The sequence below is a fragment of the Christiangramia sediminis genome (genome assembly GCF_020552705.1).
Taxonomy (GTDB): Bacteria; Bacteroidota; Bacteroidia; order Flavobacteriales; family Flavobacteriaceae; genus Christiangramia; species Christiangramia sediminis.
The window spans coordinates 1-57,671 of record NZ_JAJBZG010000002.1; the positions used below are offsets into that span (position 1 = coordinate 1).

General features: G+C 36.9%; 47 protein-coding genes (1 of these 47 running past the window's edge). 36 read left to right on the forward strand and 11 right to left on the reverse strand.

What is annotated here, in order from left to right:
- Positions 1-174 precede the first annotated feature (174 nt).
- The gene (locus LGQ90_RS04465; protein WP_423738446.1) at positions 175-882 is read right to left on the reverse strand and encodes a DUF4294 domain-containing protein; all 708 of its coding nucleotides are present in this window, start codon (positions 880-882) and stop codon (positions 175-177) included.
- Between the two features lie 121 nt (positions 883-1,003).
- On the opposite strand from LGQ90_RS04465, the gene LGQ90_RS04470 reads away from it, so the two are divergent.
- Positions 1,004-2,092, forward strand: coding sequence for a M42 family metallopeptidase (locus LGQ90_RS04470; RefSeq protein ID WP_229338559.1), 1,089 nt, complete (start codon positions 1,004-1,006; stop codon positions 2,090-2,092).
- 127 nt (positions 2,093-2,219) lie between these two features.
- Positions 2,220-3,296 carry a DNA topoisomerase IB gene (locus tag LGQ90_RS04475; protein WP_229338562.1) on the forward strand — a complete coding sequence of 359 codons (1,077 nt, stop codon included), beginning with the start codon at positions 2,220-2,222 and terminating at the stop codon, positions 3,294-3,296.
- Between the two features lie 57 nt (positions 3,297-3,353).
- Here LGQ90_RS04475 and LGQ90_RS04480 read toward each other — a convergent pair whose 3' ends face one another.
- The gene (locus LGQ90_RS04480; protein WP_229338565.1) at positions 3,354-4,028 is read right to left on the reverse strand and encodes a hypothetical protein; all 675 of its coding nucleotides are present in this window, start codon (positions 4,026-4,028) and stop codon (positions 3,354-3,356) included.
- A gap of 21 nt (positions 4,029-4,049) precedes the next feature.
- Positions 4,050-4,715, reverse strand: a complete 666-nt coding sequence (locus LGQ90_RS04485) for a hypothetical protein (RefSeq protein WP_229338569.1) — start codon at positions 4,713-4,715, stop codon at positions 4,050-4,052.
- 177 nt (positions 4,716-4,892) lie between these two features.
- On the opposite strand from LGQ90_RS04485, the gene LGQ90_RS04490 reads away from it, so the two are divergent.
- The gene (locus tag LGQ90_RS04490) at positions 4,893-6,815 is read left to right on the forward strand and encodes a DUF294 nucleotidyltransferase-like domain-containing protein (protein WP_229338574.1); all 1,923 of its coding nucleotides are present in this window, start codon (positions 4,893-4,895) and stop codon (positions 6,813-6,815) included.
- 2 nt (positions 6,816-6,817) lie between these two features.
- Positions 6,818-7,486, forward strand: coding sequence for a 3'-5' exonuclease (locus LGQ90_RS04495; protein ID WP_341481952.1), 669 nt, complete (start codon positions 6,818-6,820; stop codon positions 7,484-7,486).
- Between the two features lie 52 nt (positions 7,487-7,538).
- Here the strand turns inward: LGQ90_RS04495 and LGQ90_RS04500 are convergent, their stop codons facing one another.
- From LGQ90_RS04500 to LGQ90_RS04515, 4 genes are all read right to left on the reverse strand, one after another.
- Positions 7,539-8,207 carry a hypothetical protein gene (locus LGQ90_RS04500; protein WP_229338579.1) on the reverse strand — a complete coding sequence of 223 codons (669 nt, stop codon included), beginning with the start codon at positions 8,205-8,207 and terminating at the stop codon, positions 7,539-7,541.
- 49 nt (positions 8,208-8,256) lie between these two features.
- On the reverse strand, positions 8,257-10,170 hold the full coding sequence (acs, locus tag LGQ90_RS04505; RefSeq protein WP_229338582.1) for an acetate--CoA ligase: 1,914 nt from the start codon (positions 10,168-10,170) through the stop codon (positions 8,257-8,259).
- 158 nt (positions 10,171-10,328) lie between these two features.
- Positions 10,329-11,282, reverse strand: a complete 954-nt coding sequence (locus LGQ90_RS04510; RefSeq protein ID WP_229338584.1) for a phosphoribosylaminoimidazolesuccinocarboxamide synthase — start codon at positions 11,280-11,282, stop codon at positions 10,329-10,331.
- Between the two features lie 21 nt (positions 11,283-11,303).
- The gene (locus LGQ90_RS04515) at positions 11,304-12,257 is read right to left on the reverse strand and encodes a PhoH family protein (protein ID WP_229338586.1); all 954 of its coding nucleotides are present in this window, start codon (positions 12,255-12,257) and stop codon (positions 11,304-11,306) included.
- A gap of 209 nt (positions 12,258-12,466) precedes the next feature.
- On the opposite strand from LGQ90_RS04515, the gene LGQ90_RS04520 reads away from it, so the two are divergent.
- The 5 genes from LGQ90_RS04520 to dnaN all read left to right on the forward strand — a co-directional run bounded on the left by LGQ90_RS04520 (position 12,467) and on the right by dnaN (position 17,466).
- Positions 12,467-13,300, forward strand: coding sequence for an SAM hydrolase/SAM-dependent halogenase family protein (locus LGQ90_RS04520; RefSeq protein ID WP_229338589.1), 834 nt, complete (start codon positions 12,467-12,469; stop codon positions 13,298-13,300).
- Entirely contained in the window at positions 13,301-13,597 is a 297-nt protein-coding gene (locus LGQ90_RS04525; RefSeq protein WP_229338591.1) for a putative quinol monooxygenase, read from the forward strand. It begins immediately after the preceding gene.
- A gap of 141 nt (positions 13,598-13,738) precedes the next feature.
- Complete coding sequence (gene gldF / locus LGQ90_RS04530; RefSeq protein WP_229338594.1) at positions 13,739-14,476, forward strand: gliding motility-associated ABC transporter permease subunit GldF; 738 nt, start codon at positions 13,739-13,741, stop codon at positions 14,474-14,476.
- Entirely contained in the window at positions 14,476-16,146 is a 1,671-nt protein-coding gene (gene gldG / locus LGQ90_RS04535; RefSeq protein ID WP_229338597.1) for a gliding motility-associated ABC transporter substrate-binding protein GldG, read from the forward strand. Before gldF ends, gldG begins: the two co-directional genes overlap by 1 nt.
- 201 nt (positions 16,147-16,347) lie before the next feature.
- A complete protein-coding gene (gene dnaN, locus LGQ90_RS04540) occupies positions 16,348-17,466 on the forward strand; it encodes a DNA polymerase III subunit beta (protein WP_229338601.1) in 1,119 nt (372 codons plus the stop codon).
- Between the two features lie 123 nt (positions 17,467-17,589).
- Here the strand turns inward: dnaN and LGQ90_RS04545 are convergent, their stop codons facing one another.
- The gene (locus tag LGQ90_RS04545; RefSeq protein ID WP_229338604.1) at positions 17,590-17,928 is read right to left on the reverse strand and encodes a DUF4870 domain-containing protein; all 339 of its coding nucleotides are present in this window, start codon (positions 17,926-17,928) and stop codon (positions 17,590-17,592) included.
- 106 nt (positions 17,929-18,034) lie between these two features.
- Here LGQ90_RS04545 and mnmE point away from each other — a divergent pair, with 106 nt between their 5' ends.
- Positions 18,035-19,459, forward strand: a complete 1,425-nt coding sequence (mnmE, locus tag LGQ90_RS04550; protein ID WP_229338606.1) for a tRNA uridine-5-carboxymethylaminomethyl(34) synthesis GTPase MnmE — start codon at positions 18,035-18,037, stop codon at positions 19,457-19,459.
- 146 nt (positions 19,460-19,605) lie between these two features.
- Here mnmE and LGQ90_RS04555 read toward each other — a convergent pair whose 3' ends face one another.
- Complete coding sequence (locus tag LGQ90_RS04555) at positions 19,606-20,931, reverse strand: sensor histidine kinase (protein WP_229338609.1); 1,326 nt, start codon at positions 20,929-20,931, stop codon at positions 19,606-19,608.
- The gene (locus LGQ90_RS04560) at positions 20,921-22,264 is read right to left on the reverse strand and encodes a sigma-54-dependent transcriptional regulator (protein WP_229338612.1); all 1,344 of its coding nucleotides are present in this window, start codon (positions 22,262-22,264) and stop codon (positions 20,921-20,923) included. Before LGQ90_RS04560 ends, LGQ90_RS04555 begins: the two co-directional genes overlap by 11 nt.
- 203 nt (positions 22,265-22,467) lie before the next feature.
- Between LGQ90_RS04560 and LGQ90_RS04565 the strand changes: the two genes are divergently transcribed.
- Genes LGQ90_RS04565 through LGQ90_RS04615 form a run of 11 tightly spaced genes read left to right on the forward strand, consistent with a single transcriptional unit; the run spans position 22,468 to position 41,745 of the window.
- Positions 22,468-23,721 (forward strand): efflux RND transporter periplasmic adaptor subunit, encoded by a 1,254-nt coding sequence (locus LGQ90_RS04565; protein ID WP_229338616.1) that lies wholly within the window; start codon positions 22,468-22,470, stop codon positions 23,719-23,721.
- Between the two features lie 31 nt (positions 23,722-23,752).
- Entirely contained in the window at positions 23,753-24,430 is a 678-nt protein-coding gene (locus LGQ90_RS04570; RefSeq protein WP_229338618.1) for an ABC transporter ATP-binding protein, read from the forward strand.
- A gap of 26 nt (positions 24,431-24,456) precedes the next feature.
- Entirely contained in the window at positions 24,457-26,781 is a 2,325-nt protein-coding gene (locus tag LGQ90_RS04575) for an ABC transporter permease (RefSeq protein WP_229338620.1), read from the forward strand.
- Positions 26,782-26,787: 6 nt separating this feature from the next.
- Positions 26,788-29,205 carry an ABC transporter permease gene (locus LGQ90_RS04580; protein WP_229338622.1) on the forward strand — a complete coding sequence of 806 codons (2,418 nt, stop codon included), beginning with the start codon at positions 26,788-26,790 and terminating at the stop codon, positions 29,203-29,205.
- Positions 29,206-29,246: 41 nt separating this feature from the next.
- The gene (locus tag LGQ90_RS04585) at positions 29,247-31,631 is read left to right on the forward strand and encodes an ABC transporter permease (RefSeq protein ID WP_229338625.1); all 2,385 of its coding nucleotides are present in this window, start codon (positions 29,247-29,249) and stop codon (positions 31,629-31,631) included.
- A gap of 10 nt (positions 31,632-31,641) precedes the next feature.
- Entirely contained in the window at positions 31,642-34,029 is a 2,388-nt protein-coding gene (locus tag LGQ90_RS04590) for an ABC transporter permease (protein ID WP_229338628.1), read from the forward strand.
- A gap of 18 nt (positions 34,030-34,047) precedes the next feature.
- On the forward strand, positions 34,048-36,459 hold the full coding sequence (locus LGQ90_RS04595; protein ID WP_229338631.1) for an ABC transporter permease: 2,412 nt from the start codon (positions 34,048-34,050) through the stop codon (positions 36,457-36,459).
- An 11-nt stretch (positions 36,460-36,470) separates the two neighbouring features.
- Entirely contained in the window at positions 36,471-37,235 is a 765-nt protein-coding gene (locus tag LGQ90_RS04600) for a head GIN domain-containing protein (RefSeq protein ID WP_229338634.1), read from the forward strand.
- A 19-nt stretch (positions 37,236-37,254) separates the two neighbouring features.
- Positions 37,255-39,639, forward strand: a complete 2,385-nt coding sequence (locus LGQ90_RS04605) for an ABC transporter permease (protein WP_229338636.1) — start codon at positions 37,255-37,257, stop codon at positions 39,637-39,639.
- A gap of 11 nt (positions 39,640-39,650) precedes the next feature.
- Positions 39,651-40,316, forward strand: a complete 666-nt coding sequence (locus tag LGQ90_RS04610; protein ID WP_229338638.1) for an ABC transporter ATP-binding protein — start codon at positions 39,651-39,653, stop codon at positions 40,314-40,316.
- A gap of 10 nt (positions 40,317-40,326) precedes the next feature.
- On the forward strand, positions 40,327-41,745 hold the full coding sequence (locus LGQ90_RS04615) for a TolC family protein (protein ID WP_229338640.1): 1,419 nt from the start codon (positions 40,327-40,329) through the stop codon (positions 41,743-41,745).
- Positions 41,746-42,004: 259 nt separating this feature from the next.
- Here LGQ90_RS04615 and LGQ90_RS04620 read toward each other — a convergent pair whose 3' ends face one another.
- Positions 42,005-43,036 carry a hypothetical protein gene (locus LGQ90_RS04620; RefSeq protein ID WP_229338643.1) on the reverse strand — a complete coding sequence of 344 codons (1,032 nt, stop codon included), beginning with the start codon at positions 43,034-43,036 and terminating at the stop codon, positions 42,005-42,007.
- Between the two features lie 445 nt (positions 43,037-43,481).
- On the opposite strand from LGQ90_RS04620, the gene LGQ90_RS04625 reads away from it, so the two are divergent.
- From LGQ90_RS04625 to LGQ90_RS04695, 15 genes are all read left to right on the forward strand, one after another.
- Positions 43,482-43,844 (forward strand): DoxX family protein, encoded by a 363-nt coding sequence (locus LGQ90_RS04625; RefSeq protein ID WP_262904351.1) that lies wholly within the window; start codon positions 43,482-43,484, stop codon positions 43,842-43,844.
- 3 nt (positions 43,845-43,847) lie between these two features.
- Positions 43,848-44,315 (forward strand): MarR family winged helix-turn-helix transcriptional regulator, encoded by a 468-nt coding sequence (locus LGQ90_RS04630; RefSeq protein ID WP_229338650.1) that lies wholly within the window; start codon positions 43,848-43,850, stop codon positions 44,313-44,315.
- Positions 44,316-44,326: 11 nt separating this feature from the next.
- Complete coding sequence (locus LGQ90_RS04635; RefSeq protein ID WP_229338653.1) at positions 44,327-45,328, forward strand: NADP-dependent oxidoreductase; 1,002 nt, start codon at positions 44,327-44,329, stop codon at positions 45,326-45,328.
- A gap of 33 nt (positions 45,329-45,361) precedes the next feature.
- The gene (locus LGQ90_RS04640) at positions 45,362-45,991 is read left to right on the forward strand and encodes an SDR family oxidoreductase (RefSeq protein ID WP_229338655.1); all 630 of its coding nucleotides are present in this window, start codon (positions 45,362-45,364) and stop codon (positions 45,989-45,991) included.
- Between the two features lie 189 nt (positions 45,992-46,180).
- A complete protein-coding gene (locus LGQ90_RS04645) occupies positions 46,181-46,363 on the forward strand; it encodes a Lacal_2735 family protein (RefSeq protein WP_229338657.1) in 183 nt (60 codons plus the stop codon).
- A 222-nt stretch (positions 46,364-46,585) separates the two neighbouring features.
- Positions 46,586-47,740, forward strand: coding sequence for a porin (locus LGQ90_RS04650; protein ID WP_229338659.1), 1,155 nt, complete (start codon positions 46,586-46,588; stop codon positions 47,738-47,740).
- Between the two features lie 212 nt (positions 47,741-47,952).
- Positions 47,953-49,839, forward strand: coding sequence for a sensor histidine kinase (locus LGQ90_RS04655; RefSeq protein WP_229338661.1), 1,887 nt, complete (start codon positions 47,953-47,955; stop codon positions 49,837-49,839).
- Positions 49,840-49,889: 50 nt separating this feature from the next.
- Positions 49,890-51,932 carry a histidine kinase dimerization/phosphoacceptor domain -containing protein gene (locus tag LGQ90_RS04660; RefSeq protein ID WP_229338663.1) on the forward strand — a complete coding sequence of 681 codons (2,043 nt, stop codon included), beginning with the start codon at positions 49,890-49,892 and terminating at the stop codon, positions 51,930-51,932.
- Positions 51,929-52,675, forward strand: a complete 747-nt coding sequence (locus LGQ90_RS04665) for a LytR/AlgR family response regulator transcription factor (protein ID WP_341481953.1) — start codon at positions 51,929-51,931, stop codon at positions 52,673-52,675. Before LGQ90_RS04660 ends, LGQ90_RS04665 begins: the two co-directional genes overlap by 4 nt.
- Before the next feature lie 130 nt (positions 52,676-52,805).
- Positions 52,806-53,540, forward strand: a complete 735-nt coding sequence (locus LGQ90_RS04670; protein ID WP_229338665.1) for a hypothetical protein — start codon at positions 52,806-52,808, stop codon at positions 53,538-53,540.
- Positions 53,541-53,890: 350 nt separating this feature from the next.
- On the forward strand, positions 53,891-54,373 hold the full coding sequence (locus tag LGQ90_RS04675; protein ID WP_229338667.1) for a hypothetical protein: 483 nt from the start codon (positions 53,891-53,893) through the stop codon (positions 54,371-54,373).
- A gap of 169 nt (positions 54,374-54,542) precedes the next feature.
- Complete coding sequence (locus LGQ90_RS04680) at positions 54,543-56,393, forward strand: PLP-dependent aminotransferase family protein (RefSeq protein WP_229338669.1); 1,851 nt, start codon at positions 54,543-54,545, stop codon at positions 56,391-56,393.
- 253 nt (positions 56,394-56,646) lie between these two features.
- Positions 56,647-57,006, forward strand: coding sequence for a hypothetical protein (locus tag LGQ90_RS04685; RefSeq protein WP_229338671.1), 360 nt, complete (start codon positions 56,647-56,649; stop codon positions 57,004-57,006).
- Between the two features lie 74 nt (positions 57,007-57,080).
- Positions 57,081-57,485: a DoxX family protein gene (locus LGQ90_RS04690; protein ID WP_229338673.1), complete on the forward strand. Its 405-nt coding sequence runs from the start codon at positions 57,081-57,083 to the stop codon at positions 57,483-57,485.
- A gap of 1 nt (position 57,486) precedes the next feature.
- Positions 57,487-57,671, forward strand: partial view of a sulfur reduction protein DsrE gene (locus LGQ90_RS04695; protein ID WP_229338675.1) — the 5' portion only. The gene runs 238 nt beyond the window's last position; only the first 185 of its 423 coding nucleotides appear in the window; the start codon lies at positions 57,487-57,489; the stop codon falls past the right edge of the window.

Below are 57,671 nucleotides of genomic sequence, written 5' to 3' on the forward strand. Positions count from 1 at the left end.
GCTTTTCCTTGCTATTGCTTACTCCCAGTACTCTCAGTGAACTTACGCCTTGCTCTCAAAGCGGCTGCAAATATACACCAACTCCTTTCTTTCTACCAAATAATAATCGAGGTTTTTTAAGGGAAAATTAAGATTACTCCTCAATACACTGATGGTCAGAAGCTAAAAAAGGAATTATCTGCTTCTTTTTTTCGAACCACTCCCAGTATTCCACTTATCACTTAGATCCAGATATTCAAAATCAAGTGCACTGGCCTGTCTTTCTAATATATTATCCCGAAAAGATCGCTGTAAAATATCTTCAATTAAGAAATCTTCCTGATTTGACTCTGGATGATATTCTTCTTTTAAGGAGATGTCAAACATACTGGCGGTGGTATTATACCAAAAAGCTCTCCATCCACTTTTCAGCTCTTTTACAAGTTCGAAGGTTGTAATCCCGGTTTGTCTATGGATAAGCTTAACCAATATTTGACCTTCGGTCCTGGTCAACTTCTTTAATTCTGCAGAAAATTCATCTTCAATATAATCCTGTATAATCTTAGTATACTTCTTTCTATCCCGTTTAGACTTAATATCATCTAACCTGGAATTTAATGCCACCAACCTTTCAGAAGCCAGTTTCGCATAAGGATATACTTTTCTGGTTTTTCTCCTTAATATAAGGTAACGTTTTCTATCTGCATTACTGTCAAACTTAAGTTTACGAAGCAATACAACTTCTTCCAGATCTATGGCTTCACGGGGAATAGAATCCCCGGCAATGATCATATAATGCTTTTCAATACTATCATTTTCAATAGTATCCTTCGGCTCTGATCTATTATCCTGTGAGAATCCACTAAATCCAAATAGCAATATTATTATGTAAAGATTTTTAATCACTTTATATTTAATTTCAAACTTTTCATAAATGAATTTCACCAAAATCATTCCAAAATTAATCAATAGCAAGTTGTTACCAATCTAAAACTTTTTAAATTCGTGAAAATTTAATTGAACTATGAAGAAAAGCGAAGTACTCGACAAAAAGTCATTAAAGTTTTTAGAAACCTATCTCAATAATGCTGCCCCCACAGGCTATGAATCTGAGGGTCAAAAATTATGGATGGAATACTTAAAGCCTTATGTAGATGAATTTATAACAGACACTTATGGTACTGCCGTTGGTGTGATAAACCCAGACGCTAAATATAAGGTGGTTATTGAGGGACATGCTGATGAAATTTCATGGTACGTAAATTATATTAGTGATGAAGGTTTGATCTACGTGGTTAGAAATGGTGGGAGTGACCATCAAATCGCGGCTTCAAAAAGAGTAAATATCCACACTAAAAAGGGAATTGTAAAAGGTGTTTTTGGCTGGCCTGCAATTCATACGAGGGATAAGGAAAAAGAACAATCTCCAAAAATGGACAATATCTGTATAGATGTTGGATGTAATAATAAAAAGGATGTTGAGAAACTTGGAGTACATGTGGGATGTGTAATCACTTATCCAGACGAATTCTTTGTATTGAATGGTGATAAATTTGTTTGCCGTGCTTTAGATAACCGAATTGGTGGTTTTATGATCGCCCAGGTTGCCAGGCTACTGAAAGAAAACAAGAAGGAATTACCTTTCGGGCTGTATGTTACAAATTCAGTTCAGGAAGAAATTGGGTTAAGAGGAGCTGAAATGATCACGCATCGAATTCAGCCAAATGTTGCCATTGTTACCGATGTTACCCATGACACCACCACTCCCATGATCGAGAAAAAGACCAATGGTTTAAATAAGATTGGTGACGGACCAGTAATTTCCTATGCACCTGCCGTTCAGAATAAGCTAAGAGAACTTATTATAGATACGGCTGAAAATAAAAAGATCCCATTCCAAAGACATGCATCTTCAAGATTTACCGGAACAGATACTGATGCCTTTGCCTACAGTAACGGCGGCGTTCCTTCTGCCCTGATATCCTTACCACTAAGATACATGCACACAACGGTGGAAATGGTTCACCGCGATGATGTTGAAAATGTGATCAATCTTATCTACGAATCTCTCCTTAATATTAAGGAAGGTGATAGCTTTAGTTATTTCGAATAGATAAAACGAAATATAATATATTCTTAAACTCCCTGAAAACAGGGAGTTTTTTATTTCTATTGGCTGAAGTTTCACAATATTTTATATATCACCGATAGGATTTCGACTTATATTTAAATAAAAAAATATGACCCTGTCGCCTGATGATGTCGAAACGCTAATTAGTGATTCTCATAAAGCCGTAAAACTTGCCAACCTGAGATACGTTTCTGAAAACCATTTATCTATTGAAAGAAAAAAAATAGGCCGTGGATTTGCTTATTATAAGAAAGATGAGAAAATTTCAGATCCAGAAACTATGAAACGGATCAAAAAATTAGTAATTCCACCAGCATGGAAAAACGTACGGATCACGCACTTTCCAAACGGACATCTTCAAGTAGTGGGCAGAGATGAGAAAAACCGCAAACAGTATATGTATCACCCTACCTGGTCTGAAATAAGAAATCAAACAAAATTTTTTAAAATGACCTCCTTCGGAAAAATACTTCCGAAGATCAGGAAACAGGTAGATGCAGACCTTAGTCTGGAAGGTATGCCGAAAAGGAAAGTTCTGGCGCTGGTAATACGTTTGATGGAGGAAACTCATATTAGAGTTGGAAATCACTACTACGCAAAAACCAATAAAACTTATGGTCTTTCAACCTTCCGTACCCGACATGTAAAAACTTTTAAGGATGGATTAAAATTTGAATTTATCGGCAAAAAAGGGAAAGAGCATTCTATTACTGTGGAAGACCGAAGGCTGATAGACCTTATAAATCAATGTGAAGAGATACCAGGCTGGGAACTTTTCAAATTTTATAATGAAGATGGAGAAAAGCAAAGCGTAAATAGTGAAATGATCAACGAATATATTCATGAGCTGAGCGGAGATATGTTCTCTGCAAAGGATTTCAGAACCTGGTCTGCTACCAAAATATTTTTTGAAACTCTTCTAGAGAAGGGTTATACAGAAGATGAGAAAGCTAATAAGAAAAATATCCTTGAAGGTTTCGATACAGCGGCGGAAGGTTTAGGAAATACAAGGGCGGTTTGCAGAAGTTACTATGTACACCCAAAAATTATAGAAACTTACGAGAACGGAGAAATTGTTCCTTATTTCAAAAAAGTTAAGAATGATAAGGCTCCCGCATACACCCAGCTTTCGGAAACTGAAAAAGCAATTCATAAACTCATTAAGGATTATAAAATAGAAGTTTGATAAACAGGCAAGAATTACCTACTTATCAAACTTCCAGATAAACTATATATTGATTACTTATTGCGTGTAGAATTTAAGAAAATCAATCACATCTTTTTCAGATTTGATCTTGTGATTATTTAAGTATTCACTAGATCTCGTATCTTTAAAAATCGCACCGACACTTCGCTTATTGATTTTCATTTCCTTTAGAGAGCCCTTATTTTTCTGAACGAAATATATTTTTTCAAAAGACAATTTTCCAGGTTTATCATTTTCGTAACCAGTTTCTCCAATTCTAGGATATTTATAATCTATTTTATATTGAGAGATAAATCTTAAATTCTTATCGGCAAATAATTCAGTAAAATAACCTTCCAGAATTTCATTTTTTTCTGTCTTCAAAGAACCATAAAAGAACTTCTCCTCGCCGATTAGATATTCTATATTTTTCAGCTTAGGAAGTACAACGGGATTATCTTCACCTTCAACATCAATTTCAATAATATCACGCAGAAAGTGGTATCGCAAATTTGCTGATTGATATCTGTTTTTATCAGTATCAATAATTTTTCCAGCAGTAAAAGCAGTCTTTAAATATGGAGATCCCTCAATACTATTTAGAGATAATACTTCTGTAGAAGTTATTGTCTTTGGCATTCTATATTCAGTAAAAACGATCATGTCACTATTCGCCGTTTGACCAAACGCTATGGATCCACTAAAAAAAAGGATTAGGAATATATATTTCATAGTAACCGTAGTTAAAGTTATTTACTGAGCGTAGAATTGAAGCATCGCTACAACATCTGATTCATTCTTAATCTTATTATTCTTGAAATAAGGCTCCATTTTATCTTTATCTGAAAAATATTTCTCAAAATTACTTTTAGCTAACCTAACCTCTTCAACGTTCTCCTTTTTTTGCACGTAATAATCATAGTCTAGGAATAGTTTGAGATTATCATCATGAATACTGAATCTTTCTTCCTTTCCTGTCAAAATTGGCTTGGCAACAAATACCAAATCATCTTTAGAAAAATATTCTATGAAATACCCATTTATTACATCTCCCTTAGTAGTTTCTATCTCATTAAAAACTATTGAATGATCCTCAAAATGATATTCTAAATTATCCACTTTTGGTAATACCTGAATTTTAGAATCTTTAGTCAATTTTATTTCAACCAGATCTTCTAAAGCGTTATAGCGCAAAAAAGCTAATTGAAACTCATTAGTTTCTGTATTAATGATCTTTCCTTCTACAAAATCATCATTAAGATAGATGCTGCCTAGAATATACTTTGAATTCTGGTTATTTTCATAATCAATGTATTTGGTATAATCAATTAAAAGATCCGAACCAGTAACTCCCTGTTCCTGCGATGTACTTTCCAACCCAAAAGCTACTACAAACAATACTAAAATAAATTTTTTCATGATATTTTTATGCTTAACAGTTAATAATCCCAATATAACTATTTTAATGCTTTTTAATTTTATTGTCTGACTAAAAATGTTACAAATCATAAAGATTTAAGAAAAATTAAGAAAATGAATCTCTAAATAGGAGATGCTAAGCTTCCATATTTATCCAAATTCAGATAAATTTGGAGTATGACGAATTCAATTGCATCCAGAATTGCAGATTTCTTAAGCGACTTCCCTCCTTTCTCATTATTGGAGAAATCACAACTAGAATTAATTGCTACCGAAATAAAGGTCATGTATTTTGAACAAGGCCAGACCATTTTTTCCAGAGATGAAAGCGTACATGATTACTTTTATATTGTACAAAAAGGTGCAGTAGATTTACAGAAGATAGATAATAACCAGGAGCCAGAAACGATAGATAAATGTGATGAAGGTGATGTTTTTGGCTTGCGTCCACTTTTTGCCAAAGAAAATTACCAGATCAATGCGATCACTGATGAGGAAAGTGTGATCTATGCTATTCCTCTTAATATTTTTAAACCTTACGCCATAAGCAACCCCCATGTTGGAAATTTCCTTATGGAAAGTTTCGCTTCAAATACCAGGAATCCCTATTCTAATGAACATCGTGGCAAACTAATTTCAGATGAAGAAGATATTAGTTTAAAAAAAGAAGCGCTTTTTGAATTACAGCCAATCCCGATAATTAAGAAAATGGTTACAGTTTCTCCTGAAACCAGTATTCAGAAATCGGCAATATTAATGAGTAACAAAAAAGTAGGCTCTGTAATTGTTGTGGAAGATGAAAAACCTGTGGGAATTGTAACCGACGTAGATTTTCGCGAATTGGTTGCGACCGGGAAACTTCCAATCCAGCATCCTATTAGTGAGGTTATGAAAACGCCGGTGATCTGTTATTCTAAAAATCTTACTATTGCGCAGGCGCAATTAACTATGATGAAGCATAATATTAATCATATATGCATCACCAAAGACGGCACTCCTAACACCCAGGTGAAGGGCATAGTTTCTGAACACGATATTATTCTTTCGCAGGGTAATAATCCTGCCGTATTAATGAAAGCGATCAATAGAGCCGGTAGTACTAAAAAGCTTAAGCGGATTAGAAATAAAGTAATGATTTTGCTGAATGGATATATTCGAAGTAATATTCCTCTTACTCATATTTCAAATATTATTTTTGAATTAAACGATGCCACGATTAAACGCACTATTGAGAGGTGTATTGAGAAAATGGACACTCCCCTTCCGGCTAAATTTGCCTGGATGTCCCTGGGAAGTCAGGGAAGAAAGGAACAGCTTCTCAATACAGATCAGGACAACGCGTTGGTTTTTGAAGATGTTCCTGAAGAAAAACTTGAAGAAACCAGGGCATATTTTTTAAAGCTTGCCACCAAAGTGACGAAGAGACTTAATATTATTGGTTATGAATTTTGTCCTGCAGAAATGATGGCTCGAAATCCAAAATATTGCCTTTCCCTTTCAGAATGGAAAGATCAGTTTTCTGAATGGGTTACTACTTCAGGAAACGACGAGATACTCTTATGCCAGATATTTTTCGATTTCGATATTTCTTATGGGGAAGTAAAGCTTACCAACTCAATATCTGATCATATCTTTGATATTTTGAAAGGAAATCGAAACTTCCTGAATAAATTAGCTGCACAAGCACTACGGAACCCATCACCATTAGGTTTCTTCAGACAGTTTCTGGTTGAACAGGATGGAGAGAAAAAAGATCTTTTCGATATAAAAAAGAGAGGGATCATGCCATTAACCGATGCTGCACGCCTTCTTATTCTTGAACACAGAGTGAAAAATATTAGCAATACTTCTGAAAGATTTGAGAAACTGGCCCAGCTGGAACCCAATAATAAGGAGATTTATCAGGCTTGTGCTTATTCTTCAAGAGCGCTAATTAAATTCAGAACTAAACAGGGATTGAGACATAAGGATAACGGAAGATTTATTAACCTCGAAGATTTAGGCAAAGAAGATAAGATCAAACTAAAACGTTGTTTTAAAAGCATAAAAGAAATTCAGGAGTTAATTAAGATCCGTTTTGAAACCACCTATTATTTATGATCATGAAATGGTTTAAAAAAAATAGAGTTGATGAAGAGTTACCTTATTTCTGGCAGAATTATGCGAAAAGTTTTGAAGAAAAAATACCAGAAAAAATTTCAGACATTAGGTTTACGGTTTTTGATACTGAAACCACAGGTTTTGATTATGAAGAGGATAGAATTTTAAGTATAGGCGCTGTAAGGGTTGAACATCAAAGTATCGAGATAAGTGACAATTTTGAAGTGTTTTTGAAACAAATAAAATTCAATCCAGAAACCGTAAAGATCCATGGGATCATTCAAAATGAAAAATTTGAAAAAATTTCTGAACTGGAAGCTCTAAAAAGATTTTTAAGCTATATCCAGAATTCAGTGCTTGTTGCGCATCATGCTGGATTCGATATTAAAATGCTCAATAAGGCCTTAAAAAGAAATTCGCTTCCGAAGTTAAAAAATAAAGTCCTGGACACCTCCATACTTTACAAAAAGACCCGTATAGTTACCAACTTAATAGACCGAGATAAAGTTTATACTCTAGACGAGATTGCAGAAGCCTATAATATTGAGCTTACCGACAGGCATACAGCATCTGGGGATGCCTATATTACTGCATTAATATTCATGAAATTACTCGGTAAGATTGTAAAATCGGAAAAGTCGACCCTCCGCCACCTACAAAAGAGCCATTAAAAAAAGCCTTCAAAATTGAAAGCTTTTTTTAATTTATATAATAGATCGAATATTAAGAATTATTATTTTCATAAAACTCAAGCATTTTTACAATATCCATTTCAGATTTAATTTTGTGTTCATCAAAATATTCTTCCATCCTGTCTGAAGTAAAAATATCTTCAAAATCCTTCTCTTTCAATCTAACTTCTTTATAAAAATTATCTTTAGTAGAAATATAATATTGCATTTCCACCCCCAGGTTTGCCGGCTTATCTTTTTCATAACCAGTTTTAGCAGTAACGGCTGGAGTAACTTTAGGTACAGGTCTGGCAATAAATTTTACTTTATCTCCATCATGAAATCTAGCGAAATAAGCTTCGATATTCCCGTTATCAGTATTTATATTATCTATAAAGTATGTATAATCGCCCATTTGATATTCTATATGAGTGAGTTTAGGAAGAAATCTTGACTCCTCATTTTTCTGTAATTTGATTTCCACCACGTCTTCTACTGCATTATATCTTAGCAATGCAGGCTGAGAATTTTCTTTATTCATATCATAAATGATACCTCTGCGAAAATCATCCTCAACATATGGAGAGCCAGTATATCTATCTGGAGTTTTAGATTTTGTATAAATCTGCATTCCTGTATTTGCGCTCATATTATCAGAAATTTGAGCATTGGAGAGGGATGCAATTAAACTGAATACTAGAAAAGTAATAAGATTTTTCATGAATTAGATTTAAAGTTTATACTAATTAAACAAATATTATACCGAAATCCTAGTTATTATTAATTCCTTCAATAATTTCATCAACCACCTCTGGATTAAGTAAAGTTGAAGTATCTCCAAGATCTGAAATATCATGGGAAGCGATCTTCCTCAAAATTCTTCGCATGATCTTACCGCTCCTGGTTTTTGGAAGTCCTTCTACAAACTGAATTTTATCCGGTTTCGCTATGGGCCCGATCTTATCAGCGATCTGCTGATTGATCTCTTTTCTAAGATTATCCTGATTCCTGGATTCACCAGACTCTTTCAGAATTACAAAACCGTATAAGGCGTTGCCCTTAACTTCATGCGGAAATCCAACCACAGCAGATTCCGCCACCGCCGGATGTTCATTGATGGCATCCTCTATTGGTGCAGTACCCAGGTTATGACCAGAAACGATTATAACATCATCTACTCTACCGGTTATTCTGTAATAACCTGTTTCGTCTCTTAAAGCTCCATCACCGGTAAAGTATTTGTCTTTATAAGCTGAAAAATAAGTGTCGCGGTAACGATCATGATTTCCGTAAATAGTTCTGGCCATAGAAGGCCACGGAAATTTTATACATAACCTCCCATCTACCTGATTTCCTGTGATCTCCTTCCCTACTTCATCCATAAGCACAGGCTGAATTCCCGGAAAGGGTAATGTGGCAAAAGTTGGTTTGGTCGGGGTTGCGAAAGGTATTGGAGAGATCATTATTCCTCCGGTTTCTGTTTGCCACCAGGTATCCACTATCGGACTCTTATTTTTACCAATATGATTATCGTACCAGTGCCAGGCCTCTTCATTAATTGGTTCTCCAACCGTTCCCAGGACTTTGAGCGAAGAGAGATCGTATTTATCTACAAAATCAAGATTCTTTTTTGCTAAAGCTCGAATAGCTGTCGGTGCCGTATAAAATTGATTTACTTTATGCTTTTCAACTATCTCCCAGAATCTACCGAAATCAGGATAGGAAGGAACTCCTTCAAACATTAGCGTTGTTGCCCCATTTAACAGCGGACCGTAAACTATATAAGAATGTCCCGTAATCCAACCAATATCGGCAGTACACCAGTAAACATCATCATTTTGATAATTGAATATATTTTTAAAAGTATATGCGGTATAAACCATATAACCTGCGGTGGTATGCAGCATCCCTTTCGGTTTGCCAGTAGATCCTGAAGTATATAGAATGAATAAAGGATCTTCCGCATCCATAATTTCAGGTTTGCAGTTGTCTGCAGCCTTTTCCATCAAAGGTTCCAGCCATTTATCCCGGCCTTCTTTCATATTAATATCGGCTCCGGTTCTTTTTGCGACCAGTACGGTTTCTACATCTGGACAATCTTCTAAAGCTTTATCTACAATTCCTTTAAGATCAATTTTTTTATCTCCACGGAAAGAACCATCTGAGGTAATCATCATCTTACAATCTGCATCTAACGTTCTTGTTGCTAAGGCTGAAGCTGAAAAACCTGCGAATACCACAGAATGAATAGCTCCAATCCTCGCACAGGCGAGTACAGCATAAGCCAGTTCAGGGATCATGGGCAGGTAGATACATACCTTATCCCCTTTTTGAATACCATTATCTTTTAAAACATTGGCGAACTGATTTACTTTTTTATGAAGCTCACTATAACTTAAATGCAAAGCCTCCTCTTTTGGATCATTTGGTTCCCAGATAATAGCAGTTTTATCGCCCTGGGCAAGAAGATGGCGATCTATACAATTCTCGGTGATATTAAGTTTAGCATTCTCAAACCATTTTACTTCTGGTTTTGAAAAATCCCAACTAAGTACATTATCCCACTTTTTTCTCCAAACGAAATGTTCTTCGGCAACTTCCTGCCAGAATTTTTCAGGTTCTCTAACAGACTTTCTATATACCTGAAAATATTCTTCCAGATTCTTTATATGATAATTACTCATGCTTTAGTGGGTTTAAATTAAAAAGACAAAACCGGCTAAACCGGTTCTGTCTTTAAAATTATTAAATCGAAAGGAATCAAAAAAGAGATAATGAGTTAAAAGAGATAAATTATCCTAATTTGATAAAATAGCCCTTGCTTTTCTTCCGAAAAACCAGATTAACGGGACTTTAAATAAGATTCTACATTATGCCGAATTCGGGTTTCAATATTTGAAACATCAGCCTTTTCAAATTTTTCACCGGTGATATTCTCGTAAAGCTCAATATATCTTTCAGAAACAGACTTGATGTATTCGTCACTCATTTCTGGAACAGATTGTCCTTCCAAACCTTGAAAGCCATTAGAAATTAACCATTGGCGAACAAATTCTTTGGAAAGTTGCTTCTGAGATTCTCCTTTTTCCTGACGTTCCTCATATCCTTTCTTATAGAAATATCGCGAAGAATCAGGAGTATGGATCTCATCTATTAATACGATCTCACCATCTGCAGTTTTTCCAAATTCATATTTGGTATCTACTAATATTAAATCTTGTTTAGCGGCGATTTCAGTTCCACGCTGAAACAACTTCCTGGTATAATCTTCAAGTTTTGTATAATCTTCTTCAGATACAATTCCTCTTTTTATGATGTTTTCACGCGAAATATCTTCATCGTGATCCCCATGTTCTGCCTTAGTGGCCGGAGTAATAATTGGTTCCGGGAATTTATCGTTCTCCTTTAAATCTTCAGGCATTGCTACTCCGCATAGTTCCTTTTTTCCGGCCTTATATTCCCTGGCTGCATGCCCAGACATATAACCACGAATCACCATTTCAACTTTAAACGGCTCGCATTTTTTACCAATTGCTACATTGGGATCTGGGGTTGCCTCCAGCCAGTTTGGTACAATATCACTGGTCTTTTCCATCATTTTTGTGGCGATCTGGTTAAGGATCTGACCCTTATAAGGAATTCCTTTAGGCATCACCACATCAAAAGCCGAAAGCCTGTCTGATGCGATCATCACCAAAAGATCATTTTCTAAAAAATACACGTCCCTTACCTTTCCTTTATAAACCGATTGCTGTCCGGGAAAACTGAAATTTGTTGTTGTTATCGTATTACTCATAAAGAGCTTAAACTTTTATAATTAATCGTTGTGTTCAATTGTTTTGTAGGCGGCAATGATCTTCTTCACCAATCTATGTCGAATTACATCCTTATCGTCCAGGTAAACCATACCAACTCCCTTTACATCTTTTAATACGAGTAGCGCTTCTTTTAATCCTGAAATTGTTCTTCTGGGAAGATCAATCTGTCCCGGGTCCCCGGTGATCATAAATTTAGCACTCTTACCCATACGGGTTAGAAACATCTTCATTTGCGCATGAGTTGTGTTTTGAGCTTCGTCTAAAATCACAAAGGCATGATCCAGGGTACGTCCACGCATAAAAGCCAAAGGTGCAATCTGTATAACTCCTTTTTCAATGAAAACTTCTAATTTTTCATGCGGAATCATATCCCGCAAAGCATCATACAAAGGTTGCATATAGGGATCCAGTTTTTCCTTAAGATCTCCCGGAAGAAATCCAAGATTCTCCCCTGCTTCTACTGCCGGCCTGGTAAGAATAATTCTTTTAACCTGCTTTTCTTTTAAAGCTTTTACCGCAAGAGCCACTCCAGTATAGGTTTTACCAGTTCCCGCAGGCCCTATAGCAAATACCAGATCGTTCTTTTTGGAAAGTTCTACCAGTTTACGCTGGTTGGCGGTCTGGGCTTTGATCACTTTTCCACTTATACCATGCACTATGGTTTCACCGCTCTCTTTTGAACTTTCATAATCTTCTTCACTATCACTGGTCAAAACCCTTTCAATAGTGTTTTCGTCAAGTTTATTATATTTTCCAAAATGATCCATCAACATCGAAAATCGCTTATCGAATTCTTCCAGCATTTCTTCATCCCCAAAGACACGTATTTTACTACCCCTGGCGACGATCTTTAATTTTGGAAAATATTTTTTTAAAAGTTCAATGTGTTCATTCTGCTGCCCGAAAAATTCTCTAGGGCTAATTTCTGAGAGTTCAATAAGAAGTTCGTTCAAAAGCTGTGGTTTTTAAGATGAAGCATTGTAGATTTTTCAGGTCATTTTTATTTGTCCTTCGCATTTCAATATCCTAATTTTGAAATCGAATTAATGGTATTTTTTAGCTTTTAGCCTAAGCGAATACCTAAAAATAAAATTATATTCGCCTTCTATACAAACTTAAGGAAAATTACCTGTCTCAGATTAAAAATTATTAACAATCGCCTATGGCAATCATTACTTTAACGACCGATTTCGGAGAGAAAGATTATTTCGCTGGTGCGGTTAAAGGAGCTATCTATAGCGAATTAAGTGATGTAAGAATTGTTGATATTTCACATTCTGTTTCTCCATTCCATATAAGTGAGGCTGCTTATATTATTAAGAATGCCTATAAAAGTTTTCCGAAGGGAAGTATTCATATTATTGGGATTGATTCTGAATTAACCCCGGAAAATAAACATCTGGCAGTAAAACTGGATGAACATTACTTTATATGTGCCAATAATGGTATCCTCTCTCTATTGGCTTCAGAAATTAGACCAGAAAAGATCGTAGAGATCAATATTCATGATAAAATCCAAACTAACTTCCCGGTTCTGGATGTCTTTGTAAAAGTTGCCTGCCATATTTCACGTGGAGGAACCCTGGAAGTCATAGGTAAAAGCGTTAGCGAAATAAAACATTTAAAGCAGTTTGAACCGCTAATAAATTCTGAAAAAGACCAGATCCTGGGGCATGTGATCTATGTTGATAATTACGGAAATGTGATCACCAATATCACCCGAAAATTATTTGAAACCGTGGGCAAGGGTAGGGATTTTAAGATAAGTGCCCGAAATGTGAATTTTAATGTGATCTACGAAACCTATAGCCACGCCATTAATTTTGATGTGGAAAAAGAAAAGCGAAAAGAAGAAGATGGCAAGAAACTGGCGGTATTTAATTCAGCCGGTTATATAGAACTGGCCATGTATAAAAGTAATCCAAGTACAGTGGGAAGTGCGGCAAGTTTGTTCGGACTCGAATACCTGGATACCATAACAATAAATTTTGAATAAATGTTTGTACGTATAGTGAAAATGGGATTTCAGCCCGAAAAGATCGATGAGTTCCTGGCAAATTTTGAAGAAAATAAAACTAAGATCAGAGGTTTTGAAGGTTGCCAGTTTTTAGAACTCTATAGAGGTAAAGACAATACAAACCAATTTTTCACGTATTCTTACTGGAAAGATGAAGAAGCCCTGGAAAACTACAGACATTCTGAACTTTTTAAAAGCGTCTGGGCCAATACGAAAGTCCTGTTCAATGAAAAACCGGAAGCCTGGAGTGTGGATAAGTTAGTAAGTCTTGAGTAGTGAGTAATGAGAATTGTCACAATGAGCACAGTCGAAATGTGAAAGTTTTAATAGGAAATAATTATAATTGAAAAGAGATTTCTCCCTGCGGAAATGACAAAAAACAGAAAACACATAACTGATAATTGATAACTGAAAAGTATGCTGGCGATACTAAATAAAGAAATACAATCCTTTTTCTCTTCCCTAACGGGATACCTGGTGATTGGTCTTTTCCTTATAGCCTGCGGCTTCTTTCTTTTTGTTTTCACAGGAGGTTATAATATTCTGGATAGTGGTTTTGCCGATCTTAAACCTTTCTTCAATCTCGCTCCGTGGATCTTTTTATTTCTGATCCCGGCAATTAGCATGAAAAGTTTTGCTGATGAAAATCGAATGGGAACTATGGAGCTCCTGCTCACAAAACCCATCGGGCTATGGAAGCTGATCACCGGAAAATATTTAGGTGTTTTAATTTTAGTTATCCTGGCAATTATTCCAACCTTGCTATATGTTTTAACCATTAGTCAGTTGGGTAGACCAGTAGGAAATTTTGATGTTGGCGCCACCCTGGGCTCTTATATAGGACTTCTATTTTTAGGTGGTTGTTATGCCGCGATTGGCATTTTCGCTTCCAGTATTTCATCTAATCAGATAGTATCTTTTTTACTGGGAGTTTTCCTATGTTTCGTTTGTTACTATGCTTTTGAAGGCTTAAGCCAGACAAACATCTTTGGAAACTCCAGTTATATTCTTGAATCCTTCGGGATTAGCTTTCATTATAAAAGTATAAGCCGTGGTGTGGTAGATACCCGCGACCTTATCTATTTTCTAAGTTTAATATTTCTGTTTTTAAAACTGACTCAGATCAGACTTTCAGGAACAAAGAACCGGAGATAATGAAGAAACCAACTAAGATAAAATCCCTACTTATTTTACTGGTTATTCTTGTAGCCGCGAATTTTATGGCTTCAGAATTTTACCTGAGGTATGACCTTACCCAGGATCAGCGATACAGTCTCTCCCAGGCTGCCAAGGAAATTGTTACCGATGTTGAGCAACCGATTATTATTGATGTTTTTCTTGAAGGCAGTTTTCCCTCTAAATTCAGAAGATTACAGAATGAAACCAGGCAAATGCTGGAAGAATTTTCGGCTTATAACCGAAATATAAAATTCAATTTTGTTGATCCTTTAGCAGAAGGTGGGGATGCCAATGCCATTGCCGAGGAATTCTATAAAATGGGAATGACTCCGGCAAGATTGAATGTTCAGGAAAATGGGAAGAACAGCGAAAGTATCATTTTTCCCTGGGCGATTGCCAATTACGGTGATAAAACGGTGAAAATTCCTTTACTGAAAAACCAGATCGGTGCTACCGATGAAGAACGGGTAAATGCTTCGGTACAACAACTGGAATATTCTTTGGCCGACGGTTTGAGCAAGCTTATCTATCCGCGAAAAAAGAAGATTGCAGTAATGCGCGGTAACGGCGAACTTCCCGATGGCAAAATTGCAGATTTTATTAAAACTATTCAGGAGTACTATTTTATGGCTCCTTTTACCCTGGATTCCGCAGCCATTAATCCACAAAAAACACTGGCAGATCTAAAGGAATATGATCTTATTTTAGAACCAAAACCAACCCAGGCTTATTCTGAAAATGAAAAATACATTCTGGATCAATATTTAATGCAGGGTGGAAAAATATTATGGATGGCTGAAGTTACCAATATGGAAAATGACAGCCTTTTCAACGAACGCGGAACTGCTATCGCCCTGCCCAGAAACCTCAATCTTGGTGATTACTTTTTCTCTTATGGGCTTCGTATTAATCCGGAAATTGTAAATGACCTCTACTCTGCTCCTATTATTCTGGCCAGCGGAGAAGGAGAAAATACAAGGTTTAATCCTTATCCATGGTTCTATAGCCCGTTAACGAGTTCTCCAAATGAACACCCGATCATCAACAATATTGAGGCGGTAAAATTTGAATATGCGAACCCTATAGATACCCTGGCAAATGATATTCAAAAGACTATTCTTTTAAGCAGTTCTCCTAAAACTAAACTTGAAGGAGTTCCGGCACAGATAAGCCTTAATATGGTAGGAGAAAAACCGGATATCAGCACCTATAATGCCGGGGAGCAATCATTGGCGGTACTTTTGGAGGGTAAGTTTAAATCTGTATATAAGAACAGAGTAAAGCCTTTTGAAATCTCAGACCATGTAAACAAGGGAGAGGATTCAAAAATGCTGGTGATCTCTGATGGAGATGTTATAAAAAACGATATTCAGGGAGGAAAGGCTATGGAACTGGGTTTTCAGCGTTATACAGGTAACACCTACGGAAATAAAGAATTTCTTCTCAATGCCGTGAATTATCTTCTGGATGATACCGGCCTTATAGATATACGTTCCAAAGAGATCAATCTGGCCTTCCTGGATAAGGAGAAAACTGCGGAACAAAGGGCTCAATGGCAATTGATCAATCTTGCCGGCCCGATCATTCTATTACTGATTTTCGGAATTACTTTCAGATTCTACAGAAAGCAGAAATATGTAAAGTAAAGCCTTCGTAGAAACTACAGAAGCTTTGCACTGGCACATATTAACAATTACAAATCAGTTTGATTTTACAAACACTTATTTTACAGAGTTTTGCGTCATTTTAACAATCAAAGTCTGTTAATAAAAACTCGGTGAACACCCCCTGATTTTTGACTTATTAAAATATATTTGTAATTGATTCAAATTAATCAATAAAAGCCGATGAAATTTATTGTATCCAGCAATTACCTGCTGAAACAGCTACAAATACTTGGAGGGGTAATTAACAATAGTAACACATTACCAATATTAGACAATTTCCTTTTCGATCTTAATAACGACGAACTAACGGTTTCAGCATCAGACCTTGAAACCACTATGTCTGCTAAACTTAAGGTAGAGTCAGATTCTGAAGGGAAAATTGCAGTTCCTGCAAAATTACTTTTAGATACGTTAAAGACTTTTCCGGAGCAGCCCCTAACCTTTGTAGTTGAAGATAACAATACCATAGAATTAAGTTCAAACCACGGTAAATATGCCCTGGCGTATGCTGATGGTGAAGAATTCCCAAATCCGGTTGAGCTTGAAGATCCTAGCAGTACTGTGGTTGAGGCAGATATTCTTGCTTCTGCTATTTCAAAGACGATTTTCGCTTCAGGAAATGACGATCTTAGACCGGTAATGAGCGGTGTTTTCTTTCAATTCAAAGAAGAAGGTTTAACCTTCGTTGCTACAGACGCGCATAAGCTAGTAAAATATTCCAGAGATGATATTAAGGCAAACCAGGCAGCTGAATTTATCATGCCTAAAAAACCTTTAAACCTTTTGAAAGGAATCCTTGCCGGAAGTGAATCTGAAGTGTTGATAGAATACAACGACTCTAACGCTAAGTTTACTTTTGACGAAACTCAGTTGATCTGTAGATTGATCGACGGGAAATACCCGAATTACGAGGCGGTAATCCCTAAGGAAAATCCAAATAAACTTACGATTGAAAGAAACCAGTTCTTAAGTTCTGTAAGAAGGGTTTCTATTTTCTCAAATAAAACCACGCACCAGGTAAGGTTGAAGATCGCTGGAGCCGAGCTTAATATTTCTGCAGAAGATGTAGATTATAGCAATAAGGCCGAAGAGCGTTTAACCTGTTCTTACCAGGGAGACGATATGCAAATTGGTTTCAACTCAAGATTTCTTATTGAAATGTTAGGTAATCTTACCGCAGACGAAGTAATGCTGGAAATGAGCTTACCAAATAGAGCGGGTATCCTTACTCCGGTTGACGGACTGGATCCTGGAGAGAAGATCACCATGCTGGTAATGCCGGTAATGCTTAACAATTAAGCCCTCCCCGGCCCTCCCATAAGGAGGGAGCAAAAAGAAAATTGGGCATCCAATATAAAAAAAGCCCGTTCATTTATTTGAACGGGCTTTTTCGTATTAACTGAAAAAAACTAATTACTAAAATTATTTTAAGAATTCTATGCTTAACGGATAGTATGGCATTTCGCCATTACTAACCTTTAAGGCATTCATTATAGGTAATATCAAGGCGATCAATCCTATAACGATCAACCCTAGAAATCCTAGTCCGAATAAAAAAATCAGGGGAATACAGATAATGGAATAAATGAAAAGACTTATTTGAAAATTAAGAATCATTTTTCCATGCATATCCATTCCTGCTACTTTATCTTTTTGCGTTAGCCATAGGATCAGCGGAACTATAAATCCGCCTATTCCCGTCACCAGGTCTAGTAACTGACTTAAATGCGTCATGACTAACATTTGGTTGTCTTCTCTCATTTTTAAATTTTTGATGGTTAATGATGGTCTCTATTTAAAAGACGAAGAAAACAGAGGTTTGTTACAGAATAGAGCTCCGCAAGGATTTCTTTTATAAATTTGCCACATGAAATTGAATGATACCATTGTTGCCCTTGCTACCCCTTCTGGTGCCGGTGCGATTGCCATAATTAGAGTTTCAGGCCCGGATGCACTTAACATTGTTGCTCCGCTTTTCAAGGCCAAAAGCAAAAAAGACCTTTTTAAGCAACCTACGCATACGCTTCATTTGGGAAATGTGATGGATGGAGAAAGGACTATTGATGAAGTGCTGGCTTCTGTTTTTCGTGCACCAAAATCCTATACTGGTGAAGAAACGGTAGAATTATCCTGTCACGGCAGCCCGTATATTCAACAGGAGATCATTCAATTATTGATCAGAAAAGGTTGCCGTTCTGCCGAAGCAGGAGAATTTACACTTCGCGCTTTCCTGAATGCCAAAATGGACCTAAGTCAGGCCGAAGCCGTGGCCGATCTTATTAATTCTGAAAATGCCGCTTCACACCAAATGGCCATGCAGCAGATGCGTGGTGGGTTCTCTAATGAAATTCAGAAACTACGGGAAGAATTACTGAATTTCGCTTCGCTTATAGAACTGGAGCTGGACTTTGCCGAAGAAGATGTAGAATTTGCTAACAGAGATCAATTCAAAGACTTGATTTCAAAAATACAAACCGTTCTAAAAAGACTTATCGATTCTTTTGCTACGGGTAATGTATTGAAAAATGGAATTCCTGTGGCCATTGTTGGGGAACCAAATGTTGGTAAGTCTACTTTGCTAAATGCCTTATTGAATGAGGAACGTGCTATCGTTTCTGAAATTGCCGGAACCACCAGGGATACAATTGAAGATGAAATGAGTATTGGCGGAGTTGGATTCAGGTTTATTGATACAGCAGGAATTAGGGAAACCAAAGATGTGGTGGAAAGTATCGGTATCAAAAAAACTTTTGAAAAGATAAGTCAGGCGCAGGTGGTGGTTTACCTGGTAGACAGTTCGCAAATTGCGGTTAACAGGGAAAGGCTTCAGGAAGTTCGTATTGAGATTGAAAAAATCAAGAACAAATTTCCCCAAAAACCTTTATTGATCATCGCCAATAAGACCGACCGACTTGCCGAAGAAGAGATAATAAATCTAAAAACAAAACTGGAGGATATTTCCAGTCATGCTGAACGGGCACAATTTTTATTATTATCGGCCAAAACGAATTTAGGAGTAGAAGAATTAAAAGAAAGACTTCTGGAATTTGTGAATACCGGCGCATTGCGTAATAGTGATACCATTGTCACCAACTCAAGGCATTATGCCGCTCTTTTAAAGGCTTTAGAGGAAATCAATAAGGTAGAAGACGGCTTAAATGCGGAACTATCTGGAGATTTACTGGCTATCGATATTCGGCAGGCACTACAGCATTTTGGTGAGATCACCGGAGAGATCACTAATGATGATCTCCTCGGAAATATTTTCGCGAATTTTTGTATTGGGAAATAAACAGAAGAATATCTTTCTTTAATTCCAGAGATCTAAAGGTTATTTACGACTGCTAGACCACACTTTTAAAAATTTCTATGCTTACTTACGATACCAAAATTCATGTAGATTATAAGGTAACTACAGATTTTTTTAATAGAGGACTCTTAAAAAACCAAAGAAACCTGAGCACCCTTACCCTGAATATTATCGATCTGAATTTTTCCCCCATGTAGCGTCATTATCTGCCGGGAAAGACTTAAACCTATTCCACTACCATTCTTCTTAGTAGTAAAGAATGGAACAAAGATCTGGTCCTTTATTTCCTGTGGGATTCCGGAGCCATTATCAAGCACAGCAATCATGATCTTATCATTCGTTTTTTTAACCGCCTTAACGAGAACTTCTGGCTGAGCCACCTTCTCACTGGCTTCAATTGCATTCAGAATTAAATTAATAAGGACTTGTTCCAGCAAATAAGAATCAGCTTCCACCTCCAGCTTAGGATCTTCCAGCTCGAATTTTAAACCCGTTTTGTTTCTCATGAGCTGCTCAATATCACTAAAGAGATCTTTTAGAAGAATATGCTCTTTATTGAGACTGGTAACTTTATTGAGGCTTCTATAAGTCTTGGCAAACTTCATGAGGCCGTCGCTTCTTTTTTCAATACTGCTTAAACCGGCATCCAAATCTTCAAGGTCTATTTCTGAAAGTGGATCTTTTATATTGTTTCTTACGGCATCTTTAAGCGTATTTGCCAGGGATGAAATTGGAGCAATGGAATTCATGATTTCGTGGGTCATGACACTAAGCAATTTTTTCCATGCTTCAGATTCCGTTTTATTTACCGTATCATCAATATTGTGAGTAACAATAAGCTTACAGGCATGATCCTCAACTCTAAAAATACTATGTGACGTAAGAACTTTTAAGTTTTCATTTCTAATTTTCAAGTCGACGGCTACCGCCTCTAAATAATTCTTCTCAAAGATCTTCTCATAAATTTCAGGCGTTCGGGATTCAACGAATTTAATATTCTTGAATTGAGGAAAATCCATCATATTCTGAAATGCTTCATTCACCCATAAGGTTTTCCCGGTTTCAATATCATAAGCCAGGATTCCAACGTTAATCAATTCAAGAATCTTCTGAAGATAGAGATATTGCATCTCTTTTTCAGATTTCATCACACGCACTGTTTGATTTACCGTATTAAAACCTGAATAAAGCCGACTAATATCTTCCGACTTATTTTCTGCAAGATAATTTCTTGAAAAATCGCGGTATTTCACAGCTTCAAAAAAATCATCAATAACCTCAAAACGTTTGCTGAAAAAACGAAAGAAGAAATAAATAGAAAGCAAAAAAAACAGGGCACTAATTGTCGCTGCAATCCAGTATTGTTTCAGGATACAGTAGGATAATCCCAGCGATATGACCGCCAGTAGAAAGGCGCGCAGTAATATGGATATGTGATAGCTTTTAAAGATCATATTTATCCAGCCTTCTATAAAGAGCTGCCCTGGTGATCCCTAATTCCTTTGCCGACTTTGAGATATTTCCCCTGTTTTTATCGATTACTTTTAAGATGGTATTCTTTTCAACCGTTTCCAGCCGTAGATCATCTATTTCCTGTTTGCCGGAAGCAGACTCGATTGCTGAAAAAGAAAGATCTTCATCTTCCAGTACTGAATTTTCAGACATGATCACTGCTCTTTCAACTACATATTGAAGTTCACGAACATTTCCCGGGAAAGAATGCTTTTTCAGCTTGTCCAAAAAGCTTTTCTCTACCTTAAAAGCTGCTTTCGAATATTTATCTGAATAAAAATCCAGAAAAAAACGGGTGAGTAGCGTAATATCTGTTCCTCTCGCCCGTAATGGTGGAATAATAATATCTACCGTATTGATGCGATAGATAAGATCCTTTCTGAATTTATTTTCATCTGATAACTCAGAAATTTTAAGGTTAGTGGCACAGATGAGCCGTATATCTACTTCTACCGAATCATTGGAACCAAGTGGAGTGATCTTTCTATTCTGAAGAACCGTTAATAACCGAGCCTGTTGCCGCAGACTAATATTCCCGATTTCATCCAGAAAAAGAGTTCCTCCGTTTGCGGCTTCAAAACGTCCTTTTCGATCCTCGCGAGCATCTGTAAAAGCTCCTTTTTTGTAACCAAAAAGTTCACTTTCGAACAAAGAAGAGGTGAGCGCTCCCACATCTACTTTAACAAAGGGCTTATTCCTACGTGTTGAGTTTTCGTGAATCGCCCTTGCAACCAGATCTTTCCCTGTTCCATTCTCACCAAGTATCAAAATATTGGCATCTGTTGGAGCGACCTTTTCTATTTTAGAAAATACCTGCTTAATTTCTTCACTTTCACCAATGATTTTCGTTTCTCCAGTATTTATGGCAGAACGACTTCCAGGTTTTTTTCTTTTTTTGACGATTTTGGTGAGAGACTCGATGAGCTTATCATTCTTCCAGGGCTTAATAATAAAGTCTGAAGCGCCTTCTTTCAACGATCGTATGGCAAGCTCAATATCGCCGTAAGCTGTAATGAGAATAACATCGGTTTCCGGAGAAAGTTCTTTAATTCGGTTTAACCAAAAGATTCCCTCGTTACCGGTATTCACAAGTCCGTTGAAATTCATATCCAAAATGATTACATCGAACTTTTTCTCTGAAATTTTAGCTGGTAAATTACTCGGATTTTTTTCAGCAGTAATCTCAGCGACATGAGATTTCAATAGAAGTCTCATCGCTATAAGTACATCTGGATCATCATCAATAACGAGAATCTTAGAATCCTTTAACTGCATAAGTGCAATATTACAATTTATTCAAAGCTTCCAACATTTTGACTTCATGAAAAAAACATCACTTTAAAATTGTCTTAAAACCGAACAGGAAGTGTCACGCTACCGAACACTTCTTATTTTAAATAAAACACTAATTAATTGATAATAAGTACTTTAAAATCTTGGCATTAATTTGACTATAGACAGTTTGAAATTAATCATTTATGGACATACCATTAGAAAAGAAAAGGTTTACTACAAAGAAAATTGCCATCATTCTTGGAGTTGCAATGTTAGCAATTCTTATTTTATTCGTGATATTTTCCTCTACTGGAAATTCTAAACTGAACGTAGAAAATGAACGTATAACCATCAGTACTGTTCAAGCCGGGAATTTTCAGGAAAATATTCCTGTGAATGGAGTGGTTCTCCCAATTAAAACAATTTATCTGGATGCTATTGAAGGCGGTCGGGTTGAAGAACGGTTTGTTGAAGACGGTGCGATGATGAAAAAAGGGGAACCTATTATTCGGTTATCTAATACCGATTTGGAATTAAGTCTGGTAAATCAGGAAACTCAAGTTTATAATCTTCTAACTCAAATACAGCGAACACAAAATGCTTCAAGGCAGAATACCATTAATAGGTTAAATCAATTAACCGATGTGAAAAATAGTCTGAAAGAAGCCAAAAGAAAGTATGAGTTGAATTCTAAACTTTATGAAAAAGGCGCTATAGGAAGACAGGATTTTGAAGAATCTGAGAATAATTACGATTATCAAAAAGAAAGACTGGAACTAACACAACGGGTTTTAGATCAGGATTCGGTATCCTCGAAGCAGGAAACAAATCAGGCACATGAATCTTATCAACGTACCAGGAAAGCACTGGAATTAATGCGAAGAAAAGTTGGTGATCTTGTGGTAAAGGCTCCGGTTGACGGACAGTTGACTGCGCTAGATGCAGAAATTGGTCAGTCAAAATCCAAAGGGGAGCGTTTGGGACAAATCGATGTGATTAGCTCTTACAAAGTTCAGGCGGAAATTGACGAACACTATATTTCCAGGATCTTCAATGGGCAAATTGGTTCTTTCGCTTTCAACGGAAAAGAGTATCAGCTGGAAATCAAAAAAGTCTATACTCAGGTATCTAACGGAAGGTTTAGAGTAGATATGCACTTTTTAGATGGTGTTCCAGAAAATATTAGACGTGGTCAAAGTCTTCAGATCAAACTGGCATTAAGCCAGGAGAAAGAAGCAATTTTGGTATCCAAAGGAGGTTTCTTTCAGCAAACAGGAGGAAACTGGATTTTTAAAGTTTCCGAAGATGGAGAATCAGCATATAAATCATCTATAAAACTGGGAAGTCAGAATACCGAATTTTATGAAGTGCTAGAGGGGCTTGAGCCAGGAGAGAAAGTGATCACTTCGAGTTATTCCAATTTTGGAGATATTGACGAACTTGTCATCAACAAATAATCAATCAGGAAACGGACAAATACTATTGAAAATGATAAAAATAACCAATCTAGAAAAATATTATAAAACGGAAGAGGTACAAACAATCGCCTTGAATAAACTTTCTTTTGAAGTAAAAGAAGGAGAATTCGCCGCTATCATGGGGCCTTCTGGATGCGGTAAATCTACGCTTCTTAATATTTTAGGTATGCTGGACGATCCTGATGGCGGTAGCTACCTTTTTAATGGGATTGAAGTTGCTGGCTATAATGAACGTCAGAGAGCCAAGCTTAGAAAGCACAATATCGGCTTCGTTTTCCAAAGCTTTAACCTCATCGACGAACTCAGTGTTTTTGAAAACGTGGAACTTCCATTGATCTACACCGGTGTAAAACCTGCCGAACGTAAAGAGAAAGTGCATGAAGTACTGGAAAAAATGCAGATTATGCATAGAAGAAAACATTTTCCTCAACAATTATCTGGAGGTCAACAACAACGTGTGGCTGTGGCCAGGGCTGTGGTAAATAATCCAAAGATGATTCTCGCGGATGAGCCAACTGGAAATCTAGATAGTAGCAACGGTAACGAAGTAATGGATCTATTAACTGAGTTAAACGAAGCAGGAACCACCATCATCATGGTAACGCATAGCGAACACGACGCCAAATTCAGTCATCGAATCATCAGGATGCTGGACGGGCAAAAAGTGACAGAAAATGTTTTAGTCTAAGGGGATCATTCATCAATCAAAAAATCATGATCAAAAATTATCTCAAAATAGCGTGTCGCAATCTCTGGAAAAACAAACTTTTTTCATTAATCAATGTAATCAGTCTGTCCCTAAGTATGGCGGTTGGAGTTATAATTTTTACAGATGTTAAATCAACTTTCGATACAGACCATTTTCACCCAGAGTTAGATCAGATAATACGAATAATTACACAGGAAACTAGGGAGAAAGAACAGACAAAATGGGCTTCGGCCCCATTGGTATTAGCTTCTCATTTGGAAAATGTCTCTTTTATAGAAAATACGGTAAAAGTACGCATGGCTGGAAAATATAACCTCCAAACCGATAAAGGTGATGTCCCAATTGACATAAAATTTTCCGAGACTTCTTTTTTTGATGTTTTTGGTTTTAAACTTTTGGCGGGTAGTGTACAAAGCCTCAACAATCCCTCTACTTTATTTTTAACTGAAAAAACAGCAGAGAGGATATTTGGCGCTAGCAAGGCTCTTGGTCAAACTGTCAAATTAGAGAATTTAGGTTCCTATACTGTAGGTGGAATTATCCAAGATCCACCATTAAAAACACATTTGCCGATTGAAGCATTGCTCTCGATGAATTCGGCTAGAATGCTTGAGAAAGAAGGAAGAATTAGTAATATTTCAAATAATTGGGGAGATTTTAAAAGTTCAGCAGTTTACGCATATGTAAACTCCGAAAGTAATTTAAAACAGTTGAATGCAACATTGCAAAATTTTAATCGGAATTTGGTTGAAACTAATCTTCAATTCCTTGCGCAACCGATTGAAGATATAACACCTAGAAGTAATGATATATTTAATGATCGTGATGCGGGAAATAATTGGGAGAGTATAAAAATACAGCTATTTATTATTTTATCTCTAACCCTTTTATCAGCTTTCAACTATATCAGTTTATCTCTAGCCCGGGGTTTCTCAAGGGCGCAAGAGGTGGGGATTCGCAAAACCATTGGCGCTACAAGAAGACAAATTATCTTTCAATTTTTGGTGGAATCCACTATGGTTGCACTATTTGCAATATTCCTCACAGTCCCCTGTGTCTATTATTTAATGTATCATATTCCCGATATGGAATTGACCTTTTACTGGGATCCTATATTAATTGTAGGCTTGTTACTATACGCTGTGATCACAGGAATAGTTGCTGGGGCATTTCCATCATGGCTCTTGTCAATATTCAAACCGATTCAGGTTTTGCGTAAAATGCAAAATATACAGCTTTTCCGGGGTGTCACCATTTACAAAGCTGTGATTGTCTTACAATTTTCAGTGACTATTATGCTTATGATACTAGTCGTCATATTAGCCGATTATGAAATAAAAAATCACTCAATCATTAGCTCAACAGTGCCCCCCAATGTTTTGAAACTTGATTTAAAGGGTGAAAAGTATGAAACTCTGCAAAACGAAATAAGTCGGTTAGGTCAGGTGGAAACTACTTTGGCCACTAACTGGTATTTTAAACCAATTAAACTGGGTAAATCTACCGTAAAACTGAAAGATAAGAAACTGGGAATAAATTACGTAAGTATTGATCCAAAAACAATTGAAACTGAAGGTATCAAATTTAAATCGGGACACAACTTCCCTGACAATATACCTCACAATACTGAACAGTACGTACTTGTAAATGAAGCCGCTGTGAATTTATTGCGATCCGGTTCAGAGACTATCCTGGGCCATAATTTATTACTGGACTCTAATTATGTGCAAGTTATTGGTATCATGCCAAATGAAATTATTGGTGAAAGACGTCCAATAATTTATAGGTATTTGCCAAATGAAATAACCACCTTAATTATAAAAACAAAACCAAATACGGAATTGGCAGTCACCAAATCCATTCAATCCATTTGGACAGATAATTTTCCCGAGAAAACAACAAATCTTCAGAGTTTAAGGGATGATTATTCAAGCAGTAGAGAAAGAATAAGCTTTTTTGGATTCTTTGCCCTCGTAGTTTTCATAATTGCTGGTTTAGGTATCCTAGGCATAGCTAGCTATTCCGTGGAAAAACGTAAAAAAGAACTTGGTGTAAGATATGTTTTAGGAGCGAATAAAATAAAACTAGTATGGATAGCTACTAAAAATTTTGGTGTTCTAATGTTAATTGCCGGAGTTATTGGTATTCCTGCCGGTTTATTTGGAGGTAATATGATAAAACAGGACTTAGGCAGCAACCTTGTCGATTTGAGTTTTATAAATATAGGCATAGGATTTACTCTGGTTGTTATTCTTGGACTGCTGATTGTTTTATCTCAAACCATACGGGCAGGTCAAATTGAACCTGTAAAAATTTTAAAAGTTGAATAAATCATCATGATCAAGAATTATCTAAAAATCGCCTGGCGCAGTCTCTGGAAAGAGAAAACCTTTACGTTTCTAAACGTCTTCGGACTCTCCGTAGCGTTTGGAGCGGCCATCCTACTCTCTATGTATGCATTATTTGGACTTTCTTATAATCAATTTCATGAGAATGCAGATGATATCTACCAGGTATACCACACCTCATATACTCCCAAAGGACCGGAACCGGGAATCTCACAGCCGCTCCCCTTTGCGGCAGCCCTTCAGGATGAAGTTCCGGGAGTAGAAAAGATAACCCGCTTTAATGGCGGAGGTGTTTTGGCCAGTATCGGCGAAAATCAAGTGCATTTACAATCTGCCTTTGTAGATCCGGAATTTTTCTCCTTATTTACATTTCCGGTCACGAAGGGAGATCAAAATCCGGTAACCGGAAAATCCGAAGTTGCCCTTACGGAGAAAGCCGCAAATACACTTTTCGGAAAAGAAGAAGCGCTGGGAAAATCAGTCAACATTTTTATCGATGAGCAGGAAGTCCCCTTCACTGTTACTTCTATTTTGAAAAATATTCCTGAAGAAAGCAACATTGGATTTGATATCGCACTTAATTTTAAAAGTCAGCCCTACCACGCCTATGAAAGAAATATCGGAAGATGGGATAATTCCAATCATGAAGTATACCTGCAACTTGCCGAAGGAATTTCCACCGCTCAATTCGAAAAATCTACCCGTGATTTTTCAAAACTCCATTACAAAGACGAGATAGAAAATGCTAAAAGAGACGGTGCCAAAGCCAATGAAAATGGAGAGTTTATTCAGCAACGACTTCTATCTGTAAAAGATCTGAATTTCGTTAAGGTCGAAAACGGAATGGCAGTACCTAGCAGAACCTATCCTTACCTCATTTTAGGGATCGCCTTCCTTATTTTATTTATTGCTAGCGTGAATTTCATCAATATGAATATTGCTAAAAGTTCCCAGCGTCTTCGCGAGATCGGGATGCGTAAAACTCTTGGTGCCGGAAATTCTCAATTATTTTTTCAGTTCTGGGGAGAAAGTCTGCTGGTATTTCTAGGTGCATTATTAATCGGGCTATTTTTTTCCTATATTTTACTTGAACCTTTTCAAACACTTTTTAATACTCGTGCTTCTTTTGAAAATGTGATGAGCTTCCAGAACATCTTCGGGTTTATAGCTGCCATGGCTCTTATTACATTTATTGCAGGTGGATATCCGGCATTGTTATTAAGCAAACTCGGAACTTTAAAAGCACTAAAAGGCAAACTAAATATTAATGGCGGAAATGCCGTTCGTAACACTTTAATCGTCGTACAATTCAGCATTGCTATTTTATTGATTAGCGGAACGCTTGTTCTTTGGAATCAATTAGAATTCATGCGGAATAAAGACCTTGGCTTTAATAAAGAGCAGGTACTTTCCTTTCCGCTAAATGGGAAAAAAGAGGATTTCCGTGCCATGGAATTGCTTCGAAATGAGCTTAGCGATAAACCTGAAATTGTAAGTATCTCTGCCGGTAATAATATCCTTGGAATGGGAAAAGATCGTACTACCTCTACCAGTGTTTCCGGTTTTGAATATAAAGGCCGCCAGGTAAAAACCAATATGCTGGCAGTGGACTACGATTATCCCGAAACCGTAGGTCTTGAAGTTATAAACGGAAGAAGTTTTGAAAAATCACGGCCTTCAGATACCACTGCGGTAGTGATTAACGAAACTATGGCCAGGGAACTAAATGAAAAACAAATTTTATCTACTCAGCTTGATCTTGGTGATAGTATTCCCTACTCGGTTATTGGAGTGGTAAAAGATTTCAATTTTCAGTCTCTGGATAAGGAAGTAGAGCCTCTTACTATTTTCTTAAAACCAAAATGGAATATGCGGTATGCTTTTGTAAAAGTAGCGCCTCAAAATCTTACCGGTTCTTACAATGAGGTGAAAAGCGCCTGGAATAAAATTGAACCAAATTCTGAGTTTCTGGGTTCTTTTCTAGATGAAAATATAGACCGCACACTTCAAAAAGAAAGAAGTATGACAACGATGATCACCACCGGTTCTATCATCGCAATCATACTTAGCTGCGTTGGTTTGTTTGCCATCTCGCTCCTAGTTGTTTCTCAACGTAGGAAAGAAATTGGAATTCGCAAGGTGGTAGGTGCCAGTGTGAGTAAACTCACCATCATGCTTACTTCAGATTTTTTAAAACTTGTTGGTATTGCCTTTTTGATCGCGACCCCAATTGCTTGGTATTTCAGCAGTGAATGGCTTCAGAATTATCCTTACCGAATGAATTTAAGCCTGTGGATTTTTGCCGCTGCCGGAATCATTGCGTTATTCATAGCCGTACTAACCATTAGTTTTAGAACCATTCGTGCTGCTATGCAAAATCCGGTTAAATCTTTAAGAACCGAATAATTATGTTTAGAACTCATTTGAAAATAGCATATCGAAATTTATTGAAAAACAGAACGTATTCTCTGATCAACATCATTGGACTTAGCATAGGACTAGCTGCCAGTCTTTGTGTAATTACCGTTCTCATTGATGAATCCTCATTTGATAAAGATTGGACTAAGGCAGATCAGATTTTTAGATTAAATACGATTACTACAAGAGATGGAGAGTTTGTAGAAAAAGGAGATTATGCACTCTCAGGTATGCAAACCGCTCTTGCTGGTTTCCCAGAAGTAGATGCAGTAAGTCCTGTAAATTTATATGAAACTAATTTCAATTTTGAGGGTGTTCAGGGAAGTGGGATCAATACACAGGTTCTATCTGCCAACCCGGATTTTCTAGATATTTTTAATATTCAAATTACTTCGGGGAATCCAGCAAATCTTACTTCAGGGATGACCAATATTGTGATTTCGGAATCATTCTCTAAAAAATTTTTCACCGAAATGGATCCTGTCGGGAAAATTATTGAAGATTTTAGCGCGTATGGTGAAAAACCAGGAGAATATCTAATTACCGGGATATTCAAAGATCTTCCTGCTAATTCACATCTAAAAGCCAACATACTTTCTCTAAGAGAAGCTTCTGCAACACCACTCAATAAGAATCAGTTTGGAATGTTCCAGACATTTTATTTAACCTTAAAAAAGGGTACTAATAAGGCTAGTTTCGAATCCAAATTCAATAAATGGTATGCAAATTATGTTGAAGTTGATCACCCGGATAAATTTGAACTTCAGGGAATAAAGGATATTTATTTACATTCAGAGTTTGCCACTAATCAAACATTTAAAGGTAGCGCAGAGAAATTATATATACTGGGCGGGATAGCAATTTTACTTTTGGTCATTGCCTGCATCAACTACATTAACCTTACCACTGCCAGGGCTGCTCACAAGTTGCAGGAAAACGGAATAAGAAAAATACTTGGTGCCAAAAGATTTCAGCTTGTCAGCCAGTATTTAGCAGAATCTACCCTATTTTTCTTTATCTCTGGAGTGCTCGCATTTATAATCTATGCACTAAGTCTCGCAGGCATCGAATCCTATATAGGTCATTCATTAGTTCTAACTTTCACTGCAAATCCTTTACTTTTCTTATCTGCGTTATTAGGTATAATTGCATTAAGTATTGTGACCGGATTATATCCTGCGATGTTGATATCCGGAATCAAACCAACAGCATCGCTTCACAAAAAATTTCTAAACAATGCTGCGTCTAATGGTCATCCCATAAGGAAAGTCCTGGTTATTTTTCAATTTTCAATTTCCCTGATTGTCTTAATCGCCATGATTATAGTTAATCAACAGGTAGAACTTTTAAAGACCAAGGACATAGGTTTTAATCCTCAGGATCTTATAAGTACTAACTACGCTACCTGGGATGGAAAAGGAGAAACTTTTAAAAATGAGCTCTTATCAAATCCATATGTTGAAAATGTGAGCATTTCTTCCTGGGTTCCATCAAACGGAGGTGGGAACATGCATAGAAAAATTGAAGATCCGCTGAATCCGAATAAGGAAATACAGGTATGGTACTTATTTGGAGATTCAGATTTAGCCCGAACTTTAGGTCTGGAGCTTCATAAAGGAAGATTTCTGAACAAAAATTTTAGTTATGACGCTGCAGACAGTAGTTTTTCTAACATATCTGATTCTACTGGTACTTCCAAATCCATGAGATCTGCCCTGATTACCGCTCAAACATCTGAACTTCTGCAAATAAAACAATTAGATAAAATCAATAAATCTCTGGAAACTACTCCTGTTGGCATTATCAATAATTTCAACAATGAAGACTTGAGAACAGAAGCAAAACCTGTAGTGATCCAAGCTGATAAAAACCCTGATCGTGGAGCCATGCTCATAAAGATCAAACCTAGTTCTGAACCAAAGGTAATTGCCGAGATTAACAAATTATGGCAGAAATTTTATCCGTATAAATTATTAGAACTTAATAATGTTTCTGAACAGCTGCAAAAGCAGTACTTGGCTGAGACCAAACTTCTTCAGTTTTTTAGCTTTTTTGGTGCTCTCACTTTATTTCTTGCTGCCCTTGGAGTTTTTGGTCTTATAGTTCAAATCACGGAACAACGCGTAAAAGAAATTGGTATTCGTAAGGTTTTGGGAGCATCTGTAAATTCCATCATTATACTTTTTTCCACGGATTTTTTAAAAATTGTAATAATTGCCATACTAATAGCATCCCCCATAGCCTGGTATGCTATGAGCCTATGGCTTCAAAATTATGCCTATCGTGTGGAGATGCAATGGTGGTATTTCGCTCTCGCTTCCGTTATAGTTACTGGGATTGCCCTATTAACAGTAGGAACTCAATCTGCAAGGAAATCATACGCAAACCCGGCAGATAATTTAAGAACCGAATAATTCCTGAGATATGATCAAACATCATTTTAAAATAGCCTGGAGAAGTCTATGGAATACAAAATCATATACTTTTATAAATATCGTGGGATTGTCTGCTGGTCTGGCTAGTTTTATAATCGTGCTTTTGTATCTCAATTATGAGCTAAGCTACGATACCTGGTCTCCGGAACTGGAGAATGTCTACCGTGTGGGCATGGAAAATGACGGTGATGTACAAAATCAAACTCCTGCACCATTAGCTTCATTTCTAGGCAAAAAGTATCCAAAGATCGAGGCGTCCACCTCTATGCAGGGAGCCGGGGAATATGAAGTTCTCATAAGTACAGCAGGTAAAAGCGTTTATTACAAAGGTTTTGCATCTGCAGACTCACTTTTTTTAAAGGTTTTCCCATATCAACTTATACAGGGTGAACGAAGTACTGCGCTAAATCCTCCAAATTCAGTCATTCTAAGTAAGGAACTCGCTACCACTCTTTTTGGTGAAACCAATCCTATGGGACAAACCGTCAAAGTTTTTGATGCCATGGAGGGAGTGGTGACGGGAATTATTCAATTACCAAAGACACCTTCTCACCGTCCGGTTCATTTAATCATGCGGGATCCATATGAGAAACAGAATTTTTTCTGGAATAATCATTCCTACGAGACCTATATCAAAGTAAATCAAAACATAGCTTCTACGCAGCTGGAAGAAGAACTTAATCGTTTTTATTTTGAAGAGAGAATAAAAAAAACCGAAGAACTAAATGAGGCTTATTTAGAGACAGGGGATAAATTCACACTTTTCACGGACGCAGTACCGGATATTCAGAATTTTTCAAAATACGGTACAAGGAACATTAAAACTTTATCTATACTCTTTATACTTGCGGTCTTGCTGCTACTTGCCGGAGCTATTAACTTCAGTAATCTCAACGTTGCGAAATCTATAGGCCGGGCTAAAGAGGTTGGAGTAAGAAAAGTACTTGGGTCAGGTAAAAGAAATCTTGTTTTTCAGTTCATGGCAGAAACAGCACTTCAATGCATGATTAGTTTTGTTATTGCTGCTGTATTAATTTTGTTGTTTCTACCCTATGTAAACAACGCTCTAAATCTTCAGCTTAGTTTCTGGCAGCAAAATTCCTGGGGGCTTTTAGGGCAAATAGGAATCTGTCTAATAGTGATCATACTACTTTCTGGGATTTACCCATCATTTTATCTTTCAAGATTTAATATCATCAATGTTTTAAAAGATAATTTTTCTGGCGGAAATAAACGGACAGGGCTTCGGAATGTCTTGCTGGTATTTCAATTTGTGGTAACCGCTTTTTTTATTGTCGCCATTTTAGGAGTAAATAAGCAGCTTGATTTTATGCAACGTGCTGATAAAGGCTTCTCCGAAGACCAGATATTGCGAATAGAAACCACACAGGCAACTCGTGAACAGGGATTCCAGAAAACCAGAAGAGAATTGCTGGCTATTCCCGGAGTGAGCAATGTTGTTAAAACTACCACGGTTCCAGGCGATAAAATTGCTGATTCCTCTACCTACAATTTTGAATTTCAGGGAGAAAAGATACGCATGGGATCGGTAAAAGTAAGTACAGATTATTTCGAGGCGTTAGAAGTCCCTTTGATAAATGGCAGGTATTTTAATGAAAGTTATGCCGATCAAAATACGCGGAGTGCTATTATCAATCAAACTGCTGCTAGAAAATTGGGCGTAGGCAATCCGCTGGGAAAAACCATCTCGTTTGGTGGCTGTGATGAAGGTGATGTGAACATAGTGGGAGTTGTGAAAGACATTAATGTGCACGGATTTGAAACTGCTATAAAACCTATGGCCTATACTATAGAAAATAAAGCCTGTATGTATCAATCTGGCGGAGCCATTTTATTGAAGTTAAAGTCAGATAAAGTACAGGCCACAGTTGCTGCAATTTCCAGTACATGGAAATCTATAGAACCAAATTTTCCTATTCGCTATACTTTTCTGGACAGCAATTTTCAGGAATTATTTATCTCCTACTTCAGGCTTCAAAAAATCCTGAATTTCTTCGGAATTGTCGCTATTCTAATTTCAGTCATGGGATTATTTGCTCTCACTGCTTTCACAATTAAACAAAGGGATAAAGAAATTGGCATTCGGAAAGTCCTGGGCGCTACGGTCTCAAGTATTGTGGCTCTTATTACCAAAGATTTTATCATGCTACTAATGCTGGCTATACTCATTGCGATCCCTCTGGGTTGGTATGCGATGGATAAATGGCTTGAAAATTTCGCCTATAAAACCCAGCTCAACTGGTGGATATTTATCGTGGCAGCAGTTTTTATTTTTGGAATAGCAGTATTAACGGTAAGTATGAAAACTATTAGAACCGCTATGAAAAACCCGGTTAAAAGTTTAAGAACTGAATAATCTTCAACACTATTCGTCATGATTCGAAATTATTTAAAAACAGGCTGGAGGAATATCGAAAAAAACAAAGGCACGTCTACAGTTAATATTGCTGGCCTTGCATTGGGAATAGCATCAGTGATCATGATCATGCTATATGTTTCTGACGAATTGAGCTATGACCGGTTCAACAAAAAAGCTGACAGGATTGTTAGGGTTGTATTCAATGCCAATGTTAATGGCGAAGAGATGAAGGAAGCCGTAGTTATGGCTCCCGTGGCACAAACATTAAAAAATGATCTACCGGAAGTTGTTGATGCCACGCGTCTTGCGAAATCTTATAATAACAGGCTTGATTATAACGGATCTTACTATGGCCAGAGCAGTTTAGGGTATGTAGATCCTAACTTCTTCGATGTCTTTACCCTCCCAATTACCAGCGGAAATAAAAATAACCCTCTGAATAAGCCGAATTCAGTAGTTATATCTGAAACTCTAGCGAAAAATATCTTTGGAAATGCAGATCCTGTTGGAAAAATAATTACTGTCACTAACCGAGATGAACAACTAAATGTTTCTGCGGTAATGCAAGATATTCCTGAAAATTCGCATTTCCATTTTGATCTGCTCGTTTCAACATTGGGTTATGCCCAGGCCAGAAAAACCAGCTGGATGGAATCTGATTTTTTTACTTATCTGGTTCTGAAGGAAGGGGTCGCTATTAGCGAAGTTGAAGCTAAACTTCCCGCGATCAATAAGAAATATATGGGTCCGCAAATGATGGATGCCATCGGGATGTCTTATGACGAATTTCAGAAAGACAACAGCATTGGACTCTTTCTGCAACCTTTAACAGATATACATTTACATTCAGATTTTTCTGATTCTACCACGCTGGAACAAGGCGGAGATATCAAATACATCTATATTTTTAGCGCTATTGCCATTTTTATGTTGGTGATTGCATGTATCAATTTTATGAACCTGGCCACAGCTTCAGCTTCGAAAAGATCTAAAGAAGTTGGAATACGAAAGGTGCTGGGTTCTAATAAAAATCAATTGATTTATCAATTTCTGGCAGAAGCCTTTATTTCCACCTTGGTCGCCACTATTCTGGCTATCGTCCTTTTCCTACTTACGCTTCCTTTTTTCAATCAACTGGCAGGAAAAGCGATAGAATTCTCCTCTCTTTTAAAACCCGGCTACCTTTTATCTCTTTTCGGACTGATCCTCCTTATCACTATTCTGGCGGGCAGTTATCCGGCCTTTTACCTTTCATCATTTAATCCACTGAATGCTTTAAAAGCTAAATTTTCAGGAAACGGCAAAGGCTCCGGAATTCGAAGCGGCCTGGTAATCTTCCAGTTTGTGATTTCCGCAGGACTTATAGTCGCGACTTTGGTGGTTAGAGAACAGATGAATTATATTCAGAATAAAGACCTGGGATATCAAAAAGATCAGCTACTCGTAGTTCGAAATACCTATCTGCTGCAAAACAACGAAGATAATTTTATACAGGAAATTGAAAATGATCCGCGAGTGGCCAGTGTTACACATTCGGCGTTTGTTCCGGCCGGAGAAAGTGATAACGAGGTTGGCGGAATTTTCCAGAATGGTGAATTTCTTCGGCGCATGTATTTTTACAATATAGACGAGAACTACATTCCAACCATGGGCATGAATTTACTGCAGGGAAGGAATTTTTCGGACGAATTCGGAAACGAAAGCAATAAGGTGATCATTAATGAAAAGGCGGCAGAGATTCTTGGCTTCGGAAAAGATGCCGTGGGAAAAACATTTCAGCGTGATACCAATGAAGGTCTTCGAGATATCACTGTTATTGGAGTTATTCAGAATTTCAACTGGAAATCTCTTCACCAGGAAATTGAACCACTTATTCTAAAAAAGAATCCATACGGTGGTATTATTATTCGATCAAAAACAGCAGATATGTCTGGGGTTATTGAGAATTTGGACCTCATATGGAATCAATTCCATCCCAAAGAAGCACTGGACTACAGTGTACTGGATGATGCTTATAACTACACCTATATCAAAGAACGTAAAATGGGAACCATTCTCACACATTTTGCAGTTCTAACCATTATTGTGGCCTGTTTAGGCTTATTCGGACTCGTGACGTTTACTTCTGAACAACGATTTAAAGAAATAGGGATAAGGAAAGTACTGGGTTCTTCAGCAACACAAATCGTAGCCTTGCTATCTAAAGATTTTATAAAACTGGTGGGGATTTCATTTGTCATCGCTTTTCCCCTCAGTTATTACCTGATGAATAAGTGGTTACAGGATTTCGCTTACCGAATAGACATTCAATGGCAGTTATTCCTGCTGGCAGCGGTCATTACTATGGGAATCGCATTTTTAACCATCGGAATTAAAAGTTTTAAAGCTGCCTGCGCCAATCCAATAAAAAGTTTGAAAACCGAATAAAAATAACAAATATGAAAAAATTAATCTTAACTCAGAATAAAATGCTCATTACTTTAATTGTAGCCCTTTTAAGTTTCGGTCTATCTAATGCACAATCTGAAACTGTGGAAGTTTCCAGTTTTTCAGAAGTCACCATAAGTCCTTATATAAAAGTGGATTTTAAACAAGCTGGTACCGAATCGGTAATTATTCAGAATACAAAAGTAGATCGCGAAAAGATCAATATTGAGGTGGAAGGTAAAGAACTTCATATCTACCTGGAAGACGCAAAGATCGTTGCCAAAGAAGAGGAAGTGAAGGTAAACGGGCGTGAAATGGATCGTTCTATTTATAATGGTACGGAGGTTCACATCACCGTCAACTACAAAAATCTGGAAGCTGTGGAAATACGCAGTGAAGAAATCATCAATTTTGAAGATGCCATCAGCGTAAAAGATTTTGACCTTGATATTTACGGCTCACCTAAAGTATATTTTGAAAGTATTACTGCAGATGATTTTAAAGTAGCCATTTATGGAGAAAGTTACCTGGAAGTGAAAGCTGGTAATGTTGATTTTCAGCGCTATCGATGCTACGGAAAAAGCGAGGTAAATGCAATTGATCTTCAATCTTCGGAAACCAAAATTGCTGCTTACGGCAACAATCATATCGTAGTAAATGTTTCTGAAAAACTGAAGGTTTCAGCTTTTGGAGAAGCCCGAATTCAGTACAAAGGGGATGCAAAAGTGAATGACGGACTCAAAATAGGAGAAACCGTGGTTCAGAAAATCGATTAAATCTTTTATAAAATCATCTATGCTTAAAAATTTCATCAAAATATCCTGGCGAAGAATCAAAGCCGATAAAACATTCTCTTTCATCAATATTCTTGGACTTTCGATTGGATTAACCATAACCATCTTACTATTCCTGTTTGTATTGCAGGAGCGAAGTTTTGATACGATGTATGCTAATAAAGAACGTATCTACCGGGTGATCTTTAATACCTCTGAGGAGCGAAATAATGAAGTTTGGGCAACAGTACCCGCCGCGCTAAAACCCGCTGCTGCTATTGAAATTCCGGAAATACAGAAATCTGCCAGATTATGGGATCATGATTTTGGAAAAACCGCGTCTATTGAAGCCAACAATCAGCAATTCACCGAGCAAAAATTATATTACGCGGATGCAGAATTCCTGGATATTTTTCAACCTGAATTTATCTACGGAAATTCAAAAAGTGCTCTGGAAAGACCTAATACCATTGTTATTTCTGAATCTACCGCTGAAAAGTATTTCGGGAAAACGAATCCTATCGGGCAGATGATTGGTATAGACAATAAGCAAAAAATGGAGATCACCGGGGTTTATATGGACTTTCCGGCAAATTCCAGCCTGGATGGTAATATGATCGCCTCTTTTAATTCCATCGGTTTTTATGATGATCCTACCTGGGGAAATGCCAGTTTTGAGACTTATTTTCTTCTGAACGAGCAAGCAAACCGTACACAGGTTACCAAAAAAATGCAACAACTTGTTGATGCTAATGTGGAAAAAGAACACCAATGGTATACCTTATCGCTACAACCTTTGGAGAAAATGCACCTCTACTCTTCAGATATCAAAAGTGCTTTCTCCTCAAAAACTGGAAGTATTGAGGAAGTTCGAAATTTCAGCTTACTGGCAATTTTAATTTTATTGATCGCCTGTATTAATTATATGAATCTTGCCACGGCGAGATCCCAAAAAAGTACCAAAGACGTAGGGATCAATAAAACGCTTGGTGCATCCAGCAAAATATTGATCTTGCGATTCTTTACCGAAACAGGTTTTGTTACTTTACTGTCTATCTTTCTTGCTTTGATTTTTACAGTTTTGGCGATTCCTTTTTTTGAGAGTATCGTGGGCGTAGATCTTTCCACTAAATTTCTTTGGTCTTCTGAATTTGCTATCGCGCTTATCGCTATTTGGATGATCACCACGCTCATTGCGGGTTCTTTCCCAGCATTTCACCTTTCAAAATTTTCCCCGATGGAAGTGATCAGGTCTGGAACCAATAAAAATAGTTTTACAGCGATCTTAAGAAAAGGCCTAGTAATTGTCCAGTTTTCCGCCTCTGTGATATTGATCATCAGCGCGATTGTGATTTACAATCAGCTGGAATTTATGAGGAATAAGAATCTTGGATACAATCCTGATAATACTGTGGCGATCTCAATCGCTGCTGTAAATTCTGAAAGGGAAATGCAAATGCTTAGAAATGAATTTGAAAGTCTATCTGAAGTTTCCTCTACAACCATGACTCAGGGATTCCCGGGAATCAGCGTTAGTGGGCGTTCGCTTTATAGAAACATGAATTCAGACGAAGCGATGTCTCTGCAAACTAATCGTACCACGGGTGGGATTGTGGAAACACTTCAACTTAAATTACTGGCTGGAAAAGATTTACCAGCAACTAAACAGGAAGGCGATTCTATAGTAGATGTCCTACTCAATAAAAAAGCGGTGGAATTCCTTGGAATGGAACCACAGGAAGCAATAGGTAAGAATCTAATTGCCCAATTAGGACCTAATGCCTATGTGATTGGGGTGGTAGATGATTTCAATTTTTCATCCTTGCGTTCTCCAATTGGTGGTTATGCTTTTAATAATGGTTTTGAGCCGCTTCAATATATGCTGGTTCGGTTTGAAAGTGAAGAACTGCCGGCCACGGTGGAAAAATTCAGAAGTAAATTTGCGGAAGTGGTACCATCTTCTGCATTTGATTATACGTTTCTAGATAAGAATGTAGAACAGATGTATTCCAGGGATCGTCGCACGGCGACCGTTGCGCTCATTTTTGCCGGGCTTGCAATTTTTGTAGCCTGCCTGGGACTTTTTGGTCTTGCCGCATTTATGGCGGAACAACGTACCAAGGAAATTGGAATTCGAAAAATATTAGGTGCCAGCATTACTGGTATTATTGGACTGCTTTCCAAAGATTTCGTAAAACTAGTATTCTTTGCACTCATCATCGCTTTCCCGCTGGCTTATTGGTTTGCGTATAAATGGCTTCAGGAATTTGTGTACCGCATCGAGATTAACTGGCAAATTTTTCTATACGCCGGGCTGATCGCACTGCTCATAGCAATTACAACGGTAAGTTTCCAGGCTCTCAAAGCAGCGATTTCTAATCCTGTTAATTCATTAAAAAACGATTAAAATATATAGTAATGTTAAAATTAAATCACCTCTATAAATGGGTTAAATCTGGCGGAAAAAGAATTTTTCTGCTGAACGATCTAAGCCTGAACGTCAAACAAGGAGAGTTTCTTTCCATCATGGGACCTTCTGGTTCTGGAAAATCTACTTTACTGAACATTATTGCCATGCTAGATGAATTCCAGGAAGGTGAATATTATTTTGAAGACGAAGCGATCCACCAGCTTAAACCGAAAAAAAGAACAGAGATCTTCAACGAGAATATCGGGTTTATTTTCCAGGCGTATCATTTGCTGGACGATCTAACCGTATATGAAAATATTGAAACACCCCTACTCTATAAAAATGTAAAAAGCTCAGAAAGAAAAGCTTTGGTGGCTGACATTCTGGATCGTTTTAATATCGTTGGTAAAAAGGATCTTTTCCCTCATCAATTAAGTGGTGGGCAACAACAACTTGTAGGTATTGCGCGTGCCCTAATCATCAAACCAAAGCTGATCCTGGCAGATGAACCTACCGGAAATCTCAACTCCAAACAAAGCGACGAAATCATGCAGCTTTTCAATGAACTAAACCAGGAAGGCGTCACCATCATCCAGGCGACTCACTCTGAAAGCAATGCCGAATATGGCTCACGAACTATTCATCTTTTAGACGGCAGCGCCACAAAACTATAAAATCACTATTTTGAAAAAATTCATCATATTATTTCTTATCATCACAAATGTATTATCCGCACAGAATTCTTCAGAAAATGGATTATCCCTGGAAGAATGTATCAACCTGGCCATCGATAATAACATAAATTTTAAAAGATCCAGTTTGCGGTCTGAAACAGAAGAACTCAATTTTCGTGCAACGAAGTCCCAGGTGCTACCAACTATTAACGGAAGTTACAGTTATGCTGTAAATAAAGGGCGGAGTATAGATCCTTACACAAACGATGTGATCGACCAGCAGTTTAGTTTTAGTAATGCCGGTTTGCGTTTAAATGCCCGGATTTTTAATGGTTTTGAACTTAGAAACAGTATTCAGCGGGACCGTTATAATATGGAAGCTGCTGAAGCCGAAAAGGAAGCCGAGAGGCAACAATTAATTCTTGATGTTACGCTGGCTTATTTTCAGATTCTTAATAATCGTGATCTACTGGAACTTGCTAAACTTAGGCTGGAAAGTACAAAAAAGCAGACCAATCGGGTTCAAACACTTAATGAACAGGGCGAAGGTAATCCGGCAGATTATACAGATATTCAAGGACAAATAAGCAATGACAGGTCTGCGGTGATCGCTGCTGAGAATCAGTTGAAACAATCTAATCTGGAACTTGCTCAGTTGCTAAATATAGATTCTCAAATTAGCATTGAAAATTTCCAGGTGTTACCTGAAATTACAGCATACGATCTTACTGCGGAAGAAGTCTATTCAGAATCCCTGGAAAACCTGGAGGTTTTTGAAGGACGACGATTGCGACTGGATGCAGCGGAAGAAGATGTTGCCGTAGCCAGATCCCTATTTTCTCCTGAAGTTTCCCTGTTCGCACAGATGAATACCAATTTTTCCAGTCTGGCCAGCCTGCTCAATGAAACCGGTACTCAGGTAGTTGAGACCGGTCAGTTTATAAATATTGATGGAATCAATTATGCGGTACAATCAAACCAAAGCCAGTTTTCTCAGCAGAATATTCCATATATCGATCAGTTAAACAATAACCTCAGTTCAGTTGCCGGAGTAAGTATCAATATTCCTGTATTCAACGGTTTCAGGGCTAAAAGAGAGGTGACTCTAAAAAAGATTCAACTTAAAGATGCTGAACTGGAGCTGGAAGACACTAAAAACCAATATCAGCAGGCCATTAAGCAAGCCTATAATGCCATGCAGGCAGCATATGATAACTACTTTGTTTTACAGGAACAGGTAGCTTCTTACGAGGAATCTTATCGCGTGAATGAGATCCGTTTTCAGAATGGAGTCTCCAATATTGTGGAATTTATTATTAGCAAAAACAACCTCGATCGCTCGAGGATCAATCTGGCGAATACCAAATATGAGTTTTTAATCCGGGTTAAAGTTCTGGATTATTATCGAGGCGCCAATTTTTCCAGCTAATTGTTCTATTCCTTATCCTCTACTCATGTTAGCAGTCATTTTGTATTAATAAAGTGGAGATCATAAGTGCGTCCTATGCTGTTTTTACTTTACGCTTATCTACTGAACACTATAAAAACAGCAAAGTTTCCATGCGCAAGGTTAGTTCTGGGAGAAATGGGGCCTTAAACTTCCTATGTACATTAATCAAAATTTCCTGCTTCCTGCAGCTATTAATTTAAAATTGATTACTACAAAAATTCAATTTTCTAAAATTATCCTATAACTTGATAACATCAATAATAGCAATCATCGATGAAAGATCCTCTGGATTTGCAATTGGAGTGATATTAAAATCATTTGAATAATAATCGTAACTAAATAAGTTAAGTCCATTCTGCCCTATTAATGAAATTATTTTATCATTGTATGGGTTCACAAAAGTTTTGTGCGCGAAATGAATAGCAGAGATCCGTGGAATAGATGCTAACTCCTCCAAACTTTCAGAGCCTATATCATAGATATATGGCTTTACAGCCCCACCGTAACCTGAATTCAACAGAGGAGCAAAACCAAGTAATTTATTAGTATTTGGTATTGCAGCAAGATTCATGAGACCTGTCTCAATGTTCTCCTGTGATAAAACCTTAATGGTTTTATTGGAAAGATCAACTTCCAGAAGATCAGCATCGCTCACTCGGGAATTTTTCGATGCGCTAACATATATTTTTTGATTAATTAATTGGGAGGAGAATACATTTTGATAACCCAGCGTATTTAAATCAATATCCTCTAAGACCAGAATGTTATATGTGTCCGGATCCAACCTGGCAATCTTTATTGGTTTGTTCATAGTAGGACTATCAAATTCATGTCTAATGATTCCTACTAGATTATTTTGTCTTTCATCCCAATCCAATGACATAAAGCCAGGAACACTTCCGAACTCTTCCGGAAAATCTAATTCAATCATTTCACTATTTCCGGTCTCTCGGTTTCGTATAAATAATCGTGGTTGTGGTGGATCAAACCAGGATTCGTAGATATAAGTATTTTCTGAAGAAGAGGTTACAGTATTGAATATAGTATTAAACTCCAAGCCCGGAATATTTCCTGCGAGCTCCACTACTCCACTTTGATCTCCAATAGTAAATAGTTTCCCATCATTTCTTAGGGCAATATATTGAAACTCATCCTCTATTAACGGTTCTTCAGGTTGCGGTGTTTCTTCATTGGGTTCAGAATCTTTAGAACAAGAAACAAAGATTAAACTAAGAATCAGTAAAAGGTGAAATCTTGAAAATTTTAACATCGTTAGCGTTATGTTTTTAGGTGATGAAAATAGTACATTTTCATTTTAATTATTTAGCCATGCACAAAAAAATCATACTTACCAGAAATGAGCTCTTTTCCCTAGTGTAAGAGTATCCCCTGACCTATTTCACTGAAAAATATATGTTTCGTTCTATAGCATTAAACGAATTTGCGAATGTTTTTGAAACTCCTTTACCACCAAACGGTTACTGATCAAAGAAAAATTTTATCGTCGGCCCCTTCCGGAAGTTTTGAGCAGGCTATTCTGATATTCTAATATCATCAAACGTTAAACCTATTCTAAACCCAATTCCAGAACCTAATACTATTTATATATTTGCATCGCACACGATATAGTCGTGTTTATAAATAAATATAGTGTGAAAAATTTTATTCAAACCACTACCCTACAGAAAGTTTTTAGAATCCTACTGGCAATATTTATGATCTATGCTGGATTTAGTCACCTAACTTTTAATCGCATCGAATTTCAGAGTCAGGTACCAGATTGGGTTCCAGTGAGTAAAGATATTGTGGTCATACTTTCAGGTATCGTAGAGATGATACTTGGTCTTACGCTGCTATTCTGGAAAAAACAACGTGTAAATATAGGATGGTTACTGGCCCTGTTTTTCGTACTGATCTTTCCCGGCAACGTAGCCCAGTATCTGGACGGCAGAGATGCATTTGGAGTGTTAGATTCAGACAGAGCCAGACTTATCAGGTTATTTTTTCAGCCGGTACTAATTGCATGGGCCCTCTGGTCTACCGGAGCCTGGCAAGCCCGGAGAATTTCAAAAAAATAACACATGGAAAAGGAGGAACAACTTAAGCTTGAAAATCAGATCTGTTTTCCAATCTATTCGGTTTCCAGGCTGATCACCAGGGCCTACAAGCCGTACCTGGAGAAACTAGATCTAACCTATCCGCAGTATTTGGTATTACTGGTATTATGGGAAGAGAACAGTCTTTCGGTAAATAAGATCGGCCAAAAATTATTATTGAATACCAATACGCTTTCTCCACTTATTAAAAGAATGGAGAAAAATGAATTGCTAACGCGAAACAGATCTAAGGATGATGAGCGAACTGTGTTAGTGAGTTTGACGGAAAAGGGTTTAAGCCTAAAAGATAAGGCATCCTCCATTCCGCAAGATTTGTTAAATATATTACTTAATCAAGACGTGGAATTTTCAGATGTTATTCTATTGAAAAAAACCCTTGACTCCTGGATCGATATCCTGGCACAGGATTCTGAAAGCACTACTAATAAATAAAAAATAATCTTATGAAAGCATTACAAATTACAAAATACGGAGATCTAAAAGACAGCCTTAAATTTGCTGAAGTTGATAAACCCAAAATTTCAGATTCTGAGATCCTGATCGCGGTAAAAGCTGCCGCGCTCAATCCCATCGATTATAAAATTGTCCAGGGACACTTGAAAGAAATACTTCAACTTGATCTTCCTGCAAGTATTGGATACGATGTAAGTGGTGAAATTGTGGAAATAGGTTCAGGGGTCAAAGGTTTTGAAGTTGGAGACGAAGTTTTCAGTAGGGTTCCGCAGGAATATATGGGAACAGTAGCCGAATTCGTTGCCGTAGATAGCAAAGTGGTTGCTCAAAAACCTGAAAACGTGACTTTTGAAAAAGCCGCTTCACTGCCTCTAACTGGCCTTACCGCTATACAGGCCTTGGAAAAAGTTGATCTGAAAAAAGATGACAGAATTTTAATCCACGCGGGTTCCGGCGGAGTGGGAAGTTTTGCCGTGCAATACGCGAAAGCTAAAGGCGCTATTGTTTATACTACAACCAGCAGCACTAACCTTGACTGGGTAAAAGCTCTGGGTGCAGACCGAGTGATTGATTATAAGAACGAGGATTATAAGGAGGTGGCCAATAACCTGGATATCGTTTTCGATACTTTGGGTAACGACTATACTTTTGAGGCTTTCGACATCATTAAAAAAGGCGGAAGAGTAGCGACCATAGTAGGTCCACCAGATACCGAAAGCGCTAAAAAAATGGGGATAAAGAATTACGAGATGCCCGAAAAACTGAATAAGCTTATCGAAGAAAAATCAGCTAAGTACAGGCATACCTGGATGCAACCAAATGCCGGTCAATTGAAGGAGATCAAAGCAATGGTCGAGGATCGTACGATTAGACCAATTATCGATCTTGTTTATTCTTTTGAAGATGCTGTAAAAGCATTCGAATATTTAGCTACCAGAAGAGCTCAGGGAAAAGTAATTGTTAGCCTGGCTGAAACTTTCGAGAATCAATAATTAATAGAATTATCAATATAAAAAAGAAAAATTATGAATAAGGAAAATGTATTAGTAGCAGGTGCCAACGGTACCACGGGAAGAATCATTATTGATCTTTTAAAGGAATCCAAAACCTATAATCCTGTGGCGATGGTTCGCAAAAAGGAACAGAAGGAAGATTTTGAAAAAAATAATGTATCCGCAATCCTTGCCGACCTGGAAGAAGATCTGAGCCACACCACTAAAAATGTACAGAAAGTGATCTTTGCGGCCGGTTCTAAAGGAAAAAATATAATAGGTGTAGACCAGGAAGGTGCTAAAAAACTGACCGATGCTGCAAAAAACTCAGGTGCCTCAAAATTTGTGATGTTAAGCTCTATGGGTGCCGATAATCCCTCAGTAAGTGACGATCTCAAGGATTACCTAGAAGCGAAGCAGAATGCTGATGAGTATTTAAAATCTAGTGGTATAGACTACAGTATTGTTAGACCAGGATCATTGAACGATGATGAAGGTTCAGGTAAAATTAAGCTGGAGAAGAAATTTGATGAATTTGGAGAAATTTCACGAGCAGATGTAGCTAAAACCTTAATTGAAGTACTGGATGATAAAGTTCGGCATAACGAAGTTTTTGAAATCCTTTCAGGAGATACTGAAATCGAGAAAGCAGTAAGATCATAAATTGATCAAATTTTAAATTTTAATCTTTTAAAGATTTTCAGGGTTCAACTGAATTTTAAAAAAGAATAAAAAGAGCTGAACTTAAACATTCAGCTCTTTTTTTATGCAGGAAGATAGTGCCATAAAAAAGAAATATATCATGGTAGAAATAATTTAAACCACTATTGCGTATATTAATAAAAAAAAGAAATGTTTGGATTATTTAAGAAAAAATCAGAAGTCGAGAAGCTACAACTAGAATACAAGAAGCTTATGGAAGAAGCCCATAAACTATCTACAACGAATCGCAAAATGAGTGATAACAAAACCTACGAAGCAAACGAAGTTTTAAAAGAGATAGATAAAATCAAAGCACAAAAGAAGAATCCTTAAAGACTTTAATCTTTTCAATTGTTTTTTTACCAAGTCCTGGGCTCATGATTTCTGGTAGTTTTATCCTATAAGTCTGTTCTATCCGCTTATTCCAAATAAATTATAGTAAATTTATATTTAACACGGTCAGCAAGAAAGTTTCGTTATTGAACTGAATATCCTTCACTAGTGAAACCCCTGGAACGATCAAGTACCTATCTAATTGTAAATTTCTATTCTTTCATGGTGAAATTATATCTAATAAGTATCGCGTTATTATTACCTCTAATGGGTTTTTCTCAAATAAGTGATAGTATTTCTGAGCCAATAATTCCCATCGAAAAAACAGCCCTCCTAAAAAATTTAAATATCACCTTCGATTTGCGTACAGAGTTCCAGGCATATACTTTTAGAGGTGGTGACCGCTATTACAACGGTGTACAATTTGAAAACGGGTTCACAGCCCTTGGAATTTCAGCAAAACTACACGAACGGGTAAACTTTAATTTTAGAAACCGATTTAATAAAGGGAGCGTTGTACAGAGCCTGGATCAACTGGGCAGCAATATTGAATTGGCCTATATAGACATAAAAGCCAGTCCCAAACTTAATATTATATTGGGAAAAACCTATGCATTCTATGGGGGTTATGAATATGAATTCAAGGCCCTTGAGGTGTTGGAGTATAATGATATTCAAAGCAATGCCCTGGCCTTTGTGACCGGCGCGGGAATTACCTATCAGAGTTCAGAAAATCATAAATTTGGCTTTCAGCTGTTGAACTCGCGTACCATGCTGTATGACGACCTGTATGGGGATGTAGTAGCAGAAAACATTGAAGAACCTGTCTGGCCCGTAGCGGTAGTTAGTAACTGGCGAGGAAGCTTCTTCGATGGAAAGTTCCAGACTATTTACAGCCTGAGTTATTCTAACCAGGTAAAAAGAAAAGGAACCTATTTTTTTACCCTGGGGAATAAATATCAGAATAAGAACCTCAGCCTGATGTATGATTTTAATTATAGCTATGAAGAGGTAGACACTAAAGGGATTGTGACTACAATCCTCGGTAGCGACACAGTGGCCGAAGATGCGCTTTATATTGAAAACTGGATAAGGGCAGAATACCGCTTCAATCCAAAATTCAAAGGTCTATTAAGCCTTATGACCAGTAGTGCCTACAGTAATGTTCAAAACGACAAAAATCACCTGAGAAGAAGCTATGGAATGGTCCCTACCCTATACTATAGTCCCTTCAAGAGCATAGATATCCGGTTTTTTCTGGCCTATATCGGCCGTTTTTATGATTATACCAATTATGCTGAACAACAACTGGGTGCTGCTGATTATAACAGAAATGAAGTACGAGTTGGTATCATCGCTCCCCTATTGTTATTATAAAGTAACACCAAACTAATAGAATTCTTTTCATTTTCTGCAAGCATTATTATCCCTATACGATTCTGTTTATAATTTCAGGCATTATTAATTGTAATTAGAATATGAATAATTGAATTTCAGATACTTATAATTATATTCAGCATTTATTATAAGGAATTTCGTGTATCTTTAAGTATCGATTTAGTTCATTCACAACCGATATTTCTAGGGGTATGTCAAAACTCATTTCTGCAATTTTACTGGTATGCTTTATTCCCATGTTCGGTTTTGCCCAATCTAAAGCTTTTGGTGAGAGTCTAAATAAGCAATTGGTAGACTCCAGTGCGGCGTGGCTACGTGCAAACACCACTTCAGAAAAGTTTGTAGATGAATTCCATAAAATAGGCTTAAAAACATTACAGCGAGGTTTGAAAACGGAGAATGACAGTTTAATCGCTGAAATTCATGAATCTCTCGCCTCATGGCATGCTTATAATGGATTTTTTTCACCAGATTCGGTAGTTTATCATGCTGAAAAAGCACTATTGTATCATCTGAAAGGAAATGATAAAAAGAGAATTGCAGATACTTATAGATCTCTTTCCATAGATTATTTAAATACGGGACAATTTGATAAAGCTCAGGAGGTGCTTTTTAAAGCTATTGATTTATATGAAGAGCTTAATGATGATGCAGGTCTTGGAAGCGCCTATCGCACTTTAGGAGTTCAATATCGTGTGATGAATGATTTTGAAAAATCTATATCCTATACTAATCAGGCAATTCCGCTACTGAAAAAAACTGAAAATTATAGTGAATTGGCCATTGCGCAGTTTAATTTGATCATAGGCTATGGCGAAACAGGAGAATTTGAAAAAGCCTATGCAGCCACGGAATATTGTCTTGAAATTGTTAGAACAAAAGTTCCTGATGAAATTTTTGTTCCGGTTAGAGCATATTCCTACCGGGGAGATGTTTATATCAAGGTCAAAGATTATGAAAATGCGCTAAAAGACTATTTAGCAGCCTGGGAATTATGTAAAGAACATATAGGCGAAGAACGCTGTGCCACCTATAGAACTGAAATTGGACATATTTACCTTTTACAGGGAAATTATGAGGAAGCCCAGGAACATTTGCTGGCTGGTATAAATGCTCATGACGACAAAGGCCAGATAGGACTTATACAGCCATACTTAGATTTGGCAGAAACTTATATTCAACTAGGTGATTATAAAAATGCCTTAGTATATAAAGACAGGGCCTACAACAATTCCAAGAATCTTTTAGAAGGTAAGATAGCCAATATTGAATCTGAAATGGCGATTAAATATGAAACCGAAAAAAAAGATGAGGCTCTGGAATCTCAGGCTGCTTTGATCGATCAAAAAAATAAGACCCAACTACTTTTTATCGTGATCGCATCCCTATTATTGATATTCCTGCTTTCATTACTATACTTTTTCTACAAAAGCAAAAAAGCCACCCGAATTATTCGAGCGAAAAATTCTGAGAATGAACTGCTCCTAAAAGAAATACATCACCGAGTAAAGAACAACCTGGAAATGGTAAAAAGCCTGATCGCCTTACAATCGGCACAGATTGAAGATCCTGCTACAAAAGACGCGATGATCTCCAGCCAGAACCGGGTGCAATCCATGGGCATTATTCATCAAAAATTGTATCAGGGAACCAATCTAGGAAGTATAGAGATGAAAGACTACTTTTTAAACCTGAGTGAAGGGATTCTCGACAGCTTCAATGCAGAAGAGCGGGTGAAAATTGAGTGCGCTATGGATAAACTGGAACTGGATGTGGATACAGCCGTTCCCATTGGCCTCATTGTAAATGAGCTGCTTACTAATGCTTTGAAATATGCATTTCCACAACAGCAACAGGGCTTTATCAACATAAGCCTGGAAAAGGACAGGTATCAAAATTTAAAACTGGAGGTGAAAGATAATGGAATTGGTAAAACAGCAGGTCTTGCTCCAAAGGGAACAGGATTCGGTTCACAACTGGTAGAATTACTAACCCGTCAACTTAACGGGAAGATGGTAGAACGCAGTGAAAAAGGAACGCATTTAGAATTTGATTTTGTAATCCAGAAAAGTGCGTAAGCGGGTGAAAATATCAAATATTAACAACCTGGTTTTATATTAAACCTTATATGATAAAAAGAATTACTGTACATATTAATCTAACAGATAAGTTCAAGATCAAAACCTATATAACATACATTATAGGGTGTATTATCATGCTCTTGCAGGTGAGCTTATTTTCACAAAGCTCCCAGGTTATAAATAGTGTAAAAATTCCATTTGAAATAAGTGCTGGCCAGGACCTTTCTTCAGCTGAAATTATTGCTTTGAGTAAAGTCTACCAGGACAAAGCATTATGGTATAAAGAAATGCCTCATTTTAACCGGGACAGTACTGTTTTTTATTTTGATAAGGCCGCACACCTACTTCAGAATAGTCACCCCTTACCATATGAACGTTTGGCTTATTTGTACCGTGACATTACAGATAGAGCTAACAGGTCTCATAATTTTAATGTAGTGGATTCGCTGGCACCAATAGGCTGGAGTTATTACGAAAAAATTCCGGAAAGCAAAAAAGATAAAGTTTTAGGATATGATTTATTGATCAATTGGGCTCTGATAAAAATTATAAGAGGAGAACCAAAACCGGGGCTCGAACTTTTTGTAAAGGCCCTGGACTTGCTAAAAGATGATAGTCGACCTGAAATTCAGCTTAAAATATTGAAAGATAAAGGCAGATTTCTTTTTCAATATGGGTTGCCGGAAGAGCAAGAAAAATCTTTTCAGTTTTTAAAAGAAAGTATGATAGGTTATCAGAATTCAGATTATCCGGAAAAGAATGAGGCACTTATTACAACCTATAAACTTCTATGTTACCATTACGCAGAATCGAATCCTGATTCAAGTGACTATTATATGTCTCAGATAAAAGAGCTGTTACCTCAAATCACTAATCCCTTTCATCATACCTGGTACTATTACTCCATGGGCAATAACCTAATTGAAAGAGAAAAATATGAGGAAGCAGAATCTTACCTGATCAAAACCATAAAACTGTTAGAGGGATATAATTTAACTACGATTGATACATATCAATTTGCACATTCCCGTATAGGAGATATTGCCATGGCACAAGGCAGATATGATGAAGCAATTGCTTATTATGAAAAAGCCAGGAATTCCTCAATTGCAATTAACACCAAAGCAAATACAGCATATTTCATCAAGAAATTATTCAATATTTATGAGCTTAAAGGAGATTATAAGACTGCTCTTGAATACCATAAAGAGTGGGCAGATGCGAACAATATTATCGAAGTAGAAAGAAACGAAAGAAGCCTTCGTGAAAATGAATTACAGGTAAATCTTCTCAAACAAGAGAAAGAGCTCACTGCTAAACAGCAACAACAAAGCATTTATATTGTTGCCTTAATTATTGGTGCTTTGTTGCTCGCTCTATTGTATCGGAATTTTAGACTTAAACAAAGGAGCAATCAGAAATTAAAAACATTAAATGCAGAGTTAGCGCATAAAAATGTGTTGCTTGATAAACACAATGCGGAAAATGAACTCCTTCTCAAAGAAATTCATCATCGTGTCAAGAACAATTTAGAGTTGGTTAAAAGCCTGATCGCTTTACAGTCGGCTCAGATAGACGATCCTGCTACAAAAGAAGCGATGATTGCCAGTCAGAATCGGGTGCAATCCATGGGCATTATTCATCAAAAATTGTATCAGGGAACCACTCTAGGAAGTATAGAGATGAAAGACTACTTTCTTAACCTGAGCGAAGGAATTCTGGACACATTTAATGCAGAAGAAAAGGTGAAAATTGAATGTGCCATGGATAATTTAGACCTGGATGTAGATACCGCTGTACCTATAGGTCTCATTGTAAACGAGCTGCTTACCAATGCTTTGAAATATGCATTCCCTGAAAATGAACAGGGGGTCATACAATTAAGTTTAGAACAAGATGCAGAGCAGAATCTAAAATTAATGGTAAAGGATAATGGGATTGGAAAAAAAGAGGGGCTTGCTCCAAAGGGAACAGGATTCGGTTCACAATTAGTCAAATTATTAACTCAGCAGTTAAATGGTAATATGAAAGAATACAACACTCATGGAACCCATATAGAATTTGACTTTCAAATTAGAAAAAGTGCATGATGGAAAGAAAAATCAAGATACTTATTGTGGAGGATGAAATGATTATTGCAGCCAATATTTCTTTACAACTAACGGAATTGGGCTATGAAGTTACCGGAATTGTTCCCAGAGGGGAAGAGGCTTTAATGCACATAAAATCTGAAATCCCTGATATATTGTTGCTGGACATTAATCTTAAAGGCGATTTAGATGGAATAGAAACCGCATTAGCAATGCAGAAATCACACGATATTCCTGTTATCTATTTAACTGCTAATTCTGATAATGCACATTTTGAAAGAGCTAAAGAAACACATCCCTATGGTTTCATAGCAAAACCTTTCAAAAAATTAGATCTTCAACGTGCGATCCAGCTCACTATAACTCAAGTAAACTCTAAAAACGGGAGAGATTCAGAATCAAGACCCCAGGAAAGTAATCCCTCCATCTTAAATGATTGTATTTTTGTCCGGCACCTGAATTCCATGGTTAAGGTGAACATTGAGGACATTCTTTATATTGAAGCTGAACGGAATTACTGCCGCATATTTACACGGAACAAGGAATATCTCCTGGTAATCACGCTCAAAGAAATGGATAAGAAATTGCCATCTAAGCACTTTTTAAGGATTCACCGGTCTTATATAATCAATATTTCGCAAATCAAGGAAATAGCCACAAGTCATATAGTAATTGCCAGGAAAGCGATTCCTATTGGCAAATCATTGAAGAATGAATTGCTAAAACGTCTGCAAACCATTTAGTTTTTTCCGTTAAATAAAACCACTTCCTGGGACAGCACATTAATACTTTCGTCCTTCATCGTTTATTTTAATCACTGATTATTAGTTATTTAGAGTTATACTAAACTATGTATCAACCAAAAAATAACGTATGAAAACTATTAAAATTTTTACGGTCATTATTGCAGCAATCTTTAGCATGAGTATTTTAAATGCTCAGGAAAATGAAGGAGAAATTTTAACCACCACTGAAATTACGGTAAAACAAGGACATAACGCCCAGTTTATAGAAGGGGTAAAAGCCTGGAAAGCTTGTTACCTGGAAAATAATGGTAAAGAAGATTGGAACATGTGGCACCGGCAACAGGGAGAAGGTAATTTCTACATCATGTCTGGTAATTTGTCTAATTGGGCAGAAATGGATAAAGAAGATCCGTCTAGTGAAGCATGTTATATTACGCTGATCAATTTGATAATGCCGCATATTGAAAAAGTAAGTTCAAGAATTGCCAGACATATGCCAAATGTGAGCAGTAAATCGTCGGCTACTCCAAAATATATTAATGTCACCTATTACCAGGTCCATAAGGAATATCTTTTTGAAGAGGTCGTTTCCACAGTAACCGAAGCTATAAAAAGTAAAGAAGAAGCTCCCCGGGGAGAATGGTATCATATTAAATTCGGAGGTCCGGAAGCTGCAGATTTTATCTTTGCATATCCATTTAATAAATATGCCGAAATGGATGTTAAAAGAGATAGCCCGGCAAAAATCTATACAGATCTGGTAGGAGAAGAAAAAGCTGCCGCACTTTGGGAAAAGTGGTTCGAAACTTTAGAAAATAGCTGGTCTTATACCTACAAACTAAATTCTGATATGAGTAATTAATATCTCAAAAATCTAATTAAGTCATGAACCGTTTCATCAACTCTAGAAAGTCTATTCTCATCAAACAGGCTTAACAATATTCCTGAAATAGCAACTATTTTCTGCTATCATGGGAAATAAGAAGGGGGGTCATAAAATCAATCAAAAAAAGTTGAATATCTAGAGTTAGATTCAAAAAGCCCCCCACTCCTCAATTCACACCCTATTAATTATTCATAAATGAAGAAAGATAGCCATAAGGATAATAAGCAACATTTTAGTATGCCCCACCTCCCGATATAATATATTAAGGTTATTTCATTATTAGCCTTAATTCCGTTTAAATCAATCAGGATCGAATTAATGTTAGTATGAGGTTTAGGCAATTCTTATATACTGGAGTAATTATCATTCTTCTTTCAGGATGCGGAAAAAATACGCGTGATTCAGGAATTGTTATTCCTAAGATTCCGAGAATTGTTGAATTTCAAGGAAATAATGACAGAGAAAAAGTATCTATCGACGGTCAATATATTTCTGAAGCTTCCCAGGATAAAGAATTTTACAGGAAAGTGATCAACGTAAAATCTATCTCTACGGAAAGAATTTTAATAAAAGCTCACTTCTACAAGAACAAAAAATCCGCAGTCTATGGATTTCAGAAAATATTCTTCAAAAAGAGTGCTCAGCTGCACTCAGGTAAATTAAAAGGTAAAACAATCTTTATCAATTTTAGGAAAGATGAACTTTCTATTGAATTAAAAAATTCGGAAATCCCCACTTCTAAATGTTCCCGCAAGAATTCCCTGGAAGGAGTTTATAAAAAGATGGATGGCTCATTGCGTGGCGGTTAAAATATCAGAAAGACCTGGGTGATAAATCTTAGTCGACACTATCTTCAGTAGCTATATAAACTTAAAATATTCCATTCATTTAACTAAAAATTAATGAGAAAACGAACTCAAATTTCTTTCTGAAATAATCTTATTCAATTATATTCCCGTCGATCTAAAATTAGAGATTATGAAAGAGAAAAAAGTGACCGCATATATAGAAAATGTACTGGGAAATATGCCGGAAGACTGGTTGAAACTTACTACGCATCGTTTGGATATTTATAATGAAAAACTTGCCAAAACAGAGTTTCTTGAGCAGTTCGAAAATTTATATAAAACCAATAATGCTGAAAAGTCAGCGCTAAGCGAATTACCCACTGCCTTTGATTATATTCGATTGGGGCATCCTCTATCTTCAGTGTTGGAATGGGGAATCGCTAAAATAAATAATTTAAAACCAGATAATATCATCAGTTTTTCTTCCCGTACAGCGCCTGTTCTGGCTGTACTTAGAAAAAATTTATTTGATGCTCGGAAAACCCGAATCGCATATATAGATGAACTTCCTGAATTTTTCGATTTTGAAGCATTAAAGCATGTTTACGGTTATGATTTTGAACTTTTAAAAGTAGAGAAACTAGAGGATATCAAAGAGTTTGAAGGCAGTACTATTTTCATTACTAAGGCTGATAAAACTTCAGATCTGCAACTAAATTCTAATGTTGATTTTTTAATTAGCCTTCAGGGCGAACTGGGAAGTATTATTATAATTAACGGAGAAAAGAATGAATCTTATATTTCCGAAATTCAGCATGTAAGAAGAAGGGAAACCATTGCCATGACCCCGGCCGACTCTTTTACGGCTTTGCAGACTTTAGTTGGGAAGAAACCTTCTACTTCTCAAAATACGAACTACAAGAATAATAAAGAAAGTGTCACGAATTCTGTTCAGGAAATTACTGCTACCTCTTCTAAAGTTTTACTTGGCTTCTGCGGACTGTCAGTTCAATATGCTATAATGATGGGCTTAATTGATGAAGCTCTGGAAAAACATAAGGGAAAGCAAATAAAAATCATTGTACCTCCAAACTGTTATGGAGGCACAAATGATCAGGCGAGACGGGTGGCGGCCTGTATTGATAATGTTGAGATTCTGGACTTACCTGTTGATGGTGATAACGATATGGTGCAAAGCACCGATAAAGTTCTCCAACAAGTAGCAGAAGAAGGAGCCGTTCCATTTATAATTGCTGAAATCCCTACTAATCCAAGAGTTGAAGTTCCCGACCTGGAAAAATTAAGGGAAGTCTTAAGTAAAGAGCGTAAAACTTCCTCTGGTGAAGTAGCTAATGATCCGGTATTTATTTTAGATCAAACCTTTTGCCCGAATATTCAATTTTGCGGGGAAGATGGAATTCTAGCTTCAATTAGAACTATTTCCTACGTTAGCGGGTCCAAATTTCCAAGTGGTGGAAAATGTACCGCCGGCTATTGTGTGGCCAATAAAAAAGCAGATTCATTAATGCATAATATAGACAAGCACTTACAGCTTTGTGATAATGAAGCTACAGCCCTTCAGGTTGAAATTTTAGCTGAACAGCTGCCTTCTATGAATCAAAGAATTAAAGATGCTTATAAAAATACTCGCGAATTTGTAAGTTTTATTGAGGCAACATTACCCGAAGCTAAAATTAACTTCGTTTCAGAAGAACTGGCGAATGAAGGATTTACACCTTCGGTATTCTCTTTAGATCTACCTACCAAAGGAAATACCGCGGAAGAAAGAGAATCATATAAAAGGGCTTTAAATCTAAAGCTTATTGATATGATGATAAGTAGAATTCCCAATGAAAGCAAGTACTGCGTGAGTTACGGACAACTAAAAGGCTGTTACTGGACGATTCCCGCCACTTCCACACAGGGAACTACGAAGGAAGATGATAAGGATTATATTGCCCGAGTTTCGGTTTCACCCGATCTGGATCTGGAACTTCATAAAAAAGTGTTTTCAGATTTTGTGAAACAGATATCGAATTAAGAAATTATCGGTCTCGGTTATCGCCAGTTGCGGATTTAGAGATACTGATTTGCAGCCATAGTATTGATTCGTTGATCATGCTAATTATTTTCTTTCTAACGCTGCCGCAATTGGCGATGAATCGTTGGTTAGACCAGTTTTAAGTATATAAACCTATTTTAAAATCTAATTATCTTATTTAAATTTTCGGTTACCTAAATCTATGTAACCAAAGTTACATCCTAGTCTAATTCAACATTCTATTTTCGCCTTTGTGAGTTTAAAGAAACTTATATTATTATTATTACTTCCCGTCTTTCTTGGGAAGCTATTCATGGTGGATGCAAGCGCCATTAACCTTTTATCACAAGGAAATATAACTTTCGTAAAACCATTTTGCAAGAAGAAAAAATCAAATTCAGATAGTACGAAAACTTATGAATTTGAAAAAAAGGTGGAAACGAATAATAGCTGGGTTGAAATTAGCAGTTTTTGCACTCCGCAATTCAATTTCAATGCCTACTCGTGGAATTTCAGTAATTCTGAAGTCATCAGCGCAGAAGACGTACTCTTCACTTCAAGATTAAGCTATCTATACCTGGATAGCCATTCACCGCCTCCCAAGTTTGTGTAATTAAAATTTAGTGCATCCTGGAGCTAAGTAATAACTGGCTTCAGGACAGATTATTAATTACAATAGCATCTTAAATGACGAACAAAATTCAGATTAGTCGTCGTTCCATACAGTTATTGCGCATCCTGGTTAGCGGTATTTTCCTTGTCGCAGGCAGCAATCATTTGCTGAATACCTCGAAAACAGTCCGAAGGCTTGAACAGGCCAGTTTTAAAGGAATCGCCTATTTTTTTGGTGACCCTGAGTGGCTGGTCATACTTTCCGGAGTCGTAATGCTTGCAGCAGGTTTTTTATTCCTTATAGGATTTAAAACCCGATGGGCGGCAATGGTATTACTACTTGTATTAATACCTATTACTCTATCTGTACAGGTAGGACAGATAAACACGCTTGGACCACTTTTTAAAAACATAGCAATTCTAGGTGGCCTGCTGTTTTTTATAATAAATGACACAGACAAACTCTTTAAAATCAAATAAAATGAAAACTATTCTTTATAGCATTATCTTACTGACACTTACACTTTTTACAGGAACTAAAGTGAATGCACAGCAGGTGCAGGATTCCAAACATAATTACGTGGTACTCACAAAAAAAGTTCCCCAACTTCAGCCAATATTAATAACAGCGGAAAAACTCAAGGAAGAAGATGGTTCCAATTTTGG

What these genes read in the sequence shown, in the direction of transcription:
- LGQ90_RS04580 (WP_229338622.1), top strand. Translation starts at nt 26,788, where the DNA reads ATGATCAAGAATTATCTAAAAATCGCCTGGCGCAGTCTCTGGAAAGAG.
- acs (WP_229338582.1), bottom strand. Translation starts at nt 10,170, where the DNA reads ATGAGTAATTATCATATAAAGAATCTGGAAGAATATTTTCAGGTATAT.
- LGQ90_RS04655 (WP_229338661.1), top strand. Translation starts at nt 47,953, where the DNA reads ATGTCAAAACTCATTTCTGCAATTTTACTGGTATGCTTTATTCCCATG.
- LGQ90_RS04525 (WP_229338591.1), top strand. Translation starts at nt 13,301, where the DNA reads ATGTTTGTACGTATAGTGAAAATGGGATTTCAGCCCGAAAAGATCGAT.
- LGQ90_RS04545 (WP_229338604.1), bottom strand. Translation starts at nt 17,928, where the DNA reads ATGAGAGAAGACAACCAAATGTTAGTCATGACGCATTTAAGTCAGTTA.
- LGQ90_RS04470 (WP_229338559.1), top strand. Translation starts at nt 1,004, where the DNA reads ATGAAGAAAAGCGAAGTACTCGACAAAAAGTCATTAAAGTTTTTAGAA.
- LGQ90_RS04635 (WP_229338653.1), top strand. Translation starts at nt 44,327, where the DNA reads ATGAAAGCATTACAAATTACAAAATACGGAGATCTAAAAGACAGCCTT.
- LGQ90_RS04495 (WP_341481952.1), top strand. Translation starts at nt 6,818, where the DNA reads ATGAAATGGTTTAAAAAAAATAGAGTTGATGAAGAGTTACCTTATTTC.
- LGQ90_RS04490 (WP_229338574.1), top strand. Translation starts at nt 4,893, where the DNA reads ATGACGAATTCAATTGCATCCAGAATTGCAGATTTCTTAAGCGACTTC.
- LGQ90_RS04605 (WP_229338636.1), top strand. Translation starts at nt 37,255, where the DNA reads ATGCTTAAAAATTTCATCAAAATATCCTGGCGAAGAATCAAAGCCGAT.
- LGQ90_RS04675 (WP_229338667.1), top strand. Translation starts at nt 53,891, where the DNA reads ATGAGGTTTAGGCAATTCTTATATACTGGAGTAATTATCATTCTTCTT.
- LGQ90_RS04475 (WP_229338562.1), top strand. Translation starts at nt 2,220, where the DNA reads ATGACCCTGTCGCCTGATGATGTCGAAACGCTAATTAGTGATTCTCAT.
- LGQ90_RS04620 (WP_229338643.1), bottom strand. Translation starts at nt 43,036, where the DNA reads ATGTTAAAATTTTCAAGATTTCACCTTTTACTGATTCTTAGTTTAATC.
- LGQ90_RS04555 (WP_229338609.1), bottom strand. Translation starts at nt 20,931, where the DNA reads ATGATCTTTAAAAGCTATCACATATCCATATTACTGCGCGCCTTTCTA.
- LGQ90_RS04590 (WP_229338628.1), top strand. Translation starts at nt 31,642, where the DNA reads ATGATCAAACATCATTTTAAAATAGCCTGGAGAAGTCTATGGAATACA.
- gldF (WP_229338594.1), top strand. Translation starts at nt 13,739, where the DNA reads ATGCTGGCGATACTAAATAAAGAAATACAATCCTTTTTCTCTTCCCTA.
- LGQ90_RS04480 (WP_229338565.1), bottom strand. Translation starts at nt 4,028, where the DNA reads ATGAAATATATATTCCTAATCCTTTTTTTTAGTGGATCCATAGCGTTT.
- LGQ90_RS04650 (WP_229338659.1), top strand. Translation starts at nt 46,586, where the DNA reads ATGGTGAAATTATATCTAATAAGTATCGCGTTATTATTACCTCTAATG.
- LGQ90_RS04500 (WP_229338579.1), bottom strand. Translation starts at nt 8,207, where the DNA reads ATGAAAAATCTTATTACTTTTCTAGTATTCAGTTTAATTGCATCCCTC.
- LGQ90_RS04485 (WP_229338569.1), bottom strand. Translation starts at nt 4,715, where the DNA reads ATGAAAAAATTTATTTTAGTATTGTTTGTAGTAGCTTTTGGGTTGGAA.
- LGQ90_RS04625 (WP_262904351.1), top strand. Translation starts at nt 43,482, where the DNA reads ATGATCTATGCTGGATTTAGTCACCTAACTTTTAATCGCATCGAATTT.
- LGQ90_RS04560 (WP_229338612.1), bottom strand. Translation starts at nt 22,264, where the DNA reads ATGCAGTTAAAGGATTCTAAGATTCTCGTTATTGATGATGATCCAGAT.
- LGQ90_RS04665 (WP_341481953.1), top strand. Translation starts at nt 51,929, where the DNA reads ATGATGGAAAGAAAAATCAAGATACTTATTGTGGAGGATGAAATGATT.
- mnmE (WP_229338606.1), top strand. Translation starts at nt 18,035, where the DNA reads ATGAAATTGAATGATACCATTGTTGCCCTTGCTACCCCTTCTGGTGCC.
- LGQ90_RS04595 (WP_229338631.1), top strand. Translation starts at nt 34,048, where the DNA reads ATGATTCGAAATTATTTAAAAACAGGCTGGAGGAATATCGAAAAAAAC.
- LGQ90_RS04690 (WP_229338673.1), top strand. Translation starts at nt 57,081, where the DNA reads ATGACGAACAAAATTCAGATTAGTCGTCGTTCCATACAGTTATTGCGC.
- LGQ90_RS04645 (WP_229338657.1), top strand. Translation starts at nt 46,181, where the DNA reads ATGTTTGGATTATTTAAGAAAAAATCAGAAGTCGAGAAGCTACAACTA.
- LGQ90_RS04575 (WP_229338620.1), top strand. Translation starts at nt 24,457, where the DNA reads ATGATCAAAAATTATCTCAAAATAGCGTGTCGCAATCTCTGGAAAAAC.
- LGQ90_RS04630 (WP_229338650.1), top strand. Translation starts at nt 43,848, where the DNA reads ATGGAAAAGGAGGAACAACTTAAGCTTGAAAATCAGATCTGTTTTCCA.
- LGQ90_RS04640 (WP_229338655.1), top strand. Translation starts at nt 45,362, where the DNA reads ATGAATAAGGAAAATGTATTAGTAGCAGGTGCCAACGGTACCACGGGA.
- LGQ90_RS04660 (WP_229338663.1), top strand. Translation starts at nt 49,890, where the DNA reads ATGATAAAAAGAATTACTGTACATATTAATCTAACAGATAAGTTCAAG.
- LGQ90_RS04520 (WP_229338589.1), top strand. Translation starts at nt 12,467, where the DNA reads ATGGCAATCATTACTTTAACGACCGATTTCGGAGAGAAAGATTATTTC.
- gldG (WP_229338597.1), top strand. Translation starts at nt 14,476, where the DNA reads ATGAAGAAACCAACTAAGATAAAATCCCTACTTATTTTACTGGTTATT.
- LGQ90_RS04610 (WP_229338638.1), top strand. Translation starts at nt 39,651, where the DNA reads ATGTTAAAATTAAATCACCTCTATAAATGGGTTAAATCTGGCGGAAAA.
- LGQ90_RS04680 (WP_229338669.1), top strand. Translation starts at nt 54,543, where the DNA reads ATGAAAGAGAAAAAAGTGACCGCATATATAGAAAATGTACTGGGAAAT.
- LGQ90_RS04510 (WP_229338584.1), bottom strand. Translation starts at nt 11,282, where the DNA reads ATGAGTAATACGATAACAACAACAAATTTCAGTTTTCCCGGACAGCAA.
- LGQ90_RS04600 (WP_229338634.1), top strand. Translation starts at nt 36,471, where the DNA reads ATGAAAAAATTAATCTTAACTCAGAATAAAATGCTCATTACTTTAATT.
- LGQ90_RS04670 (WP_229338665.1), top strand. Translation starts at nt 52,806, where the DNA reads ATGAAAACTATTAAAATTTTTACGGTCATTATTGCAGCAATCTTTAGC.
- LGQ90_RS04565 (WP_229338616.1), top strand. Translation starts at nt 22,468, where the DNA reads ATGGACATACCATTAGAAAAGAAAAGGTTTACTACAAAGAAAATTGCC.
- LGQ90_RS04570 (WP_229338618.1), top strand. Translation starts at nt 23,753, where the DNA reads ATGATAAAAATAACCAATCTAGAAAAATATTATAAAACGGAAGAGGTA.
- dnaN (WP_229338601.1), top strand. Translation starts at nt 16,348, where the DNA reads ATGAAATTTATTGTATCCAGCAATTACCTGCTGAAACAGCTACAAATA.